The sequence below is a fragment of the Bartonella sp. OC68QHHN genome, from assembly GCF_042193875.1.
Classification (GTDB): domain Bacteria; phylum Pseudomonadota; class Alphaproteobacteria; order Rhizobiales; family Rhizobiaceae; genus Bartonella; species Bartonella grahamii_A.
On record NZ_JBHIME010000075.1, the window covers coordinates 1 to 57671 of the forward strand.

Sequence of the window (57671 nt, forward strand, 5' to 3'; positions counted from 1 at the left end):
AAATATCCGACTCTAAACATACTCTGAGACGCGCGAAATTCTTTAGAAAATGGATTATCAATTTTGCTCGTCTCATGGAGGTGATAGAAAATGTTTTTGCACATTTAAAACAGTGGTTCTCAAAGAATTCAAAAAATTATTAGAGAATGCTGGAAGAAACAGATGAGCTTTGTAACGGTATGTTGGAAAATCCTATTCCCGAACTTTTGTTAATGTTCACGAACCTTAAAAAAGATTACAAGGAATCAATATATTATACATGAATAAAAATTGGATGGTGATCCCGACAGGATTCGAACCTGTGACCCACGGCTTAGAAGGCCGTTGCTCTATCCAGCTGAGCTACGGGACCCAACTGATTATTTTCTCAATTCAAAATAGCATCTTGAATTCAATGTGTCCAAGAATGCTGCCGATCACTGCGAAAATTATCAGAATAAGAAATAGCACGTCGAATCGACGTATGTTTCTTTTCTACACGGTAAGAGATAGCATTCTTACGCGCAAAAGCAATCGCCTCTTCCTTCCTATTAAATCGGATCCTTACCTGATTGTTCATATCAGATGTTGCCGTATACCCCATAAGAGGTTCAAGCATTTTTGCTTTCACCGGCTCATATTCTAGAATCCAAAAACCTGTATTCCCCTTACCTGATTGCATAGCTGTCTTAGCAGGACTATAAATACGTGCGATCATGCCTTTTTCCTTCAGATTACACAACGCTTGAATGATAGTTTCTCACCACACGTATCCAATTGGGTCATTCTCACACACTCAATCAAATATGGTCGGAGCGATAGGATTCGAACCTACGACCCCCTGATCCCAAATCAGGTGCGCTACCAGGCTGCGCTACGCTCCGCCATTTACATTTACTTGATGCACATTTCCTAAAATTTTCACAACAGAAGTGCAAGAGAAAAACACACTTTTTTTTAATTTTGTTGCATTTCTTTACAAAAAAGCACATTTTTAAATTTTTTCCCCTACTCAATAACAGATTTATTGACAAATAATAGAAAATAATCCCCCTAAAAAAATCCAATCTATATTAAAAAAACAATGAATTTCTCTATAAGGATTTCATAGTTTTTATTCTACTTTAAGCAAGCTCTCACTGTATCAAAACGCATTCTACAGATACAATTTTAGAAAAAAAACGACTTAAATATCATAGAAAAACTTTCCTAAAGAAAACATAAGCCAAAAAATTCAGCTGTATTAAGCTTTTTTCCCCTCTTTTTCTATCTTCCAAAGGACCCTTTTATTAAAAATTCTAGAATCTTCTACAATCCAAACCCATAAACAAAAAATATTTTTTCAAAGCACAAAAGTTTTATTATAAATAAAACAAAGCGCTCTTTTTAGAAACATTTTCAAACGCGAATATGGAAAGAATTCAACATCATACAATAAAATCTCAAAGCTATTTAAAATAAACACATGAAAAAAGTAAAAAATGCTATTTTTTCACTCTTAACAGATATCAAAAAAGAAGAAAATTTAAATGACTTGTCTTTCCACATATTGAAACGATAATAGAAGGAAAAAATAAGTAAGCCATGATAAGGAGTGTTTACGGATTTCTTCTATTCAAAACTTCAGCAATAACAGCACGTGTTATTTTTCTTTTTCTTTGTAATGCCAGCTGATCCACAGAATCAATAACACGCTTCAATGAAAATAAAGAACGTTCACAACGACTTACAAGATAATAAACCGTATCTGGATGTACAATAAGTTGCCTATCGGAAAAAAGCTTAAATGCAACAGCTGTTAACAATGTATCATCCGGCTGATTAATTTCAACGAACATCACCGAATTAAGACGACTTTTTAGATCATTTAACTTTAAATTCCAAGCGGAAGGAAGTGTTCGTGCCGTCATCAATAAAGTAGCTTGTCGTGCATCAAGATTTGCTTGCTTAATACTGTTAATTAAATGAAAAAGTTCTGTCTCATTAATTTCACCTGCATCAATATCCTCTATTAAAAATGATCTACCTAAAGAAGCCATAGTAACAGCCTGATCAATTTCATTGTGCTGAATCCTGAAAGCATCTGCTTTTTGGAGCCATATATTAGAAAAGTGCGTTTTTCCAGATCCTTTTTTTCCAACCAAAACTGCAATAGGTAAGCTCCAATTGGGCCAGTGATCAATAAGCTGAAAAGCCATACGATTACTTTCCGTTACCACTAAATCCTCAAATTGAAAAATCGGATCATAAGGAAAACTTAAAGATAATTGCGTTTCACACCCATTCATTTTAGCGACTCCGAATTTTCCCTTCGCGAATACATCTGAGAACTAAGATAAGTATGAAGAGCAAAACGAACTAAAACACCAACAGCCGCTGCTGCAGGAACAGCAACAAGCATACCAGTAAAACCAAAGAGTGAAGAAAAAGCGAAAAGCGAAAACATCAACCATACGGGATGTAATCCTACTGATGAACCTACAAGCTTGGGCTGAAGAATATAACCTTCAATAAACTGACCAATTAAAAAAAGTGTCATCACAACGATGATCCCCCCCCAATTATTGGGATAAAACTGGACCCATGCAATACCAACAGAAAGAACCAAACCACTCATTGTGCCAATATAAGGAACAAAGCTAATAAGACCAATAAACATACCAATCAAAAGACCAAAATTGAGTCCTGCAATCGTTAAACCAATAGCATAATAGCCTCCCAATATGAGACAAACTGTTCCTTGTCCACGAACAAAGCCTGCAATAGCTCTATCCATTTCATGAAAAATACTACGAACGGTTTCAAGATGATCACGTGGTATTAACGAATCGATTGCTGTTACCATACGTGGCCAATCTAATAACATATAAAATGCCACCACAGGTGCCACAACAAATAGGCTAACGATATTAACGATAGATTTTCCTGACTTTAAAAGTGAATTCAAAAGAGACGTAATAAAATCCGAACCTTCTCCCAAAAATCCTTTAATATTATTCCGTAATTCATTTGGATCACTTCCAAAATAGCGCCTTATCCAATCAAAATCATGCTCAACAAAAAAGGTTTGAATACGATTAATATAAACAGGTAAACCATCACTCATAAATTGCTGTATTTGCCAACTAATAACAGGAATCAAAATAACTAAAGCAGCAACGAAGGTAATAACAATAAATAAGGTAATGAGGACAGTCCCAAACACACGACGAATACCAAATTTTTCAAGTAATTGAACAATGGGATTGAGAAAATAAGCCAACACAATCCCTGCCACAAAAGGAAGCAAAATCGATCCAAAAACAAACATAAAAAGAATGAAAAAAATCAGTGTACCAAGCCAAAAAAAGATTTGCCTTTTCATATTATTCGGCAACGGTAATTGAGTATACGCTGGCACATAAGTCTTATAACGATCACGAGATGTATTCTCACTCACTTTCTTTCTCATAAGTTGCCAAGAAGACTGTCCGTGATTATCTGATATCTTGCTCATAAAATATCCTAAAAAATTCTTCACAAAAAATTATAATCATCTTCAAAATAAGGTACAAGTAAAGTTGCTTATTTTCTTATCAATATCTCTTGCAGAGAGAACTCTATCATGGCATTGCATAATATCAAAACCTGATTTTCCACTAAAGGAAGGCTCCAATGAGCAATCAAGATCTTACAAATAATAAATCCAAAGCTAGTCTTACCTACGCAAAAGCCGGTGTAAACATCGATATGGGTAATGCCATGGTAGAAAAAATTAAACCCTTTATACGCGCGACAAAACGAGCCGGAGCAGATGCAGAAATTGGCGGTTTTGGTGGACTTTTTGATTTAAAAGCAGCTGGTTTTATGGATCCTATCCTAGTAGCAGCCAATGATGGTGTGGGAACAAAATTAAAAATTGCCATTGAAGTAGGTCACCATAACACTGTAGGTATTGATCTTGTAGCTATGTGTGTCAATGATTTACTCGTACAAGGGGCTGAACCTCTCTTTTTTCTGGATTATTTTGCAACTGGAAAGCTTGATCCTGAACAAGGTGCTGTAATTGTTTCTGGTATTGCTGAAGGATGTAAACAAGCCGGTGCTGCTCTTATTGGAGGAGAAACTGCAGAAATGCCAGGAATGTATGCAGAGGGAGATTATGATCTAGCCGGTTTTGCTGTAGGAGCATGCGAACGCAGCAAGCTACTCCCTTCAAAAGATTTGACAGAAGGTGATATTATATTAGGTTTAAGCGCCTCTGGAATTCATTCCAATGGCTTTTCGCTTGTTCGACGAATCATCCAGCAAAATTATCTCAAATGGAATGACCCTGCCCCTTTTGCCCCCAAAAACAGCCTTGGTATAGCACTTCTTACACCAACACGCATTTATGTAAAATCGCTTCTTCCCCTCATGCGAAAATACGAAGGGATTAAAGCTCTTGCTCATATTACGGGTGGAGGCTTTCCTGAAAATATTCCACGTGTCGTTCCATCTTCTCTCTGCGCTGAAATTAATCTTTCTACCATCAATGTTCCAGCAGTATTTTCATGGATTGCCAAACAAGGTAAAATAAAAGAAACAGAAATGTTAAGAACATTTAATTGTGGTATTGGCATGATCATTATCGTAGCACAGCATGCAGCTGAAAAAATCACGCAAGCTCTTGAAAGAAAAGGAGAGACTGTAACTCCCCTTGGCATTTTAACAAAACGCCAAGATCAAAATAAAGGAGTAATTTATAAAGGGGTACTGCATTTATGAAAAAACAAATCGTCGTTTTCATTTCTGGTAATGGATCCAATATGGTCGCCCTTGCTCAAGCTAGTCAACAAAAGGAATATCCTGCTGAAATCGTCGCAGTTATTTGCGATAATCCGCGTGCAAACGGTATTGAAAAGGCGCAAAACCATAACTTACCTATTCATATTGTTGATCGCAAAATTTACAAAACAAAAGAAGAGCATGAAGAAAGTATTTTTACGATTTTAGATCAATATAAACCGGATTTTCTCTGCTTTGCAGGGTATATGCGCCTTATCTCACCACGTTTTGTAAAACTTTACGAAGGACGAATTTTAAACATTCATCCTTCTCTTTTGCCTTCATTTAAAGGCTTAAACACACATGAAAAAGCTTTACAAGCAGGCGTAAAAATCACGGGTTGCACTGTTCACCTTGTTACAGAAGACATGGATGCAGGAAAAATCCTTGCCCAAGCAGCTGTTCCAGTCTATCCTCATGATACTGCTGAGGGCTTAGCACAAAGAGTTCTTCAAGCAGAGCACAAACTCTACCCCGAAGCCGTAAAAGCATTTATTGAAGGGAAGAGGAAAATGGTAGATACGCAACAACAGCTTTTATCTTTTTGAGTGTATCAACAATCTATTAATCAGCATTTTTTAATGTTTTACACATAGTTTGTGCTGAGTATCTATAATTGAAAATCTCTATGAAATGTTGACATAATAGAGTCTATCTCTTCATAAATTTTTGTGCAGAATGTGTGATTTTTTTGAATTTTAGTTAATTTTCGAAATTCTTCTTCTTTATTCAGTTCTATGACATTATCACAAGCTCTATCTATCAAAATACTCTCGTATTTCGCCTAAAAAATCTTAAAATACGCAATTTTTCTATTGTATAAATTTTTTGTCTCATGACAAAAGTGTTTCTTTAACTGTTAGAGCTAACTGTTTGAGTGTAAAAGGTTTAGATAAAAAACCAAAAACAGCATTTTGTGGAAGATTTTTAGCAAAAGCATCTTTTGCATATCCAGAAACGAAAAGAAATTTTATATCAGGATAGTTTTTACGGACTTCCTTCAATAAAGTGGGACCATCCATTTCTGGCATCACTACATCGGAAACAATAATATCAACAGCTCCTTTTTGTTCCTCAAGAATAGAGAGTGCTTCCACCCCACTCGCTGCCTCTAAAACCGTATATCCTCTCATTTGAAGAGCTCTTACCCCCCCCATTCTGACCGCATCTTCATCTTCAACCAATAAAACAGTCGCAGATCCTGTTAAGTCTATATTTTTATCTTTCTCTTCATCTTTTTCAATCTTTTGAGAAATTTCTCCTTTTATATTGAGGATATAACGGGGAAGAAAAATATGAAATGCTGCTCCTTCACCTTCTTTACTTTCACAATAAATGTACCCACCGCTCTGCTTGATAATTCCATAAACCATTGATAAACCAAGTCCTGTTCCTTTTCCAACTTCTTTTGTTGTAAAAAATGGCTCAAACATTTTTTCTTGTATAGCAGAAGATATACCAGCCCCTGTATCTGAAATAGTCAATTGCACATACTCACCAATTGCTAAACCAAGATGATTAAATTCAGCACTTTGTTGCTTTGTAATATTGTTTGTCGCAATCGTAACAATACCTCCATCTAACATGGCATCACGCGCATTAATAACCAAATTCATAATAACACGCTGGAAAGATGCTTGATCAACTTCAACGCTCCACAAATCTCTTCCATGAATAATTTTTAACTGAATATTATTCCCCAAAAGTGGTAAAATAAGATTGCGAATATCTGATAAAAATTCAGTAAAATCAACTTCTTCAGGTCGAAGTGTTTGCTTTCTAGAAAAAGCTAATAATTGCTGTACAAGAGCAGCTGCACGATTAGCATTATTTTTAATATTGATCAGATCAGCATGAGCAGGATCAGAACTACGATGTGTATTTAAAAGAAGATCACACGACATTAAAATTGCTGTTAAAACATTATTAAAATCATGAGCAATGCCGCCAGCCAATTGTCCAACAGCTTGCATCTTCTGACTTTGCATCATTTTATCTTCAAGCGTTTTTTGTTCAGTTGTTTCAATCACAGAGATAATAAGCAAATCTTGCAATGCATCACCATGATAGGGCGATACAGACATAATATGGAGCCGTAAATGGCATTCTTCATTTTTTTCTAAAACAGTTTCTAGAGAAACAAAATAATTTTTATTTGTTGCAATTCTCTGAAAAGAACGCTCTAACTGCACACAATCACGATGAGAAATAACATCATAAAAATTGACAGCTTTGTCCATACACCCCGTGAGTGATGAAAAAGCTTTATTCATATGAACCAATTGCCCTTCATGATCCACCACGGCTATTGCAAAAGGACTCGCATCAAAATATTCTGCTAATATACTAGGTAATTTTAATTGATCGTCCTCTTCTTTTTGTATTTGTTGTGGAATGATCACAATACGATAAATAGCTTCCTCTTCTAAGAGAGAAGAAACAGATATAAGACAATGGAATATTTTCTCACAAGTCGTCTGTGAATTTAAACATAACGAAAACCTATAAGGTAAAGAGTAACCTGAACTTTGATATCTGTTTGTTTGCAAACAGATATCACTCCATGAGCTCTTAGCGCCAACGCTATCGAATAACGAATCAAAATTATATTGACCAATTAAGAAATTCGCTAAATCAATTGAAAACCATTCGGCAAAAACCGCATTGGCATAAAGAATAGTTCCTTGTGTATTAACTGATACAAAACCAATAGGAGCTTGATCCAAGTGATTGATAGCCTCTTGAAGGTTTGAGTAAAAAACTTCTCGCGTTTGTTGTAAATGCGAAATATCAGCAATACGCCAAAATAAAAGCTTTTTTTTCTGTTTTGTGATAGGTTGAACGGAAATATTATACCAAACAGATTTTTTTGGTGTAGAATCGGTAAAAATTGGTTGTTCTACTCTTAATTCCTCTTGCGCTGCAAGATTATTACAGGCTGCAACCTTTAAGCGATATGAAAGTGCACCAGCTCCTGGAAGATCAGCAATAACCATATAACAAGACACTTCAGGCTTATAGGTCAGAATTTTTCGATAGTTTTGATTAGAATAATAAACAAAACCAGAAAGATCAGAGATTACAATTGCATCATCGCTCCTATTAAAGATGCTAAAATCAAAATCTTCATGCAACCACACATGGTATCTTAAAATTCCCATTCCACACAAAACAAGTGTTGCAACGCCGATAATTGCTAGAATCAAAAAAGATATCAATGTAGCCTTTTGTAAATAGCTTTGCGGATAAAAAAAACCTAAAATACCCACAATGAAAAGAAAAACTAATATAAAAACAACACTAAAAATCACAACTCTTCGATGAACAGAAGACGCTGATCTTTCATTATTATCAAAACCTTTATCCATCTCTTATTGCCTTAGATTTAGCTGTTTCTTATATCACAAAACTTCCTTTATATTCATTGTTATAAAGTATATACTATGATATTATCTTTCTAAGAAAGCTCACTTAATATTAAAAAGTTTATTTCCTGTATTTAAGTGAACCTTTTAGGGGTGTATTTATAAATTTATCTCGATAAAAACGATATTTTCACACAAAAATGGGAGAAAATCTATGTATATCTGGTTATCAGAGCAAATAGGTGCATCTGCTGCGAAAATAACGATAAGCTTTTTGTTTTTTATAATAACAATCGTGGCTACTACCATAATTATCTTGTTTTTACGTCGTTTAAGTACGAGAAGATTCAACATTAATGGGGAAAAAAGTCTATCACGATTAGCATTATGTGAAGTAATTTCTATAGATCGAGCACGCCGCCTTGTTTTAGTCCGTTGCGATAATAAAGAATATTTGCTTCTTATTGGCGGATTAACAGATGTGGTTGTAGAATCCGATATTACCAGTACATCCAAAATACAAAAGAGAGAAACACAGACACATCCCAATCCCGCCCCTACAGAAAAAAACGGGATATCGGATAAAAATCCCTCTTCTTTTACGAATCAAGCGGTAAAAGATTCAGCAATCACCGCTGAAATTGAGGGGCGGCAAGAACCATCTTTATTCATTCCTACCCCTAAAAAATAAAAATATACAATTTTATCACCACGAATTTCGTTTGTTTATCATTTCAATACCTTAATCATCGCGATAAACTCTTTCACGTCGTTCGTGACGTTCTTGCGCTTCCAATGACAAAACGGCTATCGGCCGAGCCTCAAGACGCTTTATACTAATGGGTTCGCCGGTTTCTTCACAAAAACCATATGTCCCATTATCAATGCGCTCTAAAGCAGCATCTATTTTTGAAATAAGTTTCCTCTGACGATCACGAGCACGTAATTCGATTGTACGATCCGTTTCACAAGAAGCCCTATCAGTCAAATCGGGTTGACCAACATTCTCTTCCTGCAAATTTTCCAAAGTCTCTCGAGCTTCTTTTAATATATCATTCTTCCAAGAAACCAATTTAGCACGAAAATACGCCTTTTGCCGCTCATTCATAAAAGGCTCATCTTCACTAGGGCGATATTGACCATCAATCTCTTCGCTCATGCAATAAAAAACCTCCACATATGCTATGTGCGGTCTATATATTGTGCAATACCCATCAACACAAGAGTAAAATGTTTTTTCATAACAATCTACAAATATGTCTAAATGCACTGTTTAGGTTTAAGCACTTTTTTATGTAGGTTAGATTCTTGATTAAATCTCATCCAGAATCATTTTTCTCGCTTATTGAGAAACTTCAAAAAGAAGGAAATCTATCAGATATCCAGATATCAGAGCCATCCCTCCCCTACTTTCTCATTATTTAAAATCTAAATGAAGCAATAATAACTCATTTCATCAATGCAAAAAAATAAAATTTTTATAAAGGCAAAGTGTGATATTCACGTTTCAAATACATCAAAGCGTCTTTTTCTTTATTACAGTTGATAGCAACAACCTCACCAATCAAAATACAATGGGTTGCGTGTTCGTGCCAACAAATCAAGCGACAATCAAATGACGCTAGAGCGTCTGAAAGACTAGGGGCCCCCGTTTGCAAAGCTCCCCATTGAGCAACATCAAAACGCTCATTTTGTGTAGAAGTGCAACACCTCGAAAAAACATCCGCTAATGGACGATGTTTTCCTGCCAAGCTATTAACACAAAAATTTCCATTCTCCATAAACACCTGATTCTTTAAATTATGGCGCATGAGACAAACAAGAAGGGTTGGAGGATTATCAGATAAAGAACAACACGCCGAAACAGTCACCCCGCGTCTTCCCTTAATGCCATTTGTTGTCACAATATGCACAGCTCCTGCAAAAAGACTCATGGCATCTCGATATTCTTGGGAAGAAACCGCAATATTATGTTGAAGTTCAGGCATCAAATATGTTTTATGATTCGACATATCTTTCACTTATAAAGCTTTAAAATTTCAAGCGATCTTTCCATAAAAAGACCTGTAATACATATTTTTTCTTTTCCGTCATAACACAAAAGATATTTGTGTATACACAGTGATATGATAAAAACAGCCAATCAAGGAGATTTTAATGCCCCATTCTCATCTCATTTCGCCTTCACTCTTGGCTTCTGATTTTTCTAAACTTGGACAAGAAATGTTAGATGTTGTTGATGCTGGTGCAGATTGGCTTCATCTCGATATCATGGATGGGCACTTTGTTCCTAACATCACCTTTGGTCCTGAAATCGTCAAGGCTCTACGCCCATTAACCAAAGCAATATTTGATGTCCACCTTATGATCGCACCAGTAGACCCTTATTTGGAGGCTTTTGCAAAAGCGGGTTCAGATACTATAACCATTCATGCTGAAGCAAGTCCACATCTTCATCGTTCATTACAAACAATCAAAAAAATGGGAAAAAAAGCAGGAATTGCTCTCAATCCAAGCACCCCTGAACATGTACTTGAATATTTGCTTGATCAATTAGATCTCATTCTCATCATGACGGTCAATCCCGGTTTTGGTGGACAAAGTTTTATTCCAGAAATAAAAGATAAAATTAAGCGCGTTAAAAGCATGATTGCAAACCGCCCTATTGATCTTGAAGTTGATGGTGGTATCACTGTTGATACAATTGGGATAGCTGCAAAAGCTGGTGCAAATGTATTTGTCGCAGGCTCTGCAATTTATAAAAACGGAAATAAAGAGCTTTACAAAACACGTATTAATGCATTGCGCCAAGCCGCAATCCTCTCACAATAAGGAAAAAAATGATGATCGCACGTTATTCCCGCCCTGCAATGGTAACAATTTGGTCTCCCGAAACAAAATATCGTATTTGGTTTGAAATTGAAGCCCATGCCTGTGATGCTCTTGCTCACTTAGGAATTATTCCGAAAGAAGCCGCAAAAGTCATTTGGGAAAAAGGGGCAGCTGCTAAATTTGATGTCAATCGCATTGATGAAATTGAAGCAATTACCAAACATGATGTTATCGCATTTCTGACCCACCTAGCTGAATTCATTGGACCAGCAGCACGTTTTATCCACCAAGGCATGACATCATCTGATGTTCTCGATACAACGCTGAACATTCAATTGATGCGTGCTAGTGATATTTTGCTAGAGGACATAGATCAACTTCTTGAAGCATTAAAAAGACGTGCTTTTGAGCATAAAGAGACAATCACCATTGGGCGGAGTCATGGCATTCATGCTGAACCAACAACATTTGGAATCAAATTTGCTCTTGCATACGCTGAATTTTCCCGTTGTCGCAAACGTCTTCTTGCAGCACGAGAAGAAATTTCTACTTGCGCGATTTCAGGAGCTGTAGGAACTTTTGCAAATATCGATCCACGCGTTGAAGAACATGTAGCAAAAGCCCTAGGAATGCGTGCTGAACCGGTTTCCACCCAAGTAATACCAAGAGATCGTCATGCTATGTTTTTTGCAACACTTGGTGTTATTGCTTCCTCTATTGAAAGGCTAGCAATAGAAATACGCCATTTACAACGAACAGAAGTTCTTGAAGCAGAGGAACATTTTTCACCTGGGCAAAAAGGTTCATCGGCGATGCCTCATAAACGTAATCCAGTTTTAACAGAAAATTTAACTGGATTAGCCCGCATGGTACGTGCATTTGCACTCCCAGCTATGGAAAATGTTGCACTTTGGCATGAACGTGATATTTCCCATTCATCTGTTGAGCGTTATATTGCTCCAGATGCGACTATTACACTTGATTTTGCTCTTTCTCGCCTCACATCTGTTATTGAAAATCTCATTGTCTATCCAGAAAATATGCAAAAAAATCTCAATAAATTCCACGGTCTTGTTCACTCACAACGGGTGCTTTTAGCACTCACGCAAGCAGGAATCAGCCGTGAAGATTCTTATCGGATTGTACAACGAAATGCGATGAAAGTTTGGGAACAAGGAAAAGATTTTTTAGAAGAACTCCTCAATGACAAAGATGTTACTAAAGCTTTAAGTGAAGAAGAACTTCGCGAAAAATTTGATCTTTCTTACCATACCAAACATATCAATACGATTTTTAAACGTGTTTTTGAAGAACAATAAAGCGACATAGAAAACCCAAGTCTATTCCACCTATGATCAAAAACTGCTGTAACAAAGAAAACAATTCATGAAAGCAAATCAACTCGATATTCTTATTGTTCCTGGCTACAAAGGATCTGGTCCAGATCACTGGCAAACACGCTGGGAAAAAAAATTGTCGACAGCCCGCCGCATTGAACAACTCCATTGGTCAAAGCCTGTTTGTGAAGAGTGGGTTAACAAAGTTAAAACCGCCATCGCAAAAGCTCAAAGGCCTGTTATGCTTATTGCTCATTCATTAGGAGTTCCCAGCGCTATTCATGCAACTGTACAAAATACAGAAAAAATCTGTGGCGCTTTCTTTGTTGCACCTCCAGATGTTTCCAATGAGAAAATACGTCCCAAACATTTAATGACATTTGGCCCCTATCATCGCCAAAAGCTGCCTTTTCCTTCTATTGTCATAGCCAGTCGCAACGATGAGTTTTGTCAATTTTCAGTAGCAGAAAAAATTGCCAATGATTGGGGATCACTCTTTGTTGATGCTGGGTATTCTGGCCATATTAACACAGAATCCGGACACGGACCTTGGCCTGAAGGGCTTATGGTCCTCTCTCACTTTCTTGCAAAAATTTGATCCAAAAGAGGTAATCTTCTTTCTCATCGCTTATGTATCTTTACCTTTGTGTAGACGTGTAATGATAAAAATTATAAAAGTATCATAGCAATATCGTTGAGAAATTCTATCAATTAGGATAGTATCATTTATCAATGTTATTAAAAACCTCTCAAGATAAATAGAGAATCATGATGAATCGTCGCCACCGTATTTATGAAGGCAAGGCTAAAATTTTATACGAAGGACCTGAACCAGGAACTTATATTCAATTTTTTAAAGATGATGCAACTGCCTTTAATGCAAAAAAACATGAAATTATCGACGGAAAAGGGGTTTTAAACAACCGAATTTCGGAACATATCTTTAGCCATCTTGGACGTTTGGGCATCCCAACACATTTTATCAAACGTCTAAACATGCGTGAACAGCTTATTAAAGCAGTGGAAATCATTCCGTTGGAAGTTGTAGTTCGCAATGTTGCTGCCGGCTCTCTTGCTAAACGTTTAGGACTGGAAGAAGGAACCCCGCTTCCGCAATCCATCATTGAGTTCTACTATAAAAATGATTCTCTCGATGATCCTATGGTAACGGAAGAACATATCACAGCTTTTGGGTGGGCTGTCCCACAAGAGATAGAAGATATCATGCAACTTTCAATTCGTATTAATGATTTTCTTTCTGGGCTTTTTGCCGGTGTTAACATCCAGTTAATTGATTTTAAAATGGAATTTGGTCGCCTGTGGGAAGATGAAACAATGCGCATTGTTCTTGCTGATGAAATCTCACCTGATTCTGCACGACTATGGGATATGCAAACACAAGAAAAAATGGATAAAGACCGTTTTCGTCGTGATATGGGTGGGCTTATTAATGCCTATCAAGAAGTTGCCAAACGTCTTGGTATTATGAATGAAAACGAACCAACACGACCAAGTGGTCCCGTTCTCGTAAAGTAAAAACAAGGTAAAAAAAACATCACCTTATATAAATATCCCCTCTTCAAAGGAGAGGTTCTTTTAACAAGCAGAAAGCAAAAAAATGAAAGCACGCATTACAGTTACTTTAAGAGAAAGCGTTCTTGATCCACAAGGAGAAGCAATTGTCGGTGCTTTAAAAAGTTTAGCTTTCGAAGGCATTCAATCGATTCGTCAAGGAAAGGTTTTTGATATTGTTCTTGATGATCTACCTTCTGAAACCGCAAAGAAAAAACTTGAACAAATGTGTGAAGAGTTACTCGCAAATACTGTCATTGAAAATTATACAATCGAACTTTTTTAAGTGGAACGCTCATGAAAACTGCCATCATTCAACTTCCTGGATTAAATCGTGATCGAGATATGGTTGCAGCATTACACCATATAACGGGAGTTAAGCCACTAAAAATTTGGCAAACAGAAACAACAATTCCAGATGTAGATGTTATTATTATTCCTGGTGGTTTTTCCTATGGCGACTACTTAAGATGTGGTGCTATTGGAGCGCGAACTCCCGTCTTAAAAGCCATTCGTGAAAAAGCACAAGAAGGTACTACAATAATAGGTATCTGTAATGGATTTCAAATTTTGTTGGAAGCAGGATTATTACCTGGGACTTTAATGCGTAACGCCTCTTTAAAATTTGTTTGTCGTGAAATAAAACTTGAAGTCGTTAACGCCAAGACGAAATTTTCTCGATATTATTCTAAAGGACAAATTATTCGTTGTCCTGTTGCCCATCACGATGGAAATTATTTTGTTGATAGTGAAACATTAAAGCAATTGGAAGACAATGAACAAATTGTTTTTCGCTATGCAGAAAATACAAACCCGAACGGATCAATGAACGATATTGCTGGTATTGTTAATAAAACTGGTAATATTCTTGGTATGATGCCTCACCCTGAAAACTTTATTGAACCCGCCCACGGAGGTATTGACGGTCGTTTACTTTTTCAAAGTACTTTAGAGTTAGTAAATGGATGATGCTGCAAAAATACTGGCACTCCATGATTGTAAAAAAGAAGGACCTATACCATTCCTTACATCGTAAATCTATGAACAAAGCTCTTCATAAACAACAATGGATATTATTTTCTAAAAACATAATTATTAAGACCATTTTTAATCTTAAATCCCACCAAAAAAATGAAAAAATCTTCAGCTTACTGTATATAAATATTTTTATTATTAAACAACATTATTGCTTATAATATAAGCTGCTAGATTAAAAAAATAAAAATGCTAAATTTTGATTAATTTAACGGATAAATACTCATGAAGCCTTGCAATAACATCACTATTACACCAGAGCTCATTGCACAACACGGGCTAAAAGAGGATGAATATCAACGTATCCTGACGTTAATCGGTAGAGAACCAACATTTACTGAACTAGGAATTTTTTCTGCAATGTGGAACGAACATTGTTCCTATAAATCATCTAAAAAATGGTTAAAGACTCTTCCGACAGAAGGAAAATATGTCATCCAAGGACCTGGTGAAAATGCTGGTGTTGTCGATATTGGCGAAGGGCAATGTGTTGTTTTCAAAATGGAAAGCCATAACCACCCTTCTTATATTGAACCTTATCAAGGTGCAGCGACAGGTGTTGGTGGTATTTTACGTGATGTCTTTACAATGGGAGCCCGTCCTGTTGCTGCTATGAATGCATTGCGATTTGGTGCTCCTGATCACCCACGAACACGCCATCTTGTTTCTGGTGTTGTTTCTGGAATTGGTGGTTACAGCAATGCTTTTGGCGTTCCAACTGTTGGTGGAGAAGTAAATTTTGACAAGCGTTATAATGGCAATATCCTTGTTAACGCTTTTGTCGCCGGTATTACAAAGACAGACACCCTTTTTTATTCTAAAGCGCAAGGTATTGGACTCCCTGTTGTTTATCTTGGTGCAAAAACAGGACGTGATGGTGTCGGTGGAGCAACAATGGCTTCTGCTGAATTTGATGATTCAATCAGTGAAAAACGCCCAACTGTTCAAGTAGGTGATCCTTTTACAGAAAAATGTCTCCTTGAAGCATGTTTAGAGCTCATGGAACTTGGAGCCGTGGTTTCTATTCAAGATATGGGGGCAGCAGGACTCACCTCTTCTGCCGTTGAAATGGGTGCAAAAGGAAATTTAGGGATACAGCTTAATCTCGATACAGTTCCTGTTCGAGAAGAAAACATGACAGCCTATGAAATGATGCTTTCTGAAAGTCAGGAGCGTATGCTCATGGTCCTTAAACCAGAACTAGAAAAGCAAGCAGAAGCAATTTTTCATAAGTGGGGGCTACATTTTTCTATCATTGGAAAAACAACCGACGATTTACGTTTTCGTGTATTTCATCACGGGGAAGAAGTTGTCAATCTTCCCATCAAAGAGCTTGGTGATGAAGCGCCTGTTTATGATCGTCCTTGGAGTGCACCAGCAAAAAAAATACCCTTGAAAACAGAAGACGTCAAAAAAGTTGAAAATTTTGGTGATGCGCTTCTGTCCTTATTGAATTCTGCTGATCAAAGTTCACGGCGATGGGTTTATGAACAATATGATACCCTTATCCAAGGAAATAGCCTTGTTTGTCCAGGAGGTGATGCAGGCGTTATCCGTGTAGGAAACAACAGCAAACGTGCTCTTGCTTTTTCTTCTGATGTAACACCTCGCTATTGTGAAGCAGACCCTTATGAAGGAGGAAAACAAGCTGTCGCAGAATGCTGGCGAAATATTAGTACGACAGGTGCAACACCACTGGCTGCTACAGATAATCTCAATTTTGGTAACCCTGAAAAACCTGAAATTATGGGACAGCTGGTTTTGACTATTAAAGGTATAGGAGAAGCTTGTAGAGTCCTCGATTTTCCTATCGTTTCAGGCAATGTTTCTCTTTACAACGAAACAAATGGGGAAGCCATTCTTCCAACCCCCACAATTGCTGGTGTAGGACTTCTTAATGATTGGTCTAAAATGGTAACAATAAGTGGTATGCAAAATGGAGATATTCTTGTTTTAGTAGGAAATTGCGGTTCTCATTTAGGACAATCAATCTATGCACGTAACATTTTAAATATTGACGCAGGTGCCCCCCCCCCTGTAGATTTACAACTTGAAAAAAAGCATGGTCAATTTGTTCGAGATGCCATTAATAGCGGTTTTATTCATGCTGCTCATGACATTTCTGACGGAGGATTAGCGATAGCACTTGCCGAAATGGTGATTAAAGCAGGTAAAGGAATCAAAGTAACGTTAAGCAATAAATCACCCCATCATGCAGAACTTTTTGGAGAAGACCAAGGACGTTATCTTTTAGCCGTCAAACCTCACTCTCTCAATAGTCTTAAAGAGCGTGCACAAATTAATACAGTTTCTTTAACAGAGCTAGGTCAAGTTGAGGGAACTTCTCTCAATATAGATGGGGTATTAACACTTTCAGTAGACAAACTCACAAAAGCTTATGAAAACTGGTTTCCGCAATTTATGGGTGAAGAGTAAAAATTGTTTTTTTCTCTTAAACAGCCTTTATAAAAAAATGAATAACATAGGAGAATAATGATGGCAATGAGTGCCCATGCAATTGAAACACTTATTCGTGAAGGCATTCCTGATGCTACTGTAACAATTCGTGATCTTGCTGGAGATGGGGAACATTATGCTGCAGAAGTTATTTCTGAAAGTTTTCGTGGTAAAACCCGTGTTCAACAACATAAAATGGTCTATGATGCCCTTAAAGGCAATATGGGAAATGACCTTCACGCCTTAATGTTGCAAACAAATATCCCAAAATAATCTAAAATTTCTTCTTGCATTCACTCATTTAATACGTTTAAAAACAGTATGAATATAAATTGCACACTTATAAAAATCTGAAATATCGAGGGGTAAAAATGACCACTGTTCATGATTTTATTGACAACGAGATTAAAACAAACGACGTCATTTTATTCATGAAAGGAACACCTGACACTCCGCAATGCGGGTTTTCAGGACAAGTTGTTCAAATCCTTGACTATTTAGGATTGAATTATAAAGGAATTAATATCTTAACCTCTAACGAATTGCGCCAAGGGATTAAAGATTACTCAAATTGGCCAACAATTCCACAACTTTATATCAAAGGTGAATTTATCGGAGGCTGTGATATTGTTAAAGAGATGTTTCAAAACAATGAGTTACAGGAACTTTTGAAAGAGAAAAATATTCCCTGTAATCAATCATAGGTATCTTTCATTTTATTCAGACTCTTTAAAAGAGCTGTTTTCAGACGAAATTTTTATTTCAAGGATGCCATATGTCATATTCAGTCGATGAACAAACGCATAATGATGCGATTAAGAATAAAATTGGCTATAAAGAATTTGTTATTCTTATTGCTTCGCTTATGGCTATTAACGCTATAGCTGTTGATATTATGCTGCCAGCTATGCCTAATATTTTAGACGGCTTAAATGTTCTCAATGAAAATGATCAACATTATATCATTTCGAGTTATCTTATTAGCTATGGTATTGCTCAAATATTTTTCGGTCCAATAAGCGATAGGTATGGACGACGTAAACTTATTCTTCTCGGACTTGCTTTTTATTCATTTACGGCGATTGGCTGTGCCTTTGTAACTGATTTTTCTCTCTTACTTATTTTGCGTATCTTGCAAGGTATTGGAGGGGCTGCTATGCGGGTTCTTACAGTTTCCGTTGTACGTGATCTTTACAGTGGTCGAAAAATGGCAGAAGTTATGTCTATTGTTATGATGGTTTTTCTTGTTGCACCAATGATTGGTCCCGCAACAGGACAGATCATTTTACTGCTCGGACATTGGCAATATATTTTTATTTTCATGGCAATGATTGGTTTCGGGCTGATGATTTGGATTCAATTTCGCTTGCCTGAGACTCTTTATGCTCAACGCTCTCTTTCCTTTTCTTCAGTCAAACATAATTTATGGATTGTAATAACCAATCGCACAACACTTTGCTATACACTAGCAACTTCCATTATTTTAGGCTGTATTTTTACCGCTGTTAATACATCACAACAAACGTATGAAGGGATCTATAATCTAGGACTTTGGTTCCCTATTGCCTTTGCAGTTGGTGCTGCATTTCAGGCTTTCTCATCATTCATGAACTCTCAACTCGTTGGACGCCTTGGAATGCGGCGTATTGCTCATACTATGCTTTTGCTCTTTTGTGTCACTTCATGTGTATGGTTTATTGGCTCTATCTTAACAGATGGTATTCTTCCTTTTGTTTTTTACATGCTATTATTCTGTATACTGATGTTTGCCTGCGGTGGCATTATGGCCAATTTCAATACACTCGCTCTCGAATCTGTAGGAGAAATTGCTGGAACAGCTTCTTCTGTATCCGGCTTTCTTCAAACATCTATTGGTGCAGGACTTAGCTTTTTTATTGCCCAACAATTTGATGAAACAACCATCCCAAACTCAGCAGGATTTTTCTTTCTGAGTCTCACTGCCATACTTCTCGTCTTATGGGCTGAACGTGGTCATCTTTTTAGGCAATATCATAGTAATCCTAACGAATAAGTATTACTACGAAAGATTAATAACATCTCTCTTGAAAAATAAGGAGATAAACCTATCAGACAAAATAAAATATCTCTAAATAGAACACTCTTGTGTTAAATATTTACATTTTTTGTTTAAAGGTACAGCTCTCAAAATATCAAATCATTCCACGACAGCACCCATAAATGGTATAATGTTAAAAAAACATACCTATTGTTGCAACAACTCTTGTATGTGAAACAGTTTATTAAAAAAATATTTTTATTCTTTTCTTCAATATTTCTTATACAGACGGACTAATCTCTCATCTCATAACAAGCAAACAAACAATTTTGATTGATTTAACTTGAACAAGATCGAAATAAGAAAAAACTCACGCTTTAGTTTTTTCTTTCAATAAAAAATAAATTATCATTATAAATTAATATCCTACACAATCGTAAAACCATAGGAAATTTTCTCATTTATAAAATACATTTAATTAATAAATTTTCCTGATTTTGGAAATCCTTTTGGAACCAAACGCCCGACACCTGCACGCGTTCCAATCCATTCAACGAGATCATCCGCCTGACGGTTAAAGATTCGTTCAGCTGTATCTTGCCAACTTAAACCTTCTAATAAATTAAAAGTCTTGGCATCAACAACACCACCTTCTTTATAACGCTGTAAACGAACACCTTTACCGCGATTCATTTCTGGTATTTGTTCAATAGAAAAAATAAGCATTTTACGGTTTTCACCAACCACTGCAACATGATCACCATTTACTTGAACACATAGCTTTAGCTTATCAGGAGCTTTTACATTCATCACTTGCTTTCCTTTTCGTGTATTGGCGATCACTTCTGCAGAAGAAACAATAAAACCATTACCGTGAGATGAAACCAAGAGAAATTTTTCCTCTGCGTGATGCACAAAAGCTGTAAGAACATCGTGCTCATCATCCATATCAACTAAAATACGAATAGGTTCACCATGTCCCCGCCCTCCAGGCAAACTATTTGCACCAATAGCAAAAAACTTTCCCCCTGTACTTATCAGCAAAATCTTGTCGGTCGTAAATGCTGGAAATGCTAACTTTAAACTGTCTCCTTCTTTAAAAGAAAGTGCTTTATAATCGTTCAAATGTCCCTTCAAAGCACGCATCCATCCCTTTTCAGAAATAACAATAGTAATCGGTTCTTTTTCGATCATCGCTTGTTGAATATCATCAAGATCATGTCTAGGTGCCTCTTCAAATGTCGTACGTCTTTTCCCTAAGAGTGTTTCAGGACCAAAAGTGTTTCGAACTTTTTTGATTTCTTCTGAAATTATTTTCCATTGTTTTATAGGAGAAGCTAACAAATTCTGTAGCTTTTCTTTTTCAGCTTTTAAATTTTCAAATTCTTTACGAATTTCAAATTCCTCAAGCTTACGCAAAGAACGCAAGCGCATATTAAGAATAGCTTCAGCTTGATTTTCTGTTAATTCAAAACAACTGATCAGCTGCTTTTTAGGTTCATCCTCTTCACGAATAATCTGAATAACCTCATCGAGATTTAAATAGGCAATAAGATATCCATGAAGAATTTCTAATCGACAATCAATTTGATCAAGCCGATAATGAGAGCGGCGAATAAGGACTTCTTGACGATGTTCAAGCCATTGCTGTAAACTCTCGCGCAAAGAGAGAACATTGGGTATTTTTCCCAAAGACAAAACATTTAGATTAAGGGGAAATCTTACTTCAAAATCAGTCAATTTAAAAAGAGACTCCATAAGGAGCTCCGGATCAACGGTACGATTTTTAGGAACCAGCACGATTCTGATATCTTCTGCTGATTCATCTCGGATATCCTCAAGCATTGGTAATCGCCGTGCAAGCAAAAACTCTGCTGTTTTTTCAATAAGACGTGACTTTTGAATCTGATAGGGAATTTCAGTCACAACAATCACATAAGAGCCACGGCTACCAGATTCCTGATGCCAACGTGAACGCAAGCGAAAGAATCCACGCCCAACCCGATAGGATTCCTCAATACTTTTTTTAGGCTCAACTAAAATTCCCCCTGTCGGAAAATCAGGACCAAGAACGAATTGATTTAATTCCTCATCATTTACATCGGGATGCGCAATCAAATGAAGCGCTGCATCACAAAGCTCAGCAACATTATGGGGTGGAATAGACGTTGCCATACCAACAGCAATACCAGAAGAACCATTTGCTAAAAGATTAGGGAAAGCTCCTGGTAAAACAACCGGCTCTTCATCTTCCTCATTATAGGTTAAACGAAAATCAATAGCATTTTCATTAATTCCTTCAAGTAACAATGCAGCCACTTCAGTCATACGTGCTTCCGTATAACGCATAGCAGCAGCATTATCACCATCAATATTACCAAAATTGCCTTGCCCATCAACCAACGGATAACGAACAGCAAAACTTTGAGCCAAGCGCACCAAAGCATCATAAATAGAGGCATCCCCATGAGGATGAAATTTTCCCATGACATCACCGACAATCCGCGCACATTTCGCATAAGACTGTCCAGGATTTAGTTTGAGAAGACGCATCGCATGAACAATCCGCCGGTGGACAGGCTTCAATCCATCACGTACATCAGGCAATGCACGGTGTGTAATCGTAGAAAGTGCATAAGCTAAATAACGTTCCTGTAAAGCAGAACGTAATTCTATTGGTTCAATATGTTCTTTATCAAAAGGTAAATTCATTTTATCAGACATAGTATTAAAACAACAATTCCCACAATAATAAGAAATTATTTTATAGGATTTATTTAATGAAATCTTCTATGAGTCGACTTTTTTATTAAAAGTCAATTACATAAAAACAAACGCTGCAATTAGAACATGAACAGAAAATTATATCAATTTGAAAAATTTATACATGTCCTTTCCCCCTTGTTTTAAGTAATTTATTGAAAGCTTTATCAAATCCGACAATAATTTAACGGTTCACAAAGAGTTATTTCATCCTTTTTGGAATGACAAAAGCACCTTTCAAACATCATCTTTTATTATAAAGATAAATTGTATAACAACCCCATTTAGTTTTTCATAGAAAAACTAAAAAAATATTCAAAGCTTATAAAATTTAAACTTTTCAGAGTAAGTCTATAGAACAGAAAACCGCATTATTCTCATAAAAACGAAGAGACACAATTCTCTGCTACAACGTTTTAAAAACTTCAATAAAAATAAATAATATATTGACGTATAAAGATAATTCATTTTTTTCAACTAAAATGAGGCTCCCTAAAATTATAGAATTCTCTCATATCTAATTTATTCATGATAAATCACTCACAATCATTTCCTCACCTATTACGAGGGGAAGAGCCACTATAGAAACAAGGAATAAAAATGCCTTGTAAAGAATCAACACAATAGCGTTTTTGCCTATATAAATTTCACAAACAGCATACACACACACCAATGCTCTTGAGAGGCATTAAAACTTTACTCTACGTGAAAAATGAAAACAATCCATAATCAACTTTATGAGCTATTTTTGTGAGTAGGAGCCATGCGGATTCCTAAATCACGTAATTGTGTAGGAGAAACATCAGACGGTGCACTCATCAAAAGATCAAGCGCCTGTTGATTCATAGGAAATAAAGCAACTTCACGCAAATTTTTAACACCTTGCAACAGCATAATGATGCGGTCAATTCCCGCAGCCATACCACCATGTGGCGGAGCCCCATAATGAAATGCACGATAAAGACCACCGAAACGATCTTTCACAACTTCCTTAGAAAGTCCTACAAGTTCAAAAACTTTAAGCATCATTTCTGGTAAATGATTACGAATTCCACCTGATGCAATTTCATAACCATTGCAAACAAGATCATATTGAAAAGCTTTAAGAGTAAGAGGATCTTGACAAGCAAGAGCATTTTCTCCTCCTTGAGGCATGGAAAAAGGATTATGTGCAAAATCAATCTTTTTCTCATCTTCATTCCATTCAAAAAATGGAAAATCAACAATCCACGCCAAAGAGAAACTCTCTCTATCGAGAAGATCTAATTCTTCCCCTACCCGTGTACGGGCTGCTCCAGCAAAAGATGCGAATTTTTTTGGATCTCCAGCAACAAAAAAACAGGCATCACCACTTTCAAGTCTCAGCTGTATACGGAGCGCTTCAGCTCGCTGTTGACCAATATTTTTGGCGATAGGCCCTGCTCCTTCAAATTTTCCTTTTTCTTCACGCCAAAAAATATAACCGAGCCCTGGTTGCCCCTCGCCTTGTGCCCATACATTCATACGATCACAAAAAGCACGACTTCCACCCGTTTTAGCCGGAATAGCCCACACTTGTGCATTCTCATCATTCGCCAAAATTTGAGCAAAGACCTTGAAACCAGAATTATAAAAATGTTGAGAAACATCTTCCATAATGATCGGATTACGTAGATCAGGCTTATCAGAACCATATTTTTGCATTGCTTCATCATAGGAAATGCGAGGAAAGCTTTGTGTCACAGTTTTTCCATCTGCAAATTCTTCAAAAATAGAACGCATAATAGGTTCCATAGTTGCTAAAACATCTTCTTGCTCAACAAAACTCATTTCAACATCTAATTGATAAAATTCACCAGGAAGACGGTCGGACCTTGGATCTTCATCTCTAAAACATGGAGCAATCTGAAAATAACGATCAAAACCTGACATCATCAACAACTGTTTATATTGCTGTGGTGCTTGCGGTAGTGCATAAAATTTTCCCTGATGAACACGACTTGGAACCAAAAAATCACGTGCTCCTTCCGGCGATGAAGCTGTCAAAAGTGGCGTCGTAAATTCCGTAAAACCATTATTTTGCATAGCCCGTCTCATAGCCGCAATAATTTCAGTCCGACGCATGATATTTTTGTGCATAGTCTCCCGACGCAAATCAAGAAAACGATATTTTAATCGAATATCTTCTGGATAATCAGGCTCACCAAAAACCGGTAAAGGAAGTTCATCAGATTTTGAAAGAATTTCTACCTCTTGTGCAAAAATTTCAATCTCACCTGTTGGAAGCGTTGTATTAATAACCTCATCAGAACGTGCACATACCTCTCCATCCACACGAATAACCCATTCAGAACGCACTTTTTCAATAACTTTAAAAGCAGGTGACGCAGGGTCAGCAACAATTTGTGTGATTCCAAAATGATCACGTAAATCCACAAAAAGAATTCCTCCATGATCACGAACACGATGAACCCATCCCGAAAGACGGACTTGTGTTCCTACATCACATCTACGAAGAGCCGCACAATGATGACTGCGATAACGGTGCATGTTTTTTTGCCTTTGATTATAATATTCACATGCGCTACAAACGCTTTTTAATAACCATTTGTCAAGATATGAGAATAAAAACTCAAAAATAAAGTCAATAAAGGACAAATTTAATTTATCGAATTATAATAAAATGATGAATCTTATTACACAAACAACAGATCTTGTAATTGCACTTACGGCTCTACGTACCTCTGATTTTGTAACAGTAGATACTGAGTTTATCCGCGAAACAACTTTTTGGCCTCAACTGTGTTTAATCCAGCTCGCATCACCAGATGTCACAGTTTTGATTGATCCCATAGCACCAGATATTGATTTACAACCTTTTTTTGACCTTATGATCGATAAAAAAGTTGTAAAAGTTTTTCATGCTGCGCGCCAAGATATTGAAACAATTTATCATCTTGGAGGTGTTATCCCTTCCCCTCTCTTTGATACGCAAATAGCAGGATCAATTTGTGGATTTGGTGATTCTATCTCCTACGATCAAATTGTACAACGCTGCACGGGGCATCATCTTGATAAATCCTCCCGCTTTACAGACTGGAGTTGCCGACCTTTGTCTGAAAAACAACTGCTCTATGCACTTGCCGATGTAACCTATCTAAGAGATGTTTACCTGTTATTGAAAAAAAGGTTAGAAAAAAATCAACGTGCTCACTGGATGGATGATGAAATAACAATCCTTTTAAATCCTAAAACCTATGATATGCCAGAAGATGAAGCATGGAAAAAAGTGAAAGGTCAAATTAAAAAGCCACGTGAACTTGCTATATTACAAAAGATAGCAGCTTGGCGTGAACGTGAAGCACGAAGATACAATATGCCACGTCGTCATATCATAAAAGATGAATGTCTTATAGAAATAGCAACCCAACAACCAAAAGATGAATCTGCATTAAAACGATTGCGCAGTCTTAATAAGAATTGGGATAAACTCTCAATTGCTCAATCATTAATTAAAGCTGTCCACGAAGGCTTAGAGGTGGATCTTTCTACTTTACCCCCCATTCCTAAACATAATCCACTCAATGATACGACTGCCGCTGTTATCGATTTGCTCAAAGTGTTATTAAAAATTGTTGCAAATGAAAACAGCATTGCCCCTAAAATTATTGCAACATCTAATGATTTAGAAAAAATTGCTAATGGAGGAATAAAGAAAAATATTCCCGCTATGAATGGCTGGCGCTATGAAATATTTGGTCAAAAAGCCGAACAACTGCTAAAGGGCCAGATAGGGTTTTACTTTAACAATGGAAAAATAAGTACAAAACAGCTTTAATTTACATTTTCATTTTTAAAAATCCATTACGCTACTTATTATTTATATCAATTGGTATACCTATAAGCCAACGCAAATAGGATAAATAAAGCCTACTTCTGACAAAGTTAAAAACTTAAATAGTAAACTCTTATTAAAAATGACAGCTAAATCTTTATCCGGTCAATCAAATAGCAATCTTATTAAAAAAAATCTAAAAAAACAGACAGCTCCTCATTTAAAAGTTTTAAAAAGAAAAAGTTCTTATAATAAAAGCGCATTCATTACAAAAATAGCAGCCTAGCAATAGGAACAAACAAAGATATAATGCCTCACGTCACTATATCGTATTAAAAAACTACCGAGATTCCAATCTAACAATCAAAAACGAACCAGCATAACAACTAAAATACCTAAAAAAGGCAAGATACTGATTTATAAAAATAATTCTTTGTTTTGCGTGTTGAATGAGAGTCCCGAATAACATAAGATTCTCTCATTTCAAATTTGTTTATCTTGAATCAACCAAAACCATTCTCTTACACACCACAAACGGGGCTGGCTTGTGGGTCAAACTCTATAAGAAAGGAATAAAAATGGTTCTTATGAATCGTCTTAATGCAAGGTCTGTCGCAACATTGGGAGCTAGAAAATATAATGATGGTGCCCGGCTTGCTTCTCCACAAACGTAAAGATAGTGGTGCTCAATGGCTTTATCATTATACCATTCATGATCGGAGTCGCGAAATGGGCTTGGATGCCTTAAAAAACATCTCTTAAAAAAAGCACGTAAATGTGCAAATCAATGGCGTTCTGTTTTACATGATGGGCATGACCCCATTAAAGAACGCGATAAACAAAAGCGTGAATCAATGCGTAATCTTCATTATTAAAAAAACATTGCTTTAGATGCTTTTGAAAATCGTAAAGCTGAATTAAAAAGAGATAGTAAAGCTTGTGATTGATTTTTACCATTACGCCTTTATATTCTCCCCAAATTAGGTTGTCTGCCTGTTTCAGAGATTACGCAAACAGAAATACGCAATACCCTCGCTCCCATTTGGCATACAAAAGCTGCAACAGCAAAGAAAGCACTTGAACCGTCTTACTCTTTGTCTTAAACATGCTTCTGCCTTAGATTTAAATGTTGATTTACAAGCAACAGAAAAAGCACACGCTCTTTTAGGAAAACAACGTCATAAAACCCTCAATAGACCGACTATGGATTGGAGAAACGTGCCGGGTTTTTATAAAACACTTTGCCAAACAACAACTATAACATAATCGGCTTTACGTTTTCTTATTCTCACAAGGGTTCGTACCAATCCCTTGTGTCACATTCGTGAAGATCAGATTGATGGTGATACATAGACCATCTTTGCTGAAAAGATGAAAGGAAAGCGTAATGATACAACAGAATTTCGCGTGCCCTTATCAACAGAGACATTAGAAATTTTAAAATAAGCGCGCTTGCTTTCTCGCAATGATTTCTTCTTTTCTGCAACCGGTCGTAATCCCTTAGTGAGAACGGTATGTCGAGTATATGAGAAAAAATAAACTTGATACCTGTCCCTATGGGGTTCGCTCTAGTTTACACAATTGGCTCACTGAAACAACCGATGCCCCCTTTGAGGTCGCTGAAATCATTCTAAGTCATACAATAGGAAAACGAGTAGAGCGTGCCTATCGTCGGACAGACTATCTAGAACAGCGCCGTGTCTATATAGATAAATGGGCAGCTTATGTCACCGGTCAAAGTTAACAGATGGGATACATAACCCCATTATTTATGGATAACTTTCTCTCTCTTTTCTCTCATATCGTCTCAATAAGAATTATAAATAATCACATCAGAAATTATATGATAAAATATTGTTTTTTATAGATTAAATAATTTTCAAAGGATTCAAAAATATGGTTAATAAATGCTTATGATTTGTTTCTATTTTTATAGTGAAAGGGTTTTATAATAACAGAAAATGATATTCTTTTGACAGACCGCGAAAGTGCAAAACTGCTTCATATGAGTGTTTCAACATTCCGGCGTCATGTAACCAATAGATCTCTCCCAAAACCTTTAAAATTTGTTTTTTTATCGCGTTGATTACAATCGGATCTTATCAATGTCATCGAGCAAGCAAAACAGCAACGTCAAAGTGACGCCACATAAAAAGAAAACCTTGTCACGTAAGGATAGACAAGTCTTTTCATTTTCACACGAAGCTTATGAAGTGCAAAATCCCTCCTATAACGCAAGTAACAGGATAAAAAATTATGTTTTCTTTTACGAGTGCTCAGGGCATTACAAAAACTTTGCATGGGATCTAGCATGGGCGTTATGGAACAGCCCGTTGTTCAGCTCATGATGATAGGTTGCCTAGTTTATCCCTTGTCAATGGCACCATTAATAAGACATAAAACCTGAATAAATTAGGAAAAAAATCAAAAAATTTCAAACGCGAGAGGTTGTTTTATTATTTTTGATAACTTCTTTAATCCTCCAAGAGGGCGTTCCCCTAATAACCCAGCGTAATTCTTTGGGATCTGCAAGATAATATGATCTGCTTTTTTATGCCACAATAAATGAGGTAAAATACCTGCAACAGAAGCACTAAAAAGATGAGCAATACGCATAGTTTCGCCAAGAATACGTGCCTTTTCAATTATATTTTGAGTTGCTAATTGAAAAATGGGAAGAGATTCTTTATCAACCAATAAACTCGTATTGCGAAAAAAAACAGCAAGCGCCGCATAAAGGCGCCCTTCATGAGAAATTCCTGGATAAGATCCTAAAGCTATTTGATTTGCTGCTTCATTGCCTCGATAATCTGGATGTATACGCCAACCAATATCCGCAAGAAGACAAGCGGCTTGACGATACCGGCATTCATTTTCAGTTTCTGAAATTCCAAAAACTTCAAAAGCATTCGTCGTAAAATCAATGAGTTCTTCTGCTTGTTTTGGTGAACGTGCTCGTAAAATAGCCATTTCTGTGCATGCTGCAATGAGAGGATCTGAAAGTCGAATCGCCTGCGGCAATCGTGAATAAAGAAAACCTTCACGAACACCAGCACCAGAAAAAATTATCTTTTCAAACTCCATACACTGAATGAGTTCAATAAGAACTATTGCCCCATAAGATAAAAGTTTTTGACGATTCTGAGAAACCGCTGCAATCCCTCTCATATTATCAATATTACCACGTGCTACAAGACATAAAAAGTTTTTCATTTCAACCGCTTCAACTTCATAGCCATGCATAACAGGGAGCCGATAGTTTTTCATTGCCATATGGAGTTTTGCCAAATTACGCCATGTCCCTCCTACTGCATAAAAATAACGTGCTATGCCTTTACGAGTACGAACAACAGACAATTTATAAAGTTGCTCATGTACAATTTTTGTAGCTACAGCACTATCATTATTTGACATATACTGTAGCCTTAAACCACCCAATGGGAGAGTTATCCCTTCACCAACATCAGAATGATCAATATCAATCAGCTCAAGACTTCCACCACCAAGATCCCCAGAAATACCTTTTGGTTGATAAAAAGTAGAAACAACACCATATGCTGAATACATAGCTTCTTCACTTCCTGAAAGAAGATATATTTTATTTTGCAAAATATCTTCAGCATGCTGAATAAATGCTACGCCATTCTTTGCATCTCGGGCTGCTGCTGTTGCTAAAGTATAGACCTCATCTGCCCCAATCTGTCGACAAAGCGTACGAAACCGTTTCAGTGTTTGCAATGCCATTTTCATCGATTTTTCTTCTAAAAATCCCGTTTTTGCCACACCATGACCGAGACCACAAAGAATCTTTTCATTAAACAAAACTGTTGGTGACCGAACAAGCCCCTCATAAATAACCAACCGAACAGAATTTGAGCCAATGTCAATAACAGCAACAGGCTTACGCCCTTTTAACCGACCTTGAGCATCTCTATATGTCATTGGATTTTAGTCTTTATGTATTTCGGCTTGTTGCCGATGCAACGCAACCAAGTGCGAAACAGAAGATTCAAAAGACTCTTTTCTCCCCGCAAAACTTGTATTGGCCATAAAATACTCCTGCGCATTAAACAGACTTTCATCTTCTTGCGGTGTGATACGTTTTGATGTTCCATCCTTAAGTATATCAAAGCTTTGTTGATTATCAATGATATTAGCCAACATAATCTGTAAAAGAATTTTTTGACGCACTATTTTATTAAAAACTGGAACCAATATTTCAATACGATAGTCTAGATTACGAGGCATCATATCAGCAGAGCCTAAGTAAACAAGTGCATTTTCATTAGGCAAATCTTGACCATTCCCAAAACAAAAAATGCGACTATGTTCAAGAAAACGCCCAACAATTGATTTTACACGAATATTATCCGAAATTCCTAGAATACGAGGACGTAAACAACATATCCCCCGCACAACCAAATCAATTTGCACCCCTGCTTGACTGGCACGATATAAAGCATCAATAATTTCAGGATCAACCAATGCATTAACTTTCATCCAAATAGCAGCAAACCTTCCCTGTTGTGCATGAACAATTTCTCCTTCAATATGCTGAAGAATACGACCACGCAATGTTAAGGGTGAAAAAGCAATCTTCATTGTTTCATTTGGACGCTCATATTGCGCAATATAATTGAACAATAACGCAACATCATGAGCGATCTCATCATCCGTGGAAAAAAAAGAAAGATCCGTATAAGTTTTAGCGTTAATGGGATGATAATTTCCTGTTCCAAGATGAACATAAGAGCAAAGACGTTTTCCCTCACGTCTCACAACCAACGACATCTTAGCATGAGTTTTTAATGCAATAAAACCAAAAATAACTTGAACCCCAGCACATTCAAGATCCCGTGCCCAACGAATATTTGCTTCCTCATCAAAACGTGCTTTAAGTTCTACCAAAGCAGTCACAGACTTTCCCTGTTCAGCAGCTTCAATCAAAGCACCAACAATTGGACTATCATTTGATGTACGATAAAGTGTTTGTTTGATTTCCACAACATCAGGATCGTAAGCAGCTTGACGTAAAAATTGGACAACAACATCAAATGTCTCATAGGGGTGATGAATCACAATATCATTTGCACGAATAGCTGCAAAACAATCCCCTTTATGTTCACGAATACATTCTGGAATACGAGAAATATAAGGAATAAATTTGAGATCATCACGGGGGATAGAAACAATTTCTGATACCATATTAAGCGCTAAAAATCCATCAAGAACATTAATACAATTATCAGGAACAGCAAGACTATTCGCTATAAATTGGCGTAAACTCTCTGGCATTTTTGCGTCAAATTCAACTCGAATAACCTGCCCACGGCGACGCCTTTTGAGAGCAGTCTCAAAAAAATGAACTAGATCCTCAGCTTCTTCTTCTACTTCAATATCACTATCTCGGATTACTCTAAATGTACCAATTCCTTTAATCTCATAGTTAGGAAATACATGTTTAATAAAAAGGCAAATAACATCTTCAGATGCAATAAAACGAAAATGATTTCCCTCTTGAGGAAGAAGAATAAAACGCCTCAAAAGCATTGAAATAGACAACAACACTGCGCGTGAATTCTGATCAGTTTCTCCAGACAATTGAAGCGCAATAGAAAGCCCTAAATTAGGAATAAATGGAAAAGAATGAGTAGAATCAACAGGCAAAGGTTTTAAAACAGGAAAAATTGTCTCAAGAAAATATTTTTCAAGCCATGATTTTTCAATTTCTGAAATATCATCAGAACAAATAATTTCAATATCATTCTTTTTTAATTCATCACGTAAAACATTCAATTCTCGTAGTTGGTGAGCCTGCAGCTTTGAAATCTCAGCTAATACAATATCAAGTTGTTCCTGTGGAGTGTGCCCATCTGCACTGCACGCTGTAACGCGAGCACGAATTTGAGCTGCTAGTCCTGCAACACGAACCATAAAAAACTCATCAAGATTTGCAGCTGAAATAGAAAGAAATTGTAGACGTTCTAATAAAGGATGTTTCGAATTAGCCGCTTCCATCAAAACACGATTATTAAATTGTAGCCATGAAAACTCTCGATTAATAAACCGTACCGGATTTTTCATTGTTATATTCGATATAGAAATTTTATCTACCACCCTCTGTTCCATATATCCTAAATAATTTTCTTTTATATTTTCTAAAATCCTTGACGAAATATCTCACATAACATTTTATAATATGTTATTATCATAATAATATATCAATGCCTAACTTTCCTCATCATGTTTCCATTTAATATTTAAAAATACTTAAAACTATTTCTATGCGCAAAGCGCTAACAACATGACAATTATTCTAATATAGCATAAAAGAGGGGAAATTTGTCTTAAAAAGTAGCTTGCATTATTATAAGCTTTATTACAAACTCACGCCCATAAAACAGAAGAGCCTAATTATAGCTGATGAGACAATTTATACTGGAGTTTGTATGCCATGGCTGATCACAACATTCCCCATTTCCAAAATGACCTTGGATATAAAACAATCGAAATTGGTGTAAAAGAATTTATGTGTGTAGGCGCTACACAACCATTCGATCATCCTCATATCTTTATCGACATGGGAGCAGCAGATGAGAAAATTTGCCCTTACTGCTCAACCCTTTATCGTTATGTTCCCTCGCTATCATACGATCAAACAAACCCAACAGGATGTTTATATCATCCAGAAAAGCTATTATAATCGCGTTTTTGGGCTTTCTTAATAACCACTCTTTTAATTCTGCTTGTTTAATATGAAATTATTTGTGAACCAATCTCCCATCATTGTTGGAGGAGGAATTGCTGGTTTAAGCACCGCTTTAGCACTCGCTCATAAAGGAATTGCGAGCACCGTTATCGAAAAGTGTAAGCAACTTGAAACAATAGGCGCTGGTATTCAACTGACACCAAATGCAACATCTATTCTTGCTCACTGGGAACTTCTTAACAAACTCACCGAAGTCGCGACAATCCCACATTTTCTTGAGTTAAAAGATGGATTATCTTTAAAAATACATCTACGGGCTGATCTTATCAATCTAACAGAAAAATATTGGAAAGCCCCTTATATGACGATTCACCGCGCAGCTTTACAAAAAATTTTATATAATGCAGTAATTGAAAATCCTTTGATCAAATACAAAGCAGGCGAAACGATTGTATCTTTTACCCAATCTGCAACCAACATTAAAATAACGACAATAAAAACAAATACAACAACAGAACAGCTTCATTCAACGCCCCTCCTGATTGGATGTGATGGAATTTGGTCAACATTACGGCAACAATCTCCTTTTCATGAAAGAGCAAATTTTAGTGGCTTTATTGCTTGGCGTGCAACAACAACATTTGATAATCTTCCTCAAAACTTTCGTTCTTCGTTGCAAAATATGAAGACAATTACGGCTTGGATGGGACCAAAAAATCATCTTGTTGTCTATCCCATTCAATCGTCAGAAAAAATTTTTAATTTTGTCGCCATTACGCACGGAGAAAATTCAAAAGAAGGATGGGACCATAAAGGAGATAAAAAAAAACTCAAGTCTCTTTTTAAAGATTGGAATTCAAAAATCTTACAAATCTTTGATCATATCGATGAATGGAGCTATTGGCCACTCTTTCAAATGAAACAAAATCGTTTTATCGGCTTAGAGAAACAAGTATTTGTTGGCGATTGTGCACATGCAGCCTTACCTTTTGCAGCGCAAGGTGCCGCTATGGCAATCGAAGATGCTGCCACATTAGCAAAAGCACTTTCATTGAAGGATTTTTCATTAACGAAAGCACTTTCGCTTTACGAAACAACACGCACCCCCCGTATTGCAGCAGTAAAAAAACGCGGAGATTTCAACAGATTAGCCTATCACGCAACCGGTCCCATAGCAATTGCACGCAATCTCATGATGAAAATTCGTACACCAGAGAGCATTGTTTCAGATCTCAATTGGCTTTACATGTATGATGCGATGAATTCCATAAAAAATAATGATAAAAAAATTCTTCCAGTATTTTGAATATTACAAAAGAAAGGGATTTTTTGACTCTATGGCACTAAAAACCGATCATAATTTACTCAAATAAAAGCAATATTTTTCGAAACCTACAATCCGATTTTAAAAGCTCAACTTTTAGCTCTCCTAAAAGCAAAGACTCCACTCAAAATCAGCTCCTATCTTTAATCTTTCTTTAACTCAATTCTACATCAACAACACCCTGAATTAACTTCATAACATTTGCGACATGTGAATTTACCTTATATCGCTTAGGAAGCGCAATTTCGACTTCTCGCAATCCATCCTCTTGAATTAAAATAAGCCCAACCTCTCCATTCCCCCCAAGATTTAAATTTTGTTCAATTTGTGGAAGCATATCAACTGTTTTTATAAAAAGACGCATCATTTTATGCTGTTGTAATGATTCCTTTTCCAAAGACTGAATTGTTTCAATTCGCAAACTAACTCCTTCAGAACGATTTTCTGCACTCACCGTAATAATAAAAGATTTTCCGGGTTCTAGCATCTCTTCATAATCCGAGAGTGCCTCAGAAAAGAGAACTGCTTCATATTGTCCACTTGTATCAGAAAAATGAATAATTCCCATTTTTTTACCAGATTTTGTTTTGCGTACGTTTTTTGCCACAACAGTTCCAGCAAGCCGTGCAGCCGTTGCTCCCCCTTTAACGGCATTGGCAAAATTATCCCAAGTCTGAATGCGTTTTTTGTTGAGAATAGCTTGATACTCCTCCAATGGATGCGCAGAAAAGTAAAAACCTATGGCTTGAAATTCTCGATAAAGTTTCTCAGCCGGCAACCAAGGAGTTGCTTGCGATAAAATCAATGGTTCTTTTAATCCGCCTGCCATTCCAAATATATCAAACTGCCCACTAGAATTGTCATCGAGAATACGAAGTGCACGCGCATGAAGGATTTCAAGATTGGCTAATAAAACCTCACGTGCAATATTAAAACAATCAAAAGCACCAGCACAAACTAAACTTTCCATCGCACGCTTATTAACAATACGAGGATCAACACGCGCACAAAAATCTTCCAGATCCTTAAAAATCTTATTCCCACGACAAGAAACAATATGATCCACAACAGTTTCTCCCACACCTTTAATGGCAGCAAGAGAATAATAAATACAGTTATCACCAACCTCAAAAACACGATGAGATGTTTGTATAGAAGGTGCAATAACTTCAATACCCAGCCTTAATGCTTCACGCCGAAAATCATTGAGCTTATCTGTATTCGTCATATCATAGGTCATTGAAGCAGCTAAAAACTCAACGGGATAGTTTGCTTTCATATAAGCTGTTTGGTAAGAAACAATTGCATAAGCAGCAGCGTGCGATTTATTAAAACCATAATCGGCAAATTTTGCTAAAAGATCAAAGATAATATCAGCTTGATCTTTATCCACACCACCTGCAACAGCTCCATTGACAAAACGCGTACGCTGTTTTTGCATTTCAGCATGAATTTTTTTCCCCATAGCACGACGTAATAAATCGGCTTCTCCAAGCGAATAGCCAGCAAGCACCTGAGCAATCTGCATCACCTGTTCTTGATAGACAATAACACCTTGTGTTTCTTTGATCAGATGATCTATTTTAGGATGAATAGAAGCAATTTCCTCTTCCCCATGTTTGCGTGCATTATAGGTTGGAATATTCTCCATTGGACCTGGACGATAAAGTGCGACCAGCGCAATAATATCTTCAATACGGTCTGGCTTCATTCCAATCAACGCCTTGCGCATACCAGAACTTTCCACCTGAAACACGCCAACCGTTTCACCACGTGCCATCATAGAGTAGGTTGCTTCATCATTTAGAGGGATATTTGATAAATCTATTTTAATCCCCTTTCTGGCAACAAAATCGACTGCCATTTTCAAAACAGTAAGCGTTTTTAATCCAAGAAAATCAAACTTTACCAGCCCCGCCTGTTCAACATATTTCATGTTAAATTGTGTAACAGGCATATCAGAACGAGGATCACGATACATCGGGACAAGCTCCCAAAGCGGACGATCTCCGATAACAATCCCAGCAGCATGAGTCGAAGCATGACGATAAAGTCCCTCCAACTGAAGTGCTATATCTAATGCGCGTCCAACAACGGGATCTTTTTTCTTTTCCTCTTCAAATTTTGGTTCATCCTTAATAGCATCAGCCAATTCTACCTGACTTCCTGGCGTGGCAGGAATTAATTTTGTAAGATAATCCACCTGACGATAAGGAACTTCTAAAACACGCCCCACATCACGCAAAACTGCCCGTGCCTGTAACTTACCAAAGGTAATAATTTGAGCAACTTGATCACGTCCATATTTTTTTTGAACATATTGAATAACTTCTTCGCGCCGCTCTTGACAAAAATCGATATCAAAATCTGGCATCGAAACACGATCTGGGTTGAGAAAACGTTCAAAGAGAAGAGAAAACCGCAATGGATCAACATCAGTAATCGTCAATGCATAAGCAACAAGTGAACCAGCACCAGAACCCCGTCCTGGTCCAACGGGAATATCATGAACCTTTGCCCATTTTATGAAATCTGAAACGATAAGAAAATATCCAGAAAATTGCATACGCGTAATAACTGAAATTTCATAATCAAGACGCTGCTCATAATCTGCAATCGTATACCCTTCAGCCAATCCAATTGTTTCAAGCCGCATCTTCAAACCAGCTTTAGCCTGATTTAACAACTCACTATCTTCTATTTCCAAAGTAGTTTCTGAATTAGCAGATTGTTCTATAAAACGAGGTAATATCGGTTTCCGAAGAGGCGTAGCAATATGACAACGCAATGCAATTTCAACACTATTTTCTAAAGCTTCTGGAAGATCAGAAAACAGTGTAACCATTTCATCTTGTGACTTCAAATAATGATCTGGCGTCACACGTTTGCGATCTGGATTAGAGACTATTTGTCCTTCTGAAACAGCCATTAGCGCATCATGCGCTTCATACCCTTCTCTCTTCAGAAAAAAGGCTTCATTTGTTGCAACAAGAGGAATTTCATGTGCATAAGCCAATTCAATAAGATCAGCTTCTACTCTCCGATCATAAAAGCCATGCCGTTGTAATTCCACATAAAGACGATCAGCAAAATATTTTTTCAAATAAATTAAGCGCTCAACAGCATGTTCTTTTTTTTCTTCTGCCAAAGAAAGATTAATAGGTCCTCCCTTGCCTCCCGTTAAAACAATTATTCCTTCACTGTGTGCCGACAACCAATTAGCTTTAATATGAGGAGGATCAGTATCACATTTATCAAGATAAGCACGGCTAACAAGACGAACCAAATGAGCATAACCGGTTTCGCTAGCAGCCAACAGAACAATAGAGCAAAAATCAGAAGGATTACGCCATTTAGCCAAACGTGAATGATCATTTTCATCACAAAAATCAACAGTAAGCTGACAACCAATGATAGGTTGGATCCCATGAAAAAGACAATGCTGTGAAAATTCTAAAGCACCAAATAAATTATTGGTATCGGTAATAGCAACCGCTGGTGCATGATCTGAAATCGCCTGTTGAATAATTTGGGGGATTTTTAAAGCTCCTTCGAGCAAAGAATAAGCTGAATGCACTCTCAAATGAATAAAGCGAGGAAGAGAATTTTTGTTCTCTTGCATTTTATTTTTATTTTTTACCACTCTCACAATTCCCCACTACAAAATAAATGCCAAACAGCGCCCCTTATAAAAGAAAAAAACTTCTGTTTATCATAACTTTAAAGCTATAAATTCATCATCCTACATAGAAGCAATATCCCAATTTTATTAATATTTATAAGAGAGTTCTATCAAGAAAATGCTTCTATTCACAGCAAATAAACACCTAAAATAAAAAGAAAAACAATATACCTCATCTAAGCACTTTAATTTTTGCACTTTTTATTGTATTTATCTTTAAATATTAATTTATCTTCCTAAAATTCAATGTGTAAATAAAGTAACCTCCTCTTTATGACTTTATCCCCAAAAAGCTCTTCTAAAGGTCTAGAAAAAACAAAAAGAGCAGGTTAAATTTGCTCATGCCTCCAAGTCTTCTTACCCCTCTTTTTAATTCTATTCGAACTCTTTCTGGTATTACACCTAAAGCCTATGGTTTACTAACCAAACTCTTAAATGTTAATCCTACACAACGCGAAGCAACCCTTATTGATCTTCTTCAATTAATGCCCCATTCCGTCATAGACCGCAGAATGCGTCCCAGCATTGCTTGTATAAAAGAAGGAGACACTGTTACGCTCGAAATTATTATCGATCAACATCAACCACCGCCCCGTGGTCATAACAAAATCCCCTATCGTGTTATTGCCCATGATCAAACAGGAAAAGTAAATTTAGTCTTTTTTCACGCTCAGCCTCTTTGGCTAAAAAAACAACTCCCTGAAGGGAAAAGAGTCACTGTATCAGGAAAAGTTGAATGGTTTAATGGGCAATTTTCAATAGCGCATCCCGACTATATTGCTCCAAGCGAACAATCAAACCAGATTCCTCTCATCGAACCTGTCTATCCCTCTACTGCAGGACTAGCTGCAAAAACACTAAGACGCGCCATACAAAACGCTCTTGATTTTATTCCTCTCCTCCCAGAATGGATAGATGAAAATGTGAAAAAGCAGCAAAATTTTTCTTCTTTTTCTGTTGCTTTACGCCGTATCCATGCGCCCATTAATCCCGACGATCTATCCTTAGAAAGTACAGCACGCAAACGTCTTGCCTATGATGAATTGCTCGCTTGTCAATTGGCACTAGGACTCGTGCGTTTGAAAACCAAATCTCTTGTTGGCACTTCTCGACCTTCAACAGGAATGTATACTAAAAAATTGCTTAATGTCCTCCCCTTTCAACTCACAACCGGACAAAAAAAAGCAGTAGAAGATATCGCAAATGATCTTGCTTCACCAGAACCGATGCTAAGACTGCTTCAAGGTGATGTAGGCGCAGGAAAAACTGTTATTGCATTGATGGCAATGGCACAAATTGCTGAAAATTCAGGACAATCAGCTTTAATGGCACCAACCGAAGTGCTTGCTCGGCAACATTTTGCCACCATTGCTCCTCTTGCCGAAAAGGTCGGATTACAAACAACTCTTTTAACAGGACGAGAAAAAGGGAAATTGCGGACAAATATCTTGAATGATATTCTATCAGGTCAAGTTTCTATTGTCATCGGAACCCATGCTCTCATACAAAACAGCATTACTTATAACAATCTTGCCTTAACCATTATAGATGAACAACATCGTTTTGGTGTCCATCAACGTATCGCTCTTACAGAAAAAGGCAATAAACCTGATATGCTGGTTATGACCGCCACGCCCATTCCGCGCACGCTTGTCTTAACAGCTTTTGGTGATATGGATGTATCTAAAATTACAGAAAAACCAATGGGACGACAACCCATTACAACAGCAATGCTTTCTTTGAAACGTCTTCATGAGCTTATAGAGCGAATCGCAATTGCATTAGAAAAAGGAGAAAAGCTCTATTGGATTTGTCCTTTAGTGGAGGAATCGACAGCTCTTGATCTCACTTCAATTGAAAACCGCTTTGCATTTCTCCATGAACGCTTTGGAGCACACGTTGGTATGATCCATGGAAAAATGTCTACAGCAGAAAAAGAAGCCGCTATAGCATCTTTTAAATGTGGAAATACACGTATTTTAGTTGCAACCACCGTCATTGAAGTGGGAGTAGATATTCCAGATGCTTCGATCATTATCATCGAACACGCAGAACATTTTGGCCTTTCACAATTGCACCAATTACGTGGACGTGTAGGACGAGGCGATAAAAAATCTTCCTGCATTTTGCTCTATAAAGATCCACTGACTAAAACAGCAGCAACACGCCTTAATATTATCCGCAATACAGAAGATGGTTTTGAAATCGCTGAAGAAGATTGGCGCCTGCGAGGCGAAGGAGAGCTTTTAGGTACAAAACAATCTGGAGTCCCTGAATTTCATATAGCAAACCTTGCAGTTCATAGCGATCTTTTGTCAATGGCAAGAAAAGATGCTCGTTTATTTTTACAACGCGATCCTCATCTTTCTTCTCAGCAAGGACAAGCTTTACGGTTGCTGCTTTACCTTTTCGGACACGATGATGCTACACGCCTCTTGCGAGCAGGATAACAAAGACCCTCTAATAAAAAATTAAAATACCTCTCTGTTCAAATACGGTTTTCTATCTTAGAATAACCCATAAATGATCTACGCAATCCCTTACCATCTTTATGCTTCATGAAGGAGTAACAAACCAACAACAGCTTCTTTTCTTCTAATCTGAATTATTCTTGCATTAAAACATTAGAAGCGATATTGCGTCTTTTTTTACCATTATATTCACATAGCTGATCCATTTTTTGACAGGTAAGAAAATATTTTTTATTTTATCGTAAAGAATTTAGAAAGAAAAATTCTGTCTCCGGTATTCTCGTTCAACAGAGAAAAATGGAAAAATAAGCTATCATTATAAATCAATTTCTTACACTTGATTATTCTCCAAAAGATTCAGAAATACACTTTTATTCAACCGTGACTGATTTTGCTAAATTACGGGGTTGATCGACATCTGTTCCTAATAAAACAGCCGTATGATAAGCAATTAACTGAACGGGGAGTGCATAAATAATAGGAGCAATAAATTCTGAAACATCTGGCAAAGTGATCGTTGATAACGTCTTAAGACAAGCTACCTCTGCCCCTTTTTTATCGGTTATTAAAATAATACGACCATTACGGGCTACCACTTCTTGCATATTAGAAAAAGTTTTTTCAAACCACCGATCATAAGGTGCAACAACAATAATGGGTATTGTCTCATCCACCAGAGCAATTGGTCCATGCTTCAACTCACCCGCCGCATAACCTTCAGCATGAATATAAGAAAGCTCTTTCAATTTAAGGGCTCCCTCCAAAGCAATCGGATAAGAAGTTCCACGTCCCAGATAAAGAACACTTTTTGCATTCACCAAATCACGACAAATACATTCAATTTTGCTCTCTAATTTTAAAACCTCATTTAAAATACGTGGAACTTCTGCCAACTGTTGAACCAATTGCTGTTCCATTTGAGCCGAGAGATAGCCACGTTGTTTAGCAGCAGTAAGTGCTAATGAAGCAAGCGTTGCCAATTGACAGGTAAAAGCTTTTGTTGAAGCAACACCAATTTCCGGTCCGGCAAGTGTTGGAAGAATAAAATCAGCCTCCCTCGCCATTGTTGATTGCTCTACATTCACAATTGTTGCTGTTTTTACACCCCGCTCACGACAATAACGCAAAGAAGCCAATGTATCAGCTGTCTCACCAGATTGAGAAACAAACAGCGATAACACATCAGACGTTATAGGAGGTTCACGATAACGAAACTCCGAAGCAACATCATTATCAACACTTAAAGCGGCAAATTTCTCAAACCAATAGCGCGCAACTAAGGTTGAATAATAAGCCGTTCCACAACTCGCAAAAAGGAGACGATGAATATTTTTCCAATCAATCAAATTCTCAAGGGGTCGAACGGCATAATTTCCAAGATCAAGATAATGCGCCAAATTATGAGAAATCACTTCAGGTTGTTCAAACATTTCCTTATGCATAAAATGACGATGATTACCCTTAGAAATCAATAAAGCCTCTTCAAGTAATGTTGTCACAGGACGTTTTACCGGTTGATTATATACATCATAAATTGTGACGCCTTCCCGTGTGAGAACAGCCCAATCCCCATCTTCCATATAGCTAATATGATCAACGAATGGTGCCAAAGCAATCGCATCTGACCCCACAAAAAATTCATCTTTTCCATAACCAATTGCCAGAGGTGGACCAGAACGAGCCGCAATCATAAGGTTATCTTCACCTTCGAAAATAAGAGCAATAGAAAAAGCCCCCTGCAGCCTTTTCCAACTGGTACGTATAGCTTCTTTCGGAGAAAGACCATCTTTTAATGCACGCGTTATTAAATGTGCAATAACTTCCGTATCCGTCTCTGTTTCAAAGATATAACCATCCTCTATGAGTTCCTTTTGCAATTCTACAAAATTTTCAATAATACCATTATGAACAATCGCAAGCTTTTCAGTCACATGGGGATGTGCATTGCGTTCAACAGCAATTCCATGCGTAGCCCAACGGGTATGACCAATCCCTAAACTTCCCTCCAGAGGTGTTTTTTTTAATTTTTCTTCTAAATGAACAAGCTTCCCCTCAGCACGTACACGATAAAGATGCCCATTATGGACTGTTGCCACCCCAGATGAATCATACCCTCTATATTCAAGACGTTTTAAACCATCAACCAAAGAGGACGTAACACACCTCTTTCCAAGAATTCCAATAATTCCACACATTAAAAAGCTCCAACCCACATCTTAAGATTTAAATTTTATAAAACAATCCAACAGCCTTTATTTAAAACTATAAATAATAAAATAATTCAAACATGGAGTACGGCAATCTTCTAAGAATAAACATCCTATCCATCGTTAGATTAACACGAAACAAAGGAATAGACTGAAAATAATCATTTTTTCTGTTTGTTTTCTAACAAGCGCTCTCGAAATTTTGTCGCATAGCCCTCTTTTATAACCTGTCGTGCACGCCCAAAAGCCATACTGTTTATAGGAATATTTTCAGTAATAACACTTCCTGAAGCAACATAAGAGCCATCCCCTATTACCAATGGGGAAACAAGTGCCGTATTAGACCCAACAAAAGCATGATCACCAATCATGGTTTTGTATTTGTGAAAACCATCATAATTGCAAGTAATGGTACCAGCTCCAATATTGCTATATGCACCAATTTCTGCATCGCCAATATAACTCAAATGATTAATCTTAGTAGATTCTCCCACTTTTGCTTGTTTAATTTCGCAAAAATTTCCAATCTTTACGGACTTCGCCAACTCTGTTCCAGGACGCAAACGTGCATAGGGACCAATCTGTGCATCCCTACCAACCACAGCACCTTCGAGATAACTAAATGCATGAATAACAGCACCAGATTGTACTTTCACACTTAATCCAAAATAAACATTTGGTTCTATCACCACCCCTGGTTCAATTTCTGTATCATACGAAAAATAGAGAGTTTCTGGTTTTAAGAGTGTAACACCCGATAACATTAAATCGCGCGCTTTACGTTTTTGCCATAAAGAATCAGCCTCAGAAAGCTCAAAACCGTTGTTAATTCCTACAATATCTTCAAAAGGAACTTCAACAACACGCACATCTAATCCTTCGCGTGTTGCAAGAGAAGCAATATCTGTTAAGTAATATTCTTTTTTCACATTGTTATTACCCACCTTCTCTAAAAGAGAAAGTGCATGTTTTCCACGCATAGCAAGTATTCCACCGTTACAAAAAGAAATCTTTTTTTCTTCATCGCTAGCGTCTTTTTCTTCTACAATTGCGATCAATTGACCATTTTTCTCGAGAAGACGCCCATAACCTGTTGGATCTTGGGTATAAAAACCTGCAAAAACAACATCTGCTCCATCAGCAAGCTGTGCACGCATTTGGTGTAATGAATCTTGCTGAATGAGAGGCGTATCCCCAAAAACAATGAGAACATCATCCACTTCCTTTTGCAAAACTGAACGAGCAGACAAAACAGCATGAGCTGTTCCTAAACGCTCTTTTTGTTCAAAAATCATCACATCTTTTATAAATGACTGAACAACGTGCGTAACCTCCTTAGCACCAAATCCCACAACAACTGCTAATTGTGAAGAGCCTGCCAATTCTATTTGTTTTAGAACATGGCATATAAGAGGCAATCCAGCAATTTTATGAAGTACCTTAGGCAGAGACGATTTCATGCGCGTCCCCTCACCTGCGGCAAGAACAATAGAAAGACAACTTCTAACCATAAAAACACATAAGACTAACGAGAAAATCCAAAAAAATTCATAATATCGTGCCAACGAATATCTTCAATATAACTTAACGAAGGATAATGTTCTAAAAGCCAAAATGAGAGATCCTGCATAGAGCCTGTTAAAAACAAAATCCCTGTAAGAATAAGAAAAACACCAATAATTTTTTTAACTTTTCCTAAATGAATACGAAAAGCTCCTAAAAATCGCATAAAACTGCTCGAAAATACAGCTGCCAACATAAAAGGAATAGCAAGACCTAATGCATAAACCGCTAATAGAACAGCTCCCTCTCCCACAGTTTCTTTTGTTCCAGCAAGCGTTATAATAGGACCTAAAATGGGGCCAATACACGGTGTCCAACCAAAGGCAAAAGCTAAACCAATAATATACGCGCCTAAAGGACCAGAAGGTGTTTTTTTGGTCTGAAAACGCGCTTCACGAAATAAAAAAGCGATCTTGAAAATTCCCAAAAAATTTAAACCAAAAATAATAATGACAATTCCAGCAGCAAGGGCAAACAAATCACGATAATAACCGATGAATTTGCCAATTGTGCTAGCACTGGCACCTAAAGCAACAAAAACAGTCGTAAACCCAAGAACAAAAGCAATAACAGACGACAATAAAGCCCATCGTATAAAGACTTTCTCATCACGATTTTCTGAACGAAAATCATCAATACCAATACCTGCCATATAGCACAAATAAGGAGGAACTAAAGGCAAAACACAGGGCGACAAAAAAGAGAGTGCCCCAGCAAAAAACACACCAACTGTTGAAATTTCAATCAAAACTCATACCCCGTCTCTCATCATAGTTTACCCCCATGAACAACGATCAATCCACATCTTCATCAATTCGTTGCATATTTTGTTCATTCGCCACCACACTTATATCTTCATCATGACCAGAAACGACTGAAAAAACTTTTTGATAAATTTTATCTTTATTTTTAGCAATTGCAATGTACTCTCCCTCCGCTAACACGAGTGAAACATAAGCACCAACTGTTTCATAAACGATATCACCAGAATCATTGGCAAGAGACCAACTTGTATCTGCAAGCGCTTCCCCTCCTTCTTGTCGTACCAGTTTTAAGACAATCTGAGCGGCCTGATGCTCAAGGGTAACTTCTGTTATTTTACCAGCATCCACTTGAATATCCGAACGAGCCGTCGCATTAATAGAACCATAATGGGAAGCAACATGGTAGCGGCCAGCTTTTAAACGCACAACTGATTGGGGTTTAATATTTGATAAAATCACCCCCGTATCATCATTTTCTTTTTCATCCTCATAAATGGTAAAACGTAATTCCTTTTCATTCATTAACCCATTGAGCAGTGTTGCATTTAAAATGACACCACCAGCTTCAAGATTAAAGTTTTTCACAAGACTCTGTCCATTTTCTAGGCGAATATGGCGCACAGCACTCATATGACCAAATGAGACATGAATAAGATAACTTCCTGGTTCGAGATCAAAACGTGCACTTCCCCCCTTATAGATTGCGACTAATGGTAATTTATTATCAATCCCTAGAATAGGGGCATAAACCCGCCAGACAAGCCCTTTTTCAATATCCGGATGACTATTTGTTAATCGAGCATTCAAAATAAGTTGTGTTTGAGATGCTAAATTTTCTTTTTCCTGCTCTTGAGACTTTACAATAAAACTCCTTGATTGTCCCCGCTGCTGATCTTGCCCTTCTCCTTCTTCAGAAAAAGCACAGTGGCTCCAAGTCAATAAAGTAAGCACCACGCACAACCATACACATCGGTGCACTATTTTTATAAGAATACCCATTTTTACATTGTTGACCAACATGATATTTTTTTCAAGAAACAATATCACAAAGCCATCATTTTAAATTGAAAAACTCACACCACAACCACATGATGAAACAGCATTGGGATTGTGGATTTGAAAAGACTGCCCCATAAGATCATCAACAAAATCAATCTCAGCTCCTTCCATGAAAGGGAGTGATAGGAAATCAATAAACACAACTGCCCCATCTTTTTTGAGAACGAGGTCATCTTCACACATTTCAGAAACCAAGTCATATTTATAAGAAAAACCAGAACACCCACCACCTTCAACAGAAATACGTAATGCTATTTTATCGGGTTCACGCAAAAGTATCTGTGCAATTTTTTTGGCAGCAGCATCTGAAATTTTCACATTCATTTTATATATCCTTGCATTAAACCATGAAGAAAGAGTATTCCACACTCAAAGAGAAGTTTATTTGTCATAAACTATTCTCAATTTTAAGATGATAATGGACAGCTTGCAATGGATATAGGCAATATCAACTTCAATTACCAATCTCGAGCAGTGTACAGTGCTCATCCACAAACAAGCCGTGGTAGATTATTCCATGAAACGATGAGCACCACACGCTCACCTTTTCAACGAGATAGAGATCGTATCATCCATTCTAATGCATTTCGACGTCTTAAACATAAAACGCAAGTGTTTATTGCTGATGAAAGCGATCATTATCGTACTCGCCTAACCCATTCCATAGAGGTTTCTCAAATTGCAAGAACATTAGCCCGTGCCCTGTGTCTTGATGAAGACCTTGCCGAAGCCATTGCCCTTGTTCACGACTTTGGACACACGCCCTTTGGCCATGCTGGAGAAGATGCTCTTAATGAAGCCATGATACATTATGGCGGCTTTGATCATAATGCACAAGCATTACGCATTGTCACAAAACTAGAACAGCGCTATGCAAATTTTGATGGACTTAACCTTACATGGGAAACCCTCGAAGGACTTGTAAAGCATAATGGTCCCCTTTTAGGTCCTCACGCGAAAAATAAGGAGGTTCCTATCGATATTTTACAATACAATGCAAAGCAAGACCTTGCACTCGATTGTTTTGCAGGACTAGAAGCGCAATGTGCTGCTATTGCAGATGATATCGCATACAATGCGCATGATATTGATGATGGTCTACGTTCACAATTTTTAACACTCGATCAATTTGAACATGTTTCACTAACAGCAGCAATATTAAAAGATATAACAGATGAGCATCCCCACCTCGACCACGCGCGTCGCGGTTACACACTTGTACGAAGACAAATAACAACCATGGTTGAAGATGTCATCAAACAATCACAAGAAAATTTAGCACGCCTCAAACCAACAAGCATAAACGATATTCACCAAGCAAAACAGACCATTATCAACTTTTCACCGACAATGGCCGTTTATGAAAAAGAACTAAAAAACTTTTTATTTAAAAATCTTTACTACCATGAACAAGTTCTTAATCGTCGCAATGCAGCAAAATGCATTGTACAAAAATTATTCAATTGTTATTATGAAAATCCAAATACAATGCCTGAAAGTTGGCAGAGCAAAACAGTGCACTTAAAAAAACAAGAGTTAGCACGTTTGATTGCTGACTTCCTTTCAGGCATGACGGATCACTACGCTCTACGTGAATATCACCGTTTATTTGACCATACAGATAATTTCGTTTAATGGCTTTTGGCATCATCATGGAAGCTAAATATGAATATCTTTAAAAACTTCGAAAAAAAAATTAAGAGATCAATTGAATTATCTGATATAAAAGGAAAAAATGGAGAAGATCTAGATTTATCAAAAATCACTGTTGATCCTCCGCGTGATTCCTCCCATGGACATTTATCAACCAATGCTGCTATGGTGCTTGCAAAATCTATTGGCATCAATCCACGTGCACTTGCAGATAAAATCATAGAACTTCTTAAAAATGATTCCTCTATCGAAAATATAGATGTTGCGGGTCCTGGTTTTATAAACATAAAGCTTACAAAATTATTTTGGCAAGATGCTATAAAATCCATGCTTGAATTAGGCTCTTCTTATGGTCGTATCCCAATGGGACAAGGAAAACGCATCAATGTTGAATATGTCTCAGCAAATCCGACAGGGCCAATGCATGTAGGACACTGCCGTGGAGCGGTTGTTGGGGATGTTCTCTCCAATTTGCTGCAATTCACGGGCTATAACATTACGAAAGAATATTATATCAATGATGCCGGTCAACAAATCGAAGTCCTCGCCCACTCTGTACTATTGCGCTATCGTGAGGCTCTTGGGCAAGAAATTAATGAAATTCCAGAAGGACTCTATCCTGGAGAATACTTGATACCATTGGGTCAATCGCTTGCTCAAGAGTTTGGGGACCAACTCCTCACGATGGATAAAGATGAAGCCTTATCTCTTGTGAAAGAACGTGCAATTCATGCAATGATGTCTATGATTCGCAAAGATTTGGCTGCTCTTAATATTTATCATGATATCTTTTTTTCTGAGCGAATGCTTTATGCAGATAATGCACGCGCCATTCGTAACACCATCAACGACCTCACTTTAAATGGTTATATCTACAAAGGAAAACTTCCCCCTCCCAAGGGACAAAATACAGAAGACTGGGAACCAAGCGAACAAACTTTGTTCCGTTCAACAAATGTCGGTGATGACCAAGACCGTGTTTTAATCAAATCTGACGGTTCTTACACTTATTTTGCGGCTGATGTTGCTTATTTTCGGGATAAATTTAATCGTCATTTTGATGAAATGATCTATATTCTAGGCGCAGACCATGCTGGCTATGTAAAGCGGCTAGAGGCAATGGCAAAAGCAATTTCTGGGGATAAAGCTAAATTAAGCGTCTTCTTGTGTCAATTGGTAAAACTTTTTCGCAACGGTCATCCTGTACGGATGTCAAAAAGAGCAGGATCTTTTGTCACTCTACGGGATGTTGTCGAAGAGGTCGGGCGTGACCCTGTGCGTTTTATGATGCTATACCGTAAGTGTGAAGCACCTCTTGATTTTGATTTTGCAAAAGTAACAGAACAATCAAAAGATAACCCCATCTTTTACGTACAATATGCAAGTGCACGTTGTCACTCAGTCTTTCGTCAAGCACAAGAAGTACTTCATATTAAAAGCTTTTCAAATGATACATTAACCGCCCATCTTCATCGATTAACAGATGACCATGAAATATTGTTAATACGCAAGCTTTCTGAATATCCACGTATCATTGAACAGGCCGTAGTTCATAAAGAACCGCATCGATTAGCGTTTTATCTTTATGACCTTGCCTCCAGCTTTCACACCCATTGGAATAAAGGGAGTGAAAGTCTCAATTTACGCTTTATTCAACCTGATGATAAAGAGTTATCCTTTGCAAGATTGGGGTTGATACAAGCTGTTATCAATATTTTATCATCAGGACTTACCATCATAGGAGTCGAAGCACCAATAGAAATGCGTTGAAAAAGTTCTATAAATACATACAATAGGTACTCTATTGATAAACTTTTTCATGTATCCTTGCATGAGAGGGGGAAAATTTATAGTTTTAATATAACAAATCAAAATCAACCATTGATTGCACGCAGATGCAAATCACCATGTGAGAAAAGCTATGAGCGATAACGATCGCAAGAATCTATACGAAACGACACACGATCATGAACACCATGATCCTGTGGAAAGGCTTACGCGCATTTTTAATCCGCACAAACAAAGCGGAAACCAAAATGAGCAATCTTCTTTACAGACAGATCGACCAACATCTCACCCCGAAACATCATCCCATGATGATGATTTTGATTTATCCTTTCTAGAAGAGGAACTTGAAAATAATTTAACACATGACTTACCGTTTGATGATCAAAAAAAACAATGGGACTTGCATGCAACCAGCAACGCAACAGCCTCAGATATTGCACAAGCTGCTTCTTTCAACCATTCAAAACAAAATAATTTATCTGAAGAGAAATATTCTTCACCTAGCAGTCATGATGAAGAACAAATTTTAGATGCGCTTTCTCCATTACCAATCCCAAAGAATCAATCACCTCAACAGAAAACAACAGCAACCAGTGCTAATCCTTTTCTTGAGAAAAGTAACCTTATTTCACAATCAGAATCAAAAAATTTCTTTTTTGATAAATCTGAAAAGCACGAAAATAAGAGAGATATTCCAGAATCTTTTGAACAAACCAATCGTTTTTCACAAATAAATTCACAACAGCCTAAAACTGCAGATATACAACAAACTTATGATGACCATCAAAACCTCTACGACACTCCCATAAACCATCCCTATAAAATTTCAGCTGATCACGAAAATTGGATTAAAAAAGATTATCCTGATGTCTCCTCTTCTACAGAGGAAAACGAATTTTTCTCATCTTCTAACCTTGTGTCAGAAAGACAAAACACTGCAAGAAATCAAACAAAAAGTACCTTCTCCTCACCTTTAGATTCTCCACTAGTTGATAAACAATCTTATTTAAAGGGGGCTTCACAAGAAGATCATACAACCAATTATCCCCATTTTTTTGAAGAAAATCTCTCACAAGAAGAAACTTATAGCGAAAAAGTTCCAAGACATAATGAGGCTCAAGCCCAATACATCAATAACACCGAAGGTGTCTCTAACCCAAATAGAGAAATTTCACATAATGAAAATAATTCAGATGAGTTTCTTTCCTCATCAGCCTCTTTGAATACAAAACAAACGGATGGCTTTTTTACCCATAACTACACGCACAGAGATACTCCCCCTCCCAATGTTGATACTTATAAATTTTCAGAGGAAATCGTAGAAAAAACTGGCCCTATTATGGTTCCAAAAGTCCCGTATGAAGCGCCAGAATATGATGTGCCAACTAGTGGTGGTTTAGAAGAAGAATTTGCTGATGTACTCAATGTAGGAAATGTCCCAACGGATAATTTTTCTCAAAAACAACAGAAAAATGAGGTTTTTAGTGAAATTTTTCATCAGTCTATGCAAAATTCAAAAGAAGGTGTTTATATAAACTCTAAAGAACAAAATTCTGACTATTTTTCTTCTGCCAATATGGAATATAATTTTCCTTCTTTTAGCAAGAATTCATCATCCACAAGCTCAGATGAGGTTCCCACGCATCCATCAGCTCCTCCTCCCTTAAAAAGTTTTATTTTTGGTAAAACTTTCATTAAAGGTATTTTTATACTTATTTTAATAGGAATTGGGTTTGCTGGTTATTCTCACTTTTTTATGCCATCGCAAAAAAATGAAGAAACGGTCATTATCCACGCTGATAATACGCCTTTTAAATTCAAATCAGAAACAACTGAAACGAAAAATGATGTTGCACATAATTTAGATATTTATAAACAAACAATTGAACAAAATGAGAAACAAGAAAATACACAACAATTTCTTATTGATAACTCTGAACAACCTAAAAATTTAAAAGAATTAAATCCTGAAGAATCTTCAAACGTTTCATTTTCTTCTTTAAATGAATCTGATGTTGAAGATGCCGTCACAGAAGCCATAAATCATACTATTCCCACGCAAGAAGTACAAACTGTTATTGTAAATCAAGATGGTACAGTTACACTAGCTCCCGTGCATCAAACAAAGAGTAAAACTGCTGCTCAATCTGAAGAAAGCATTGATCAAACTCCTAATGAACTTCAAGATTCGTCCTTTGTTTCGTCGCATGATTCTGATATAAACGATCCAGAAATAGACCATGATCTCAAAAATAATATTGATAAAATAATCGCAGAAAATACTTCTAGCTCAAATATTGAAGAAAAATTTATCCCTATTCCTTCTTATGCAGAAAGAAATACACGAATTGAAACACCCGCCGCGTCTCGCCTCACATCACCAAACAGAGTCGCAGCGCAAAATTCAGAAAGTTATTACGTACAACTTGCATCTCAACCAACCCATGATCTAGCTAGAAGTTCTTTAAAAAATATGAAATCTAAATTTGGATTCCTTATCGGTGCCCGTTCTTTAAATATTCAATCTGCTTTTATACCAGGAAAAGGTACTTATTACCGTGTTCGGATTCAAACGCAAAACCGTAATGAAGCCATAAATCTTTGTGAAGCTATAAAGAATTCTGGAGGAAGTTGCTTCATCACACGCTAAACCAATAATGCAACAGTTATTAAAACCGTCGCATTATTTATTTCCATACCATTTAATTACTTATCAAAAACTTCAGAGCTTAAAATCATCTAATCTTTTTTATGTCTTTGTGCTGACTTTATTCTTTAATCTACGTCGATTTTCACCCTATCTAAAAGATTAGATTTATAAAAAAATCACTACGTAGCCTTATAGGTATAAGGTACAGAAGGGAGCGAATTTAAATCTTTTTTAGGCGTTGTTACGCTTTGGTTTGTTTCTGGAGTATTATAACGCGAACTATGTTCAGGAGATTTTGCAAAAAAAGATCCTAAAAAACCAAAAATAAACCAGATAATAACGACCGCAAGAAGAATAGCAAAAATGCCCTTAGCAATTGAAACACGTTGTTCACGATCTCTTCTTTCTGCGGCCATACGTTCTTCATATGTGTGATAATTTTTATCAATCATAGTGGATTCCTTTTCTCAATTCCCTTACCTTTAAATTTCTAGAAAATATGCATATATGAAATTATTCAGATACTTATTTTGAGAAAACGATAATTATAGAAAAAAGTTCCAGCGTACTTCATAAAGTTGAGAAAAAGAGGCGAGAATAGAATTAAAACATCTACCATAGCCTTTGAATTCTATAATAAGCCCCTTTGTGTTCTATAATAAAACATTGACACAAAGGTTTTGTTAATAATAGAGTTGTGATTAAAATATCTCATTATTTTTATTAATAAAAATGAAACATACTCAAAAGGTTTTTTTATGAAATCTCCCATATCATCGCTTCCCTTTAAAATAGAAAAACACCCATCTCCTCTGTCAGAAGAAAAATGTGAAGAAATTTTAAAAAGACCCGGTTTTGGTCAATTTTTTACAGACCACATGTGTACTATTCAATGGACTGAAGACAAAGGCTGGCATAATGCCATCATTTCTCAATACAAAGCTTTAGAAATTAACCCTGCAAGTACCGTTTTACATTACGGACAGGAAATTTTTGAGGGTTTAAAAGCATATCGTGCAAAAGATGGGCGCATCTTGCTCTTCCGTCCTGATGCCAATGCACAACGCTTTATAGAATCAGCACAACGTTTAGCTATGCCAGAATTGCCAAAAGATATTTTTCTGGATGCCGTTCATCAATTAGTAAAAATTGATCAAAAATGGGTTTCTGATCATCCTAATGCGAGTCTCTACATACGTCCATTTATGTTTGGTAATGAAAATTTTTTGGGAGTTCGCCCTTCTGAAGAATATATTTTCTGCATCATCGCTTCACCTGTTGAATCATATTTCAAAGGAGAAGAAAAATCTGTCAGCGTCTGGATTGAAACAGATTATAGCCGTGCTGGACCAGGGGGCACAGGCGCTGCAAAATGTGGCGGTAACTATGCAGCAAGCTTATTGGCACAAAAATGTGCAACGCAAAATAATTGTAGCCAAGTACTCTTCCTTGATATGGTTGAACATAAATGGATTGAGGAACTTGGTGGTATGAATGTCTGCTTTATTATGGCAGATAATACACTTATAACCCCTGCACTTAACGGCACTATTCTTCCAGGGATAACCCGTGATTCAATCTTAAGGTTAGCTCAACAAATGGGATTAAAAATAAAAGAGCGCCCTTATTCTTTTGAATCGCTCAAGGAAGATGCAAGAAGTGGTCACCTTAGGGAAGTCTTTGCTTGTGGTACGGCCGCTGTTATCACATCAATCGGTCGTTTCAAATACAAAGATGGCGAATTTATTATCGGAAATGAAACAGTTGGAGAAATCACGAAACAACTTCGCACACAGCTCGTTGATCTTCAAAAAGGCAATAAAGAAGACACCCACGGCTGGGTGCATTCTGTTCAGCTCTCATAATAATAAGGTATTCTCATATCTATAAACGCTTCCATGAAAGGAGATTCATGGAAGCGTATTTCCTAAAAAACTCCCTCTATTTTCAGTGACAAAAAAAACATTAATCAAATTTCGAATGATCTCTATGCTGTGCTTTAATATTACGGACTGTACCCGTATGGGAGCGCATTACGAGAGTTTCCGTTTGAATGTAACGAGATGTAAATTTAACACCAGAAAGCATATTGCCATCTGTCACCCCTGTTGCTGAAAACAAAACATCACCCTTTACCATTTCTTCCATTGTATAAGCTTTATTGGGATCACTAATCCCCATTTTATCTGCACGAGCAATTTTCTCTTCTGTATCAAGCAGCAAACGACCTTGCATCTGTCCTCCAATGCAGCGCAAAGCAGCAGAAGCTAAAACACCTTCAGGTGCTCCACCAATCCCCATATAGATATCAATACCTGTTTCTTCTGGATCAGTTGTGTCAATAACAGCAGCAACATCTCCATCCCCTATCAAGCGAATCGACGCCCCTGTCGCTCGTACTTCATTAACCAATTTTTCATGACGAGGTCTATCCATAATACAAACAACAATCTGACTAACAGCCACTCCTTTAGCCTTCGCAAGAGCATGGATATTATCGGTAGGACAAGCATCTATATCTACTACTCCCTTTGGATAACCAGGACCAATAGCAATTTTTTTCATATAAACATCAGGAGCGTAAAGGAGATTACCCTTTTCAGCAATTGCAACTACTGCCAAAGAATTGGCAATATTTTTAGCACAAAGTGTTGTTCCCTCTAGTGGATCAAGTGCAATATCGATCGCCAATCCACTTTGAAGACCTACTTTTTCTCCAATATAAAGCATAGGCGCTTCATCCCGCTCACCTTCACCAATCACCACTGTACCATCAATAGGCAATCGATTAAGTTCCTGTCGCATTGCATCTACAGCAGCCTGATCCGCAGCTTTTTCATCGCCACGTCCGCGCCAGCGTGCAGCAGCAACAGCAGCACGTTCAGTAACACGTACCAATTCAAGCGTTAAAATACGATCAAGTCCATTTAAAATCTTCTGAGTTGTGGGCATATGAAAGAATCCTACCTAATGAATACCAGAAAAAATATAAGCCCTTAATTAAATACTAAGAATAAAGTTTTTGACAAAGATGAAAATTTTCCACAAAAGATAAAAAACTCAAGCTTACCTTTTTGTCATTATCAATGATAAGTTAACAATTCTCTGCCATAGATTCAATACGAATAAATTGAGATTTTGCAACAAGATGTCCATCTTTTTCAATTTCTGCAAGTGCCTGTCGTACATTCGACTCTGTTGTTTCATGCGTAATTAAAATAATTGTTTTTTCAATTTGATCTTCTACAAAAGATCTTTGAACAATCGATTCCAATGAAATGTGATTATCAGCCATATGCCTTGCTACCGCGGCAAAAACACCAGTACGATCATGAACATTTAAACGAATAAAATAACCACCTGCATGATGCGAAATACGTGCTTTTTTATGAGGAGAAAGTTCTAATGCTGGACGTCTTAAAACAGGTGCATACTGAAAACCAGAACGCGCTTTTGCTATATCAGCCAAATCACCAATAACGGCTGATGCTGTTGCCATTCCTCCGGCGCCAGGACCAGAAAACAGTAATTCACCTAATAAATCACTTTGAATAGAAAGAGCATTGGTTACGCCATTTATCTGTGCAATCATTGAGGACGTTGGTACCATTGTTGGATGAACGCGTTGCTCTATTCCAGAATCCGTTTTTAATGCAACCCCTAAAAGCTTAATCCGATATCCCAACTCATCAGCTGCTCGAATATCAATTTGCGAAATATTACGAATTCCTTCAACATAAACATCATCTAACGAAACAGCTGTTCCAAATGCCAAGCTTGTCAACAAAGCTAATTTATGAGCAGTATCATTTCCCTCAATATCAAAAGTTGGATCTGCTTCAGCATACCCCAGTCTCTGTGCATCTGCTAAACAATCTTTAAATGAAAGACCTTCCGTAAACATGCGTGTTAATATATAATTACAGGTTCCATTGAGAATACCATAAATTCGCGATATGTAATTACTGACAAGTGATTCTCTCATCGCTTTGATGACAGGAATTCCCCCTGCAACAGCGGCTTCAAAATGAAGAAAAACACCTTTTTTTTCTGCAATTATAGCCAGCTCTACTCCATGTCGAGCAAGAAGAGCTTTATTGGCTGTTACAACATGATGTCCTGCCTCAAGCGCTCTCTTAACAGCGGTATACACCACATCCAATTTACCACCAATTAACTCTACAAAAACATCAATCTCATCAGAAGCAGCCAACTCCACAGGTGAATCAAACCATTTTATATCACTGAGATCAATTCCACGATTACGGCTTTTATCGCGCGCACTAACAGCAACGACTTTGATGAATCGCCCACATTGACAAGCTAAACTATTCGCTTTTTCACATAGAGCTCGAACAACTGAAGTACCAACCGTACCAAGTCCCGCAATACCAACTTTTAAAGCTTCTGCCATTATTAACCACTGATCCCTATCTTCACTGAAAAATCGTTTAAATGATTTGCTACTCAACACAAAGAACACTTACATCCATAAGAACAAAAGAAATACCCCACTCTATTCACTTCATTTTCTCCAATAGAATTATCCTCGCTTGTTCAATCAACATTCCTAAAAATATAATATTTATTGTTTTCAAAGAGTTTAGAATCTTTATAAAAGATCTAATTCAGAATGAAAATCTGTAAAAATGATAAATACAAGTTGCCATAAAAAAGTTCTAAAAAGTAATCAATAAAAAGTTAAAGAATATTGAAAACTTGGTAAGAAATAATAAAAACATCTCTTCTAAATCAACAAGTATTGAACAAAAAACATTCTTTCATATGATAAATTAAGAGAAAGGATAAAATAAAGTAGATCAGTAAATAATACCACATTCCTTCCTACCATTCCATATCTTGAACTATAAATCTTTAATGAAAAAATCTTAACGTACCATCTATCAAAATAGAACCTTACATTAAAGTAAAAAACAAGACTTAATATGTGCACACCATAATTCTGAAATATTATAAATATGGACAATAAATTTGCAAAATTCGCATATTTTACCTCAACTTATTGCCACCCCTTCAAAAAACCAGAAAATTGAAATGACAAAAACCTCAATCTGCCCTTTACCCACGCTTATTCATTTTCAGATAAAGAACCTTCTCAATATGTGAGAGAAAAAATGAAGGTTTTTTAATATATTATATAAAAATTACTTTAATATTTTCTTTTTATCATACAGAAGCTTTTTATATTTTGTTAGACTGAAATTAATATATGTATTATGATTCATAAATTTTGTATTATTTGTTAATTTTATAATAAATATTTTCTTTATACTTCATAAATTATACAGTTTTTGCTTTATGATAAGCTCAAATGAGAAATCTTCTTTATAAAGGCTCTTCAAGAAAGTTAAATAATATTCTCATGTGCAAGCAAAGATAACAAACGATAAAATATGCAAAAAATAAATACATTTAAAATGCTTTTTTGATCATTTTTGCCTACTACTCAAACTGAAAAGAAACAATCCAAACAGGAATCGCTCAAAAATTATTCAATAAAACACACTTTTTTCAAAAAAAATGGCATAGAGGGCTTGCGAAGTAAAACGATCCTCTCTATAAGCCTCATCATTGGTTTGCGCCCATCGTCTAGCGGTTAGGACATCGCCCTTTCACGGCGGAAACAGGGGTTCGATTCCCCTTGGGCGTACCATTATCCTTTTCTCTATGTGTAATATATTCATTTTATTTGTGTTTTTAAAAATGAGGGATGCATAAATATAAAGCGAGGGAATAAGATTTTAAAAGGAATCTCTTCGTAAAAAGGATACAAGAATCATTAGGTGGTTAATTTCTTTATTGT

At 36.9% G+C, this 57671-nt stretch carries 40 protein-coding genes, 3 tRNA genes and 2 pseudogenes; 24 read left to right on the forward strand and 21 right to left on the reverse strand.

Annotation, left to right across the window (positions count from 1 at the left end; translation table 11 throughout):
* Positions 1 to 275: 275 nt before the first annotated feature.
* The 5 genes from ACFIJ0_RS07720 to ACFIJ0_RS07740 all read right to left on the reverse strand — a co-directional run bounded on the left by ACFIJ0_RS07720 (position 276) and on the right by ACFIJ0_RS07740 (position 3475).
* Positions 276 to 352, reverse strand: a tRNA-Arg gene (locus ACFIJ0_RS07720).
* Positions 353 to 391: 39 nt separating this feature from the next.
* Complete coding sequence (locus tag ACFIJ0_RS07725) at positions 392 to 697, reverse strand: ETC complex I subunit (protein WP_273791168.1); 306 nt, start codon at positions 695 to 697, stop codon at positions 392 to 394.
* Positions 698 to 786: 89 nt separating this feature from the next.
* Positions 787 to 863: transfer RNA gene (locus ACFIJ0_RS07730), tRNA-Pro, on the reverse strand.
* A gap of 714 nt (positions 864 to 1577) precedes the next feature.
* Positions 1578 to 2267, reverse strand: coding sequence for a DnaA regulatory inactivator HdaA (gene hdaA, locus ACFIJ0_RS07735; protein ID WP_375623931.1), 690 nt, complete (start codon positions 2265 to 2267; stop codon positions 1578 to 1580).
* Positions 2264 to 3475 (reverse strand): AI-2E family transporter, encoded by a 1212-nt coding sequence (locus tag ACFIJ0_RS07740; protein ID WP_375623933.1) that lies wholly within the window; start codon positions 3473 to 3475, stop codon positions 2264 to 2266. Before ACFIJ0_RS07740 ends, hdaA begins: the two co-directional genes overlap by 4 nt.
* A gap of 158 nt (positions 3476 to 3633) precedes the next feature.
* Between ACFIJ0_RS07740 and purM the strand changes: the two genes are divergently transcribed.
* On the forward strand, positions 3634 to 4725 hold the full coding sequence (gene purM / locus ACFIJ0_RS07745; protein ID WP_375623935.1) for a phosphoribosylformylglycinamidine cyclo-ligase: 1092 nt from the start codon (positions 3634 to 3636) through the stop codon (positions 4723 to 4725).
* Positions 4722 to 5333: a phosphoribosylglycinamide formyltransferase gene (purN, locus tag ACFIJ0_RS07750; RefSeq protein ID WP_375623937.1), complete on the forward strand. Its 612-nt coding sequence runs from the start codon at positions 4722 to 4724 to the stop codon at positions 5331 to 5333. Before purM ends, purN begins: the two co-directional genes overlap by 4 nt.
* 285 nt (positions 5334 to 5618) lie before the next feature.
* Here purN and ACFIJ0_RS07755 read toward each other — a convergent pair whose 3' ends face one another.
* Positions 5619 to 8153 carry a response regulator gene (locus ACFIJ0_RS07755; RefSeq protein ID WP_375644297.1) on the reverse strand — a complete coding sequence of 845 codons (2535 nt, stop codon included), beginning with the start codon at positions 8151 to 8153 and terminating at the stop codon, positions 5619 to 5621.
* 211 nt (positions 8154 to 8364) lie between these two features.
* Between ACFIJ0_RS07755 and ACFIJ0_RS07760 the strand changes: the two genes are divergently transcribed.
* The gene (locus tag ACFIJ0_RS07760; protein WP_375644298.1) at positions 8365 to 8841 is read left to right on the forward strand and encodes a hypothetical protein; all 477 of its coding nucleotides are present in this window, start codon (positions 8365 to 8367) and stop codon (positions 8839 to 8841) included.
* 51 nt (positions 8842 to 8892) lie between these two features.
* On the opposite strand, the gene dksA is transcribed toward ACFIJ0_RS07760, so the two are convergent.
* Both dksA and ACFIJ0_RS07770 read right to left on the reverse strand, forming a co-directional pair.
* On the reverse strand, positions 8893 to 9309 hold the full coding sequence (gene dksA, locus ACFIJ0_RS07765) for an RNA polymerase-binding protein DksA (protein ID WP_015856486.1): 417 nt from the start codon (positions 9307 to 9309) through the stop codon (positions 8893 to 8895).
* A 319-nt stretch (positions 9310 to 9628) separates the two neighbouring features.
* A complete protein-coding gene (locus tag ACFIJ0_RS07770; protein ID WP_375623943.1) occupies positions 9629 to 10162 on the reverse strand; it encodes a flavin reductase in 534 nt (177 codons plus the stop codon).
* Positions 10163 to 10307: 145 nt separating this feature from the next.
* On the opposite strand from ACFIJ0_RS07770, the gene rpe reads away from it, so the two are divergent.
* From rpe to ACFIJ0_RS07820, 10 genes are all read left to right on the forward strand, one after another.
* On the forward strand, positions 10308 to 10982 hold the full coding sequence (rpe, locus tag ACFIJ0_RS07775) for a ribulose-phosphate 3-epimerase (protein WP_375623945.1): 675 nt from the start codon (positions 10308 to 10310) through the stop codon (positions 10980 to 10982).
* Positions 10983 to 10993: 11 nt separating this feature from the next.
* Positions 10994 to 12301, forward strand: a complete 1308-nt coding sequence (purB, locus tag ACFIJ0_RS07780; RefSeq protein WP_375624100.1) for an adenylosuccinate lyase — start codon at positions 10994 to 10996, stop codon at positions 12299 to 12301.
* Positions 12302 to 12368: 67 nt separating this feature from the next.
* Positions 12369 to 12917: an RBBP9/YdeN family alpha/beta hydrolase gene (locus ACFIJ0_RS07785; protein WP_375623947.1), complete on the forward strand. Its 549-nt coding sequence runs from the start codon at positions 12369 to 12371 to the stop codon at positions 12915 to 12917.
* Between the two features lie 173 nt (positions 12918 to 13090).
* Entirely contained in the window at positions 13091 to 13855 is a 765-nt protein-coding gene (gene purC, locus ACFIJ0_RS07790) for a phosphoribosylaminoimidazolesuccinocarboxamide synthase (protein WP_375624102.1), read from the forward strand.
* A gap of 82 nt (positions 13856 to 13937) precedes the next feature.
* Positions 13938 to 14177, forward strand: a complete 240-nt coding sequence (purS, locus tag ACFIJ0_RS07795) for a phosphoribosylformylglycinamidine synthase subunit PurS (RefSeq protein ID WP_375623949.1) — start codon at positions 13938 to 13940, stop codon at positions 14175 to 14177.
* Between the two features lie 11 nt (positions 14178 to 14188).
* Positions 14189 to 14860: a phosphoribosylformylglycinamidine synthase subunit PurQ gene (gene purQ, locus ACFIJ0_RS07800; protein WP_375623951.1), complete on the forward strand. Its 672-nt coding sequence runs from the start codon at positions 14189 to 14191 to the stop codon at positions 14858 to 14860.
* 291 nt (positions 14861 to 15151) lie between these two features.
* Positions 15152 to 17362, forward strand: a complete 2211-nt coding sequence (gene purL / locus ACFIJ0_RS07805) for a phosphoribosylformylglycinamidine synthase subunit PurL (RefSeq protein WP_375623952.1) — start codon at positions 15152 to 15154, stop codon at positions 17360 to 17362.
* Positions 17363 to 17422: 60 nt separating this feature from the next.
* Positions 17423 to 17656: a BolA/IbaG family iron-sulfur metabolism protein gene (locus tag ACFIJ0_RS07810; protein WP_005773427.1), complete on the forward strand. Its 234-nt coding sequence runs from the start codon at positions 17423 to 17425 to the stop codon at positions 17654 to 17656.
* A 98-nt stretch (positions 17657 to 17754) separates the two neighbouring features.
* Positions 17755 to 18087, forward strand: coding sequence for a Grx4 family monothiol glutaredoxin (gene grxD / locus ACFIJ0_RS07815; RefSeq protein ID WP_375623954.1), 333 nt, complete (start codon positions 17755 to 17757; stop codon positions 18085 to 18087).
* A 71-nt stretch (positions 18088 to 18158) separates the two neighbouring features.
* Complete coding sequence (locus ACFIJ0_RS07820; RefSeq protein ID WP_375623956.1) at positions 18159 to 19415, forward strand: multidrug effflux MFS transporter; 1257 nt, start codon at positions 18159 to 18161, stop codon at positions 19413 to 19415.
* A 459-nt stretch (positions 19416 to 19874) separates the two neighbouring features.
* On the opposite strand, the gene parC is transcribed toward ACFIJ0_RS07820, so the two are convergent.
* Together parC and aspS are read right to left on the reverse strand one after the other, a co-directional pair.
* Positions 19875 to 22124 carry a DNA topoisomerase IV subunit A gene (gene parC, locus ACFIJ0_RS07825; RefSeq protein ID WP_375623958.1) on the reverse strand — a complete coding sequence of 750 codons (2250 nt, stop codon included), beginning with the start codon at positions 22122 to 22124 and terminating at the stop codon, positions 19875 to 19877.
* 774 nt (positions 22125 to 22898) lie between these two features.
* Positions 22899 to 24692, reverse strand: coding sequence for an aspartate--tRNA ligase (gene aspS / locus ACFIJ0_RS07830; RefSeq protein WP_375623960.1), 1794 nt, complete (start codon positions 24690 to 24692; stop codon positions 22899 to 22901).
* Positions 24693 to 24825: 133 nt separating this feature from the next.
* On the opposite strand from aspS, the gene rnd reads away from it, so the two are divergent.
* The 3 genes and pseudogenes from rnd (at position 24826) to ACFIJ0_RS07845 (ending at position 28129) form a co-directional block, all read left to right on the forward strand.
* Entirely contained in the window at positions 24826 to 25980 is a 1155-nt protein-coding gene (gene rnd / locus ACFIJ0_RS07835) for a ribonuclease D (RefSeq protein WP_375623961.1), read from the forward strand.
* 575 nt (positions 25981 to 26555) lie between these two features.
* Positions 26556 to 27721 (forward strand): annotated as a pseudogene (locus ACFIJ0_RS07840) (tyrosine-type recombinase/integrase).
* 207 nt (positions 27722 to 27928) lie between these two features.
* Positions 27929 to 28129: pseudogene (locus ACFIJ0_RS07845) on the forward strand (helix-turn-helix transcriptional regulator).
* 272 nt (positions 28130 to 28401) lie between these two features.
* Here ACFIJ0_RS07845 and ppx read toward each other — a convergent pair.
* Positions 28402 to 29919 (reverse strand): exopolyphosphatase, encoded by a 1518-nt coding sequence (ppx, locus tag ACFIJ0_RS07850; RefSeq protein ID WP_375623963.1) that lies wholly within the window; start codon positions 29917 to 29919, stop codon positions 28402 to 28404.
* 6 nt (positions 29920 to 29925) lie between these two features.
* Positions 29926 to 32106 carry an RNA degradosome polyphosphate kinase gene (locus ACFIJ0_RS07855; RefSeq protein WP_375644299.1) on the reverse strand — a complete coding sequence of 727 codons (2181 nt, stop codon included), beginning with the start codon at positions 32104 to 32106 and terminating at the stop codon, positions 29926 to 29928.
* 325 nt (positions 32107 to 32431) lie between these two features.
* Here ACFIJ0_RS07855 and ACFIJ0_RS07860 point away from each other — a divergent pair, with 325 nt between their 5' ends.
* Both ACFIJ0_RS07860 and ACFIJ0_RS07865 read left to right on the forward strand, forming a co-directional pair.
* Positions 32432 to 32680 carry a zinc-finger domain-containing protein gene (locus tag ACFIJ0_RS07860; RefSeq protein ID WP_375623967.1) on the forward strand — a complete coding sequence of 83 codons (249 nt, stop codon included), beginning with the start codon at positions 32432 to 32434 and terminating at the stop codon, positions 32678 to 32680.
* A gap of 52 nt (positions 32681 to 32732) precedes the next feature.
* Positions 32733 to 33992, forward strand: a complete 1260-nt coding sequence (locus ACFIJ0_RS07865; protein WP_375623969.1) for an FAD-binding protein — start codon at positions 32733 to 32735, stop codon at positions 33990 to 33992.
* Between the two features lie 172 nt (positions 33993 to 34164).
* Here the strand turns inward: ACFIJ0_RS07865 and dnaE are convergent, their stop codons facing one another.
* Positions 34165 to 37632: a DNA polymerase III subunit alpha gene (gene dnaE, locus ACFIJ0_RS07870; protein WP_375624104.1), complete on the reverse strand. Its 3468-nt coding sequence runs from the start codon at positions 37630 to 37632 to the stop codon at positions 34165 to 34167.
* 401 nt (positions 37633 to 38033) lie between these two features.
* On the opposite strand from dnaE, the gene recG reads away from it, so the two are divergent.
* Positions 38034 to 40142, forward strand: coding sequence for an ATP-dependent DNA helicase RecG (gene recG / locus ACFIJ0_RS07875; protein WP_375623971.1), 2109 nt, complete (start codon positions 38034 to 38036; stop codon positions 40140 to 40142).
* 392 nt (positions 40143 to 40534) lie between these two features.
* Here recG and glmS read toward each other — a convergent pair whose 3' ends face one another.
* The 5 genes from glmS to ACFIJ0_RS07900 form a co-directional block, all read right to left on the reverse strand.
* On the reverse strand, positions 40535 to 42358 hold the full coding sequence (gene glmS / locus ACFIJ0_RS07880) for a glutamine--fructose-6-phosphate transaminase (isomerizing) (RefSeq protein WP_375623973.1): 1824 nt from the start codon (positions 42356 to 42358) through the stop codon (positions 40535 to 40537).
* Positions 42359 to 42531: 173 nt separating this feature from the next.
* Complete coding sequence (glmU, locus tag ACFIJ0_RS07885; protein WP_375623975.1) at positions 42532 to 43881, reverse strand: bifunctional UDP-N-acetylglucosamine diphosphorylase/glucosamine-1-phosphate N-acetyltransferase GlmU; 1350 nt, start codon at positions 43879 to 43881, stop codon at positions 42532 to 42534.
* 14 nt (positions 43882 to 43895) lie between these two features.
* Complete coding sequence (locus tag ACFIJ0_RS07890; RefSeq protein ID WP_375623977.1) at positions 43896 to 44681, reverse strand: cytochrome c biogenesis CcdA family protein; 786 nt, start codon at positions 44679 to 44681, stop codon at positions 43896 to 43898.
* Between the two features lie 46 nt (positions 44682 to 44727).
* Positions 44728 to 45717, reverse strand: coding sequence for a carboxypeptidase regulatory-like domain-containing protein (locus tag ACFIJ0_RS07895; protein ID WP_375644308.1), 990 nt, complete (start codon positions 45715 to 45717; stop codon positions 44728 to 44730).
* A 39-nt stretch (positions 45718 to 45756) separates the two neighbouring features.
* Positions 45757 to 46080, reverse strand: a complete 324-nt coding sequence (locus tag ACFIJ0_RS07900; protein WP_375623978.1) for a HesB/IscA family protein — start codon at positions 46078 to 46080, stop codon at positions 45757 to 45759.
* A gap of 108 nt (positions 46081 to 46188) precedes the next feature.
* Between ACFIJ0_RS07900 and ACFIJ0_RS07905 the strand changes: the two genes are divergently transcribed.
* The 3 genes from ACFIJ0_RS07905 to ACFIJ0_RS07915 all read left to right on the forward strand — a co-directional run bounded on the left by ACFIJ0_RS07905 (position 46189) and on the right by ACFIJ0_RS07915 (position 51847).
* On the forward strand, positions 46189 to 47391 hold the full coding sequence (locus ACFIJ0_RS07905) for a deoxyguanosinetriphosphate triphosphohydrolase (protein ID WP_375623980.1): 1203 nt from the start codon (positions 46189 to 46191) through the stop codon (positions 47389 to 47391).
* A gap of 30 nt (positions 47392 to 47421) precedes the next feature.
* Positions 47422 to 49179: an arginine--tRNA ligase gene (argS, locus tag ACFIJ0_RS07910; protein ID WP_375623982.1), complete on the forward strand. Its 1758-nt coding sequence runs from the start codon at positions 47422 to 47424 to the stop codon at positions 49177 to 49179.
* A gap of 151 nt (positions 49180 to 49330) precedes the next feature.
* Positions 49331 to 51847 carry an SPOR domain-containing protein gene (locus tag ACFIJ0_RS07915; protein WP_375644300.1) on the forward strand — a complete coding sequence of 839 codons (2517 nt, stop codon included), beginning with the start codon at positions 49331 to 49333 and terminating at the stop codon, positions 51845 to 51847.
* A gap of 179 nt (positions 51848 to 52026) precedes the next feature.
* On the opposite strand, the gene ACFIJ0_RS07920 is transcribed toward ACFIJ0_RS07915, so the two are convergent.
* Positions 52027 to 52299, reverse strand: a complete 273-nt coding sequence (locus ACFIJ0_RS07920; protein ID WP_375623986.1) for a hypothetical protein — start codon at positions 52297 to 52299, stop codon at positions 52027 to 52029.
* A 306-nt stretch (positions 52300 to 52605) separates the two neighbouring features.
* Here ACFIJ0_RS07920 and ACFIJ0_RS07925 point away from each other — a divergent pair, with 306 nt between their 5' ends.
* Positions 52606 to 53712 carry a branched-chain amino acid aminotransferase gene (locus tag ACFIJ0_RS07925; protein ID WP_375623988.1) on the forward strand — a complete coding sequence of 369 codons (1107 nt, stop codon included), beginning with the start codon at positions 52606 to 52608 and terminating at the stop codon, positions 53710 to 53712.
* Positions 53713 to 53812: 100 nt separating this feature from the next.
* Here the strand turns inward: ACFIJ0_RS07925 and glpX are convergent, their stop codons facing one another.
* Together glpX and ACFIJ0_RS07935 are read right to left on the reverse strand one after the other, a co-directional pair.
* The gene (glpX, locus tag ACFIJ0_RS07930; protein WP_375623990.1) at positions 53813 to 54799 is read right to left on the reverse strand and encodes a class II fructose-bisphosphatase; all 987 of its coding nucleotides are present in this window, start codon (positions 54797 to 54799) and stop codon (positions 53813 to 53815) included.
* Positions 54800 to 54941: 142 nt separating this feature from the next.
* Positions 54942 to 56261: a homoserine dehydrogenase gene (locus ACFIJ0_RS07935; RefSeq protein WP_375623992.1), complete on the reverse strand. Its 1320-nt coding sequence runs from the start codon at positions 56259 to 56261 to the stop codon at positions 54942 to 54944.
* A gap of 1185 nt (positions 56262 to 57446) precedes the next feature.
* Between ACFIJ0_RS07935 and ACFIJ0_RS07940 the strand changes: the two genes are divergently transcribed.
* Positions 57447 to 57521: transfer RNA gene (locus ACFIJ0_RS07940), tRNA-Glu, on the forward strand.
* Positions 57522 to 57671 lie beyond the last annotated feature (150 nt).

Coding starts and splice junctions, on each gene's coding strand:
- ACFIJ0_RS07725 (WP_273791168.1), bottom strand. CDS start 697: ATGATCGCACGTATTTATAGTCCTGCTAAGACAGCTATGCAATCAGGT.
- hdaA (WP_375623931.1), bottom strand. CDS start 2,267: ATGAATGGGTGTGAAACGCAATTATCTTTAAGTTTTCCTTATGATCCG.
- ACFIJ0_RS07740 (WP_375623933.1), bottom strand. CDS start 3,475: ATGAGCAAGATATCAGATAATCACGGACAGTCTTCTTGGCAACTTATG.
- purM (WP_375623935.1), top strand. CDS start 3,634: ATGAGCAATCAAGATCTTACAAATAATAAATCCAAAGCTAGTCTTACC.
- purN (WP_375623937.1), top strand. CDS start 4,722: ATGAAAAAACAAATCGTCGTTTTCATTTCTGGTAATGGATCCAATATG.
- ACFIJ0_RS07755 (WP_375644297.1), bottom strand. CDS start 8,153: ATGGATAAAGGTTTTGATAATAATGAAAGATCAGCGTCTTCTGTTCAT.
- ACFIJ0_RS07760 (WP_375644298.1), top strand. CDS start 8,365: ATGTATATCTGGTTATCAGAGCAAATAGGTGCATCTGCTGCGAAAATA.
- dksA (WP_015856486.1), bottom strand. CDS start 9,309: ATGAGCGAAGAGATTGATGGTCAATATCGCCCTAGTGAAGATGAGCCT.
- ACFIJ0_RS07770 (WP_375623943.1), bottom strand. CDS start 10,162: ATGTCGAATCATAAAACATATTTGATGCCTGAACTTCAACATAATATT.
- rpe (WP_375623945.1), top strand. CDS start 10,308: ATGCCCCATTCTCATCTCATTTCGCCTTCACTCTTGGCTTCTGATTTT.
- purB (WP_375624100.1), top strand. CDS start 10,994: ATGATCGCACGTTATTCCCGCCCTGCAATGGTAACAATTTGGTCTCCC.
- ACFIJ0_RS07785 (WP_375623947.1), top strand. CDS start 12,369: ATGAAAGCAAATCAACTCGATATTCTTATTGTTCCTGGCTACAAAGGA.
- purC (WP_375624102.1), top strand. CDS start 13,091: ATGAATCGTCGCCACCGTATTTATGAAGGCAAGGCTAAAATTTTATAC.
- purS (WP_375623949.1), top strand. CDS start 13,938: ATGAAAGCACGCATTACAGTTACTTTAAGAGAAAGCGTTCTTGATCCA.
- purQ (WP_375623951.1), top strand. CDS start 14,189: ATGAAAACTGCCATCATTCAACTTCCTGGATTAAATCGTGATCGAGAT.
- purL (WP_375623952.1), top strand. CDS start 15,152: ATGAAGCCTTGCAATAACATCACTATTACACCAGAGCTCATTGCACAA.
- ACFIJ0_RS07810 (WP_005773427.1), top strand. CDS start 17,423: ATGGCAATGAGTGCCCATGCAATTGAAACACTTATTCGTGAAGGCATT.
- grxD (WP_375623954.1), top strand. CDS start 17,755: ATGACCACTGTTCATGATTTTATTGACAACGAGATTAAAACAAACGAC.
- ACFIJ0_RS07820 (WP_375623956.1), top strand. CDS start 18,159: ATGTCATATTCAGTCGATGAACAAACGCATAATGATGCGATTAAGAAT.
- parC (WP_375623958.1), bottom strand. CDS start 22,124: ATGTCTGATAAAATGAATTTACCTTTTGATAAAGAACATATTGAACCA.
- aspS (WP_375623960.1), bottom strand. CDS start 24,692: ATGCACCGTTATCGCAGTCATCATTGTGCGGCTCTTCGTAGATGTGAT.
- rnd (WP_375623961.1), top strand. CDS start 24,826: ATGATGAATCTTATTACACAAACAACAGATCTTGTAATTGCACTTACG.
- ppx (WP_375623963.1), bottom strand. CDS start 29,919: ATGACATATAGAGATGCTCAAGGTCGGTTAAAAGGGCGTAAGCCTGTT.
- ACFIJ0_RS07855 (WP_375644299.1), bottom strand. CDS start 32,106: ATGGAACAGAGGGTGGTAGATAAAATTTCTATATCGAATATAACAATG.
- ACFIJ0_RS07860 (WP_375623967.1), top strand. CDS start 32,432: ATGGCTGATCACAACATTCCCCATTTCCAAAATGACCTTGGATATAAA.
- ACFIJ0_RS07865 (WP_375623969.1), top strand. CDS start 32,733: ATGAAATTATTTGTGAACCAATCTCCCATCATTGTTGGAGGAGGAATT.
- dnaE (WP_375624104.1), bottom strand. CDS start 37,632: ATGCAAGAGAACAAAAATTCTCTTCCTCGCTTTATTCATTTGAGAGTG.
- recG (WP_375623971.1), top strand. CDS start 38,034: ATGCCTCCAAGTCTTCTTACCCCTCTTTTTAATTCTATTCGAACTCTT.
- glmS (WP_375623973.1), bottom strand. CDS start 42,358: ATGTGTGGAATTATTGGAATTCTTGGAAAGAGGTGTGTTACGTCCTCT.
- glmU (WP_375623975.1), bottom strand. CDS start 43,881: ATGGTTAGAAGTTGTCTTTCTATTGTTCTTGCCGCAGGTGAGGGGACG.
- ACFIJ0_RS07895 (WP_375644308.1), bottom strand. CDS start 45,717: ATGTTGGTCAACAATGTAAAAATGGGTATTCTTATAAAAATAGTGCAC.
- ACFIJ0_RS07900 (WP_375623978.1), bottom strand. CDS start 46,080: ATGAATGTGAAAATTTCAGATGCTGCTGCCAAAAAAATTGCACAGATA.
- ACFIJ0_RS07905 (WP_375623980.1), top strand. CDS start 46,189: ATGGATATAGGCAATATCAACTTCAATTACCAATCTCGAGCAGTGTAC.
- argS (WP_375623982.1), top strand. CDS start 47,422: ATGAATATCTTTAAAAACTTCGAAAAAAAAATTAAGAGATCAATTGAA.
- ACFIJ0_RS07915 (WP_375644300.1), top strand. CDS start 49,331: ATGAGCGATAACGATCGCAAGAATCTATACGAAACGACACACGATCAT.
- ACFIJ0_RS07920 (WP_375623986.1), bottom strand. CDS start 52,299: ATGATTGATAAAAATTATCACACATATGAAGAACGTATGGCCGCAGAA.
- ACFIJ0_RS07925 (WP_375623988.1), top strand. CDS start 52,606: ATGAAATCTCCCATATCATCGCTTCCCTTTAAAATAGAAAAACACCCA.
- glpX (WP_375623990.1), bottom strand. CDS start 54,799: ATGCCCACAACTCAGAAGATTTTAAATGGACTTGATCGTATTTTAACG.
- ACFIJ0_RS07935 (WP_375623992.1), bottom strand. CDS start 56,261: ATGGCAGAAGCTTTAAAAGTTGGTATTGCGGGACTTGGTACGGTTGGT.